Origin of the sequence: Mycetocola tolaasinivorans, from assembly GCF_003667565.1 — a bacterium.
Classification (GTDB): domain Bacteria; phylum Actinomycetota; class Actinomycetes; order Actinomycetales; family Microbacteriaceae; genus Mycetocola; species Mycetocola tolaasinivorans.
Genome location: NZ_RCUX01000002.1, coordinates 285,099 through 342,769, shown reverse-complemented (window position 1 = coordinate 342,769; position 57,671 = coordinate 285,099). Strand labels below are relative to the sequence as shown.

The 57,671-nt window shown below is 65.1% G+C and carries 51 protein-coding genes and 2 tRNA genes (2 of these 53 cut by a window edge); 27 read left to right on the top strand and 26 right to left on the bottom strand.

Annotated features, from left to right (window positions below; all coding sequences use genetic code 11):
• The 6 genes from D9V32_RS03430 to D9V32_RS03405 all read left to right on the top strand — a co-directional run.
• Positions 1 to 406 carry the 3' end of a LacI family DNA-binding transcriptional regulator gene (locus tag D9V32_RS03430; protein ID WP_121647491.1) on the top strand. Its footprint begins 617 nt before the window's first position, so 406 of the gene's 1,023 nt are visible here — the last part of the coding sequence; the start codon falls outside the window, past its left edge; its stop codon occupies positions 404 to 406.
• 105 nt (positions 407 to 511) lie between these two features.
• The gene (locus D9V32_RS03425) at positions 512 to 1,846 is read left to right on the top strand and encodes an ABC transporter substrate-binding protein (RefSeq protein ID WP_121647490.1); all 1,335 of its coding nucleotides are present in this window, start codon (positions 512 to 514) and stop codon (positions 1,844 to 1,846) included.
• Between the two features lie 102 nt (positions 1,847 to 1,948).
• Positions 1,949 to 2,860, top strand: coding sequence for a carbohydrate ABC transporter permease (locus tag D9V32_RS03420; protein WP_121647489.1), 912 nt, complete (start codon positions 1,949 to 1,951; stop codon positions 2,858 to 2,860).
• Positions 2,857 to 3,726: a carbohydrate ABC transporter permease gene (locus tag D9V32_RS03415; RefSeq protein ID WP_121647488.1), complete on the top strand. Its 870-nt coding sequence runs from the start codon at positions 2,857 to 2,859 to the stop codon at positions 3,724 to 3,726. Before D9V32_RS03420 ends, D9V32_RS03415 begins: the two co-directional genes overlap by 4 nt.
• Before the next feature lie 46 nt (positions 3,727 to 3,772).
• Entirely contained in the window at positions 3,773 to 4,861 is a 1,089-nt protein-coding gene (locus D9V32_RS03410; RefSeq protein WP_220700642.1) for a glycoside hydrolase family 130 protein, read from the top strand.
• Positions 4,858 to 5,634: an HAD-IIB family hydrolase gene (locus tag D9V32_RS03405; RefSeq protein WP_245982000.1), complete on the top strand. Its 777-nt coding sequence runs from the start codon at positions 4,858 to 4,860 to the stop codon at positions 5,632 to 5,634. Before D9V32_RS03410 ends, D9V32_RS03405 begins: the two co-directional genes overlap by 4 nt.
• A 104-nt stretch (positions 5,635 to 5,738) precedes the next feature.
• Here the strand turns inward: D9V32_RS03405 and D9V32_RS03400 are convergent, their stop codons facing one another.
• From D9V32_RS03400 to D9V32_RS03390, 3 genes are all read right to left on the bottom strand, one after another.
• Complete coding sequence (locus D9V32_RS03400) at positions 5,739 to 6,284, bottom strand: TetR family transcriptional regulator (protein ID WP_183086160.1); 546 nt, start codon at positions 6,282 to 6,284, stop codon at positions 5,739 to 5,741.
• Positions 6,285 to 6,509: 225 nt separating this feature from the next.
• Complete coding sequence (locus tag D9V32_RS03395) at positions 6,510 to 7,733, bottom strand: saccharopine dehydrogenase family protein (RefSeq protein ID WP_121647486.1); 1,224 nt, start codon at positions 7,731 to 7,733, stop codon at positions 6,510 to 6,512.
• A 95-nt stretch (positions 7,734 to 7,828) separates the two neighbouring features.
• Complete coding sequence (locus tag D9V32_RS03390; protein WP_245981989.1) at positions 7,829 to 9,328, bottom strand: APC family permease; 1,500 nt, start codon at positions 9,326 to 9,328, stop codon at positions 7,829 to 7,831.
• Between the two features lie 488 nt (positions 9,329 to 9,816).
• Here D9V32_RS03390 and D9V32_RS03385 point away from each other — a divergent pair, with 488 nt between their 5' ends.
• The 7 genes from D9V32_RS03385 to D9V32_RS03355 are packed head-to-tail and all read left to right on the top strand — an operon-like array spanning position 9,817 to position 18,165.
• Positions 9,817 to 10,857, top strand: coding sequence for a BMP family lipoprotein (locus D9V32_RS03385; protein WP_121647485.1), 1,041 nt, complete (start codon positions 9,817 to 9,819; stop codon positions 10,855 to 10,857).
• Positions 10,858 to 10,871: 14 nt separating this feature from the next.
• A complete protein-coding gene (locus D9V32_RS03380; protein WP_121647484.1) occupies positions 10,872 to 12,386 on the top strand; it encodes an ABC transporter ATP-binding protein in 1,515 nt (504 codons plus the stop codon).
• Entirely contained in the window at positions 12,383 to 13,627 is a 1,245-nt protein-coding gene (locus D9V32_RS03375) for an ABC transporter permease (protein WP_183086159.1), read from the top strand. Before D9V32_RS03380 ends, D9V32_RS03375 begins: the two co-directional genes overlap by 4 nt.
• Positions 13,624 to 14,892 carry an ABC transporter permease gene (locus D9V32_RS03370; RefSeq protein WP_121647482.1) on the top strand — a complete coding sequence of 423 codons (1,269 nt, stop codon included), beginning with the start codon at positions 13,624 to 13,626 and terminating at the stop codon, positions 14,890 to 14,892. Before D9V32_RS03375 ends, D9V32_RS03370 begins: the two co-directional genes overlap by 4 nt.
• A gap of 33 nt (positions 14,893 to 14,925) precedes the next feature.
• Positions 14,926 to 15,936 (top strand): nucleoside hydrolase, encoded by a 1,011-nt coding sequence (locus D9V32_RS03365; RefSeq protein WP_121647560.1) that lies wholly within the window; start codon positions 14,926 to 14,928, stop codon positions 15,934 to 15,936.
• Between the two features lie 40 nt (positions 15,937 to 15,976).
• Positions 15,977 to 16,945, top strand: coding sequence for a LacI family DNA-binding transcriptional regulator (locus D9V32_RS03360; RefSeq protein WP_121647481.1), 969 nt, complete (start codon positions 15,977 to 15,979; stop codon positions 16,943 to 16,945).
• Positions 16,946 to 16,953: 8 nt separating this feature from the next.
• Positions 16,954 to 18,165, top strand: a complete 1,212-nt coding sequence (locus tag D9V32_RS03355) for an MFS transporter (protein ID WP_183086158.1) — start codon at positions 16,954 to 16,956, stop codon at positions 18,163 to 18,165.
• Positions 18,166 to 18,199: 34 nt separating this feature from the next.
• Here the strand turns inward: D9V32_RS03355 and D9V32_RS03350 are convergent, their stop codons facing one another.
• Positions 18,200 to 18,526, bottom strand: coding sequence for a hypothetical protein (locus D9V32_RS03350; protein ID WP_147440381.1), 327 nt, complete (start codon positions 18,524 to 18,526; stop codon positions 18,200 to 18,202).
• A gap of 87 nt (positions 18,527 to 18,613) precedes the next feature.
• Between D9V32_RS03350 and D9V32_RS03345 the strand changes: the two genes are divergently transcribed.
• The 3 genes from D9V32_RS03345 to D9V32_RS03335 all read left to right on the top strand — a co-directional run bounded on the left by D9V32_RS03345 (position 18,614) and on the right by D9V32_RS03335 (position 21,310).
• Positions 18,614 to 19,195 carry a hypothetical protein gene (locus tag D9V32_RS03345; protein WP_121647478.1) on the top strand — a complete coding sequence of 194 codons (582 nt, stop codon included), beginning with the start codon at positions 18,614 to 18,616 and terminating at the stop codon, positions 19,193 to 19,195.
• A 68-nt stretch (positions 19,196 to 19,263) separates the two neighbouring features.
• A complete protein-coding gene (locus D9V32_RS03340) occupies positions 19,264 to 19,581 on the top strand; it encodes a nucleotide pyrophosphohydrolase (RefSeq protein ID WP_121647477.1) in 318 nt (105 codons plus the stop codon).
• Between the two features lie 10 nt (positions 19,582 to 19,591).
• Positions 19,592 to 21,310 (top strand): DNA/RNA helicase domain-containing protein, encoded by a 1,719-nt coding sequence (locus D9V32_RS03335; protein ID WP_342772564.1) that lies wholly within the window; start codon positions 19,592 to 19,594, stop codon positions 21,308 to 21,310.
• Positions 21,311 to 21,416: 106 nt separating this feature from the next.
• Here the strand turns inward: D9V32_RS03335 and D9V32_RS03330 are convergent.
• A tRNA-Ala gene (locus D9V32_RS03330) sits at positions 21,417 to 21,489 on the bottom strand.
• 149 nt (positions 21,490 to 21,638) lie between these two features.
• Positions 21,639 to 21,992: a hypothetical protein gene (locus D9V32_RS03325; RefSeq protein ID WP_121647475.1), complete on the bottom strand. Its 354-nt coding sequence runs from the start codon at positions 21,990 to 21,992 to the stop codon at positions 21,639 to 21,641.
• Positions 21,993 to 22,049: 57 nt separating this feature from the next.
• Here D9V32_RS03325 and D9V32_RS03320 point away from each other — a divergent pair, with 57 nt between their 5' ends.
• Positions 22,050 to 22,502: a MarR family winged helix-turn-helix transcriptional regulator gene (locus D9V32_RS03320; RefSeq protein WP_121647474.1), complete on the top strand. Its 453-nt coding sequence runs from the start codon at positions 22,050 to 22,052 to the stop codon at positions 22,500 to 22,502.
• 157 nt (positions 22,503 to 22,659) lie between these two features.
• On the opposite strand, the gene D9V32_RS03315 is transcribed toward D9V32_RS03320, so the two are convergent.
• From D9V32_RS03315 to galU, 3 genes are all read right to left on the bottom strand, one after another.
• Positions 22,660 to 23,619 carry a hypothetical protein gene (locus tag D9V32_RS03315; RefSeq protein ID WP_147440380.1) on the bottom strand — a complete coding sequence of 320 codons (960 nt, stop codon included), beginning with the start codon at positions 23,617 to 23,619 and terminating at the stop codon, positions 22,660 to 22,662.
• Between the two features lie 167 nt (positions 23,620 to 23,786).
• Positions 23,787 to 24,440: a GNAT family N-acetyltransferase gene (locus D9V32_RS03310; protein WP_121647472.1), complete on the bottom strand. Its 654-nt coding sequence runs from the start codon at positions 24,438 to 24,440 to the stop codon at positions 23,787 to 23,789.
• A gap of 11 nt (positions 24,441 to 24,451) precedes the next feature.
• Positions 24,452 to 25,348: a UTP--glucose-1-phosphate uridylyltransferase GalU gene (gene galU, locus D9V32_RS03305; protein ID WP_121647471.1), complete on the bottom strand. Its 897-nt coding sequence runs from the start codon at positions 25,346 to 25,348 to the stop codon at positions 24,452 to 24,454.
• 82 nt (positions 25,349 to 25,430) lie between these two features.
• Between galU and D9V32_RS03300 the strand changes: the two genes are divergently transcribed.
• Genes D9V32_RS03300 through mscL form a run of 3 tightly spaced genes read left to right on the top strand, consistent with a single transcriptional unit; the run spans position 25,431 to position 26,776 of the window.
• Positions 25,431 to 26,015: a 5-formyltetrahydrofolate cyclo-ligase gene (locus D9V32_RS03300; protein ID WP_121647470.1), complete on the top strand. Its 585-nt coding sequence runs from the start codon at positions 25,431 to 25,433 to the stop codon at positions 26,013 to 26,015.
• Positions 26,016 to 26,056: 41 nt separating this feature from the next.
• A complete protein-coding gene (locus D9V32_RS03295; protein WP_121647469.1) occupies positions 26,057 to 26,269 on the top strand; it encodes an FmdB family zinc ribbon protein in 213 nt (70 codons plus the stop codon).
• Positions 26,270 to 26,296: 27 nt separating this feature from the next.
• On the top strand, positions 26,297 to 26,776 hold the full coding sequence (gene mscL, locus D9V32_RS03290; protein ID WP_121647468.1) for a large conductance mechanosensitive channel protein MscL: 480 nt from the start codon (positions 26,297 to 26,299) through the stop codon (positions 26,774 to 26,776).
• 78 nt (positions 26,777 to 26,854) lie between these two features.
• Here the strand turns inward: mscL and D9V32_RS03285 are convergent, their stop codons facing one another.
• The 3 genes from D9V32_RS03285 to D9V32_RS03275 all read right to left on the bottom strand — a co-directional run bounded on the left by D9V32_RS03285 (position 26,855) and on the right by D9V32_RS03275 (position 31,734).
• Positions 26,855 to 27,085: a hypothetical protein gene (locus D9V32_RS03285; protein ID WP_121647467.1), complete on the bottom strand. Its 231-nt coding sequence runs from the start codon at positions 27,083 to 27,085 to the stop codon at positions 26,855 to 26,857.
• A gap of 38 nt (positions 27,086 to 27,123) precedes the next feature.
• Complete coding sequence (locus D9V32_RS03280) at positions 27,124 to 30,912, bottom strand: AAA family ATPase (protein ID WP_121647559.1); 3,789 nt, start codon at positions 30,910 to 30,912, stop codon at positions 27,124 to 27,126.
• Positions 30,913 to 30,999: 87 nt separating this feature from the next.
• Entirely contained in the window at positions 31,000 to 31,734 is a 735-nt protein-coding gene (locus D9V32_RS03275) for an META domain-containing protein (protein ID WP_121647466.1), read from the bottom strand.
• A 166-nt stretch (positions 31,735 to 31,900) separates the two neighbouring features.
• Between D9V32_RS03275 and D9V32_RS03270 the strand changes: the two genes are divergently transcribed.
• Positions 31,901 to 32,296, top strand: coding sequence for a phage holin family protein (locus tag D9V32_RS03270; RefSeq protein WP_121647465.1), 396 nt, complete (start codon positions 31,901 to 31,903; stop codon positions 32,294 to 32,296).
• A gap of 71 nt (positions 32,297 to 32,367) precedes the next feature.
• Here D9V32_RS03270 and D9V32_RS03265 read toward each other — a convergent pair whose 3' ends face one another.
• Together D9V32_RS03265 and D9V32_RS03260 are read right to left on the bottom strand one after the other, a co-directional pair.
• Positions 32,368 to 33,174 (bottom strand): YidC/Oxa1 family membrane protein insertase, encoded by an 807-nt coding sequence (locus D9V32_RS03265; RefSeq protein ID WP_121647464.1) that lies wholly within the window; start codon positions 33,172 to 33,174, stop codon positions 32,368 to 32,370.
• Positions 33,175 to 33,258: 84 nt separating this feature from the next.
• On the bottom strand, positions 33,259 to 33,585 hold the full coding sequence (locus D9V32_RS03260; protein ID WP_121647463.1) for a DUF6412 domain-containing protein: 327 nt from the start codon (positions 33,583 to 33,585) through the stop codon (positions 33,259 to 33,261).
• A 164-nt stretch (positions 33,586 to 33,749) separates the two neighbouring features.
• On the opposite strand from D9V32_RS03260, the gene D9V32_RS03255 reads away from it, so the two are divergent.
• The gene (locus tag D9V32_RS03255; protein WP_121647462.1) at positions 33,750 to 35,336 is read left to right on the top strand and encodes an MFS transporter; all 1,587 of its coding nucleotides are present in this window, start codon (positions 33,750 to 33,752) and stop codon (positions 35,334 to 35,336) included.
• Positions 35,337 to 35,388: 52 nt separating this feature from the next.
• A complete protein-coding gene (locus tag D9V32_RS03250) occupies positions 35,389 to 36,660 on the top strand; it encodes a hypothetical protein (protein WP_147440379.1) in 1,272 nt (423 codons plus the stop codon).
• Positions 36,661 to 36,729: 69 nt separating this feature from the next.
• On the opposite strand, the gene D9V32_RS03245 is transcribed toward D9V32_RS03250, so the two are convergent.
• From D9V32_RS03245 to D9V32_RS03220, 6 genes are all read right to left on the bottom strand, one after another.
• Entirely contained in the window at positions 36,730 to 39,009 is a 2,280-nt protein-coding gene (locus D9V32_RS03245; RefSeq protein WP_121647460.1) for an exo-beta-d-1,3/1,6-glucosidase, read from the bottom strand.
• Positions 39,010 to 39,127: 118 nt separating this feature from the next.
• Positions 39,128 to 40,252: an ABC transporter permease gene (locus tag D9V32_RS03240; RefSeq protein ID WP_183086157.1), complete on the bottom strand. Its 1,125-nt coding sequence runs from the start codon at positions 40,250 to 40,252 to the stop codon at positions 39,128 to 39,130.
• A 3-nt stretch (positions 40,253 to 40,255) separates the two neighbouring features.
• On the bottom strand, positions 40,256 to 41,239 hold the full coding sequence (locus D9V32_RS03235) for an ABC transporter permease (protein WP_121647458.1): 984 nt from the start codon (positions 41,237 to 41,239) through the stop codon (positions 40,256 to 40,258).
• Between the two features lie 5 nt (positions 41,240 to 41,244).
• Positions 41,245 to 42,051, bottom strand: a complete 807-nt coding sequence (locus D9V32_RS03230) for an ABC transporter ATP-binding protein (protein ID WP_121647457.1) — start codon at positions 42,049 to 42,051, stop codon at positions 41,245 to 41,247.
• A 5-nt stretch (positions 42,052 to 42,056) separates the two neighbouring features.
• Positions 42,057 to 42,869 carry an ABC transporter ATP-binding protein gene (locus D9V32_RS03225; RefSeq protein ID WP_245982023.1) on the bottom strand — a complete coding sequence of 271 codons (813 nt, stop codon included), beginning with the start codon at positions 42,867 to 42,869 and terminating at the stop codon, positions 42,057 to 42,059.
• Positions 42,870 to 43,093: 224 nt separating this feature from the next.
• Entirely contained in the window at positions 43,094 to 44,758 is a 1,665-nt protein-coding gene (locus D9V32_RS03220; RefSeq protein ID WP_121647455.1) for an ABC transporter substrate-binding protein, read from the bottom strand.
• A gap of 601 nt (positions 44,759 to 45,359) precedes the next feature.
• Between D9V32_RS03220 and D9V32_RS03215 the strand changes: the two genes are divergently transcribed.
• The 4 genes from D9V32_RS03215 to D9V32_RS03200 all read left to right on the top strand — a co-directional run bounded on the left by D9V32_RS03215 (position 45,360) and on the right by D9V32_RS03200 (position 48,252).
• Positions 45,360 to 46,019 carry a TetR/AcrR family transcriptional regulator gene (locus tag D9V32_RS03215; RefSeq protein ID WP_121647454.1) on the top strand — a complete coding sequence of 220 codons (660 nt, stop codon included), beginning with the start codon at positions 45,360 to 45,362 and terminating at the stop codon, positions 46,017 to 46,019.
• A 65-nt stretch (positions 46,020 to 46,084) separates the two neighbouring features.
• A complete protein-coding gene (locus tag D9V32_RS03210) occupies positions 46,085 to 46,528 on the top strand; it encodes a hypothetical protein (protein ID WP_121647453.1) in 444 nt (147 codons plus the stop codon).
• 150 nt (positions 46,529 to 46,678) lie between these two features.
• The gene (locus tag D9V32_RS03205) at positions 46,679 to 47,404 is read left to right on the top strand and encodes a DsbA family protein (protein WP_121647452.1); all 726 of its coding nucleotides are present in this window, start codon (positions 46,679 to 46,681) and stop codon (positions 47,402 to 47,404) included.
• Between the two features lie 2 nt (positions 47,405 to 47,406).
• The gene (locus D9V32_RS03200; RefSeq protein WP_121647451.1) at positions 47,407 to 48,252 is read left to right on the top strand and encodes a cytochrome c biogenesis CcdA family protein; all 846 of its coding nucleotides are present in this window, start codon (positions 47,407 to 47,409) and stop codon (positions 48,250 to 48,252) included.
• A gap of 69 nt (positions 48,253 to 48,321) precedes the next feature.
• On the opposite strand, the gene trmB is transcribed toward D9V32_RS03200, so the two are convergent.
• The 6 genes from trmB to D9V32_RS03170 form a co-directional block, all read right to left on the bottom strand.
• On the bottom strand, positions 48,322 to 49,122 hold the full coding sequence (trmB, locus tag D9V32_RS03195) for a tRNA (guanosine(46)-N7)-methyltransferase TrmB (protein WP_121647450.1): 801 nt from the start codon (positions 49,120 to 49,122) through the stop codon (positions 48,322 to 48,324).
• 173 nt (positions 49,123 to 49,295) lie between these two features.
• The gene (locus D9V32_RS03190) at positions 49,296 to 55,148 is read right to left on the bottom strand and encodes an SdrD B-like domain-containing protein (protein WP_183086156.1); all 5,853 of its coding nucleotides are present in this window, start codon (positions 55,146 to 55,148) and stop codon (positions 49,296 to 49,298) included.
• A gap of 336 nt (positions 55,149 to 55,484) precedes the next feature.
• Positions 55,485 to 55,556: transfer RNA gene (locus D9V32_RS03185), tRNA-Arg, on the bottom strand.
• Between the two features lie 88 nt (positions 55,557 to 55,644).
• Complete coding sequence (locus tag D9V32_RS03180) at positions 55,645 to 56,247, bottom strand: hypothetical protein (RefSeq protein WP_121647448.1); 603 nt, start codon at positions 56,245 to 56,247, stop codon at positions 55,645 to 55,647.
• Between the two features lie 16 nt (positions 56,248 to 56,263).
• Positions 56,264 to 57,205, bottom strand: coding sequence for a DUF4190 domain-containing protein (locus tag D9V32_RS03175; RefSeq protein WP_121647447.1), 942 nt, complete (start codon positions 57,203 to 57,205; stop codon positions 56,264 to 56,266).
• 236 nt (positions 57,206 to 57,441) lie between these two features.
• Positions 57,442 to 57,671, bottom strand: partial view of a beta-glucosidase family protein gene (locus tag D9V32_RS03170; protein WP_121647446.1) — the end only. The gene runs 2,308 nt beyond the window's last position; 230 of the gene's 2,538 nt are visible here — the last part of the coding sequence; the start codon falls outside the window, past its right edge; the stop codon is at positions 57,442 to 57,444.

The window sequence follows — 57,671 nt, the reverse complement described above, 5'->3', positions numbered from 1 at the left end:
CGAGAGCCTGACGGCGCGCGGAATCACCCCGGGTCCGGTCGTCGACGGCGGCTTCACCTACGAGGGCGGGATCGCCGCCGCCAACGCGCTGTTGGCCAATCGCACCCGCCCCACCGCGGTCATCTGCGCCAACGACCTCAGCGCGATGGGCTTTATCGCCCAGGCCCAGCATCACGGTTTCGACGTGCCCGGTGACCTCTCCGTCGCCGGCTATGACGGCATCCAGTTGGGCTCGTATCTGCGCCCCACCCTGACCACGATTCAGACATCCCCGAATCAGATTGGGTTCGAGGCCGCACGCCTCCTGCTGCAGGCAATTGATGGCGAACCCACCGTCGATGTGAACGTTCCCGCCGCCGAGCTGGTGATCCGCCACTCGACCGGGCCGGTTCCGTCATCCAACTAAGTTTCTCCTTGCGCCGCCCGCCCCGGGCATGCTAAACCTTGTTTACCGAAACGTTTCGGTTAGGTTCCTTGCCCCGCGGGGCGCAATCACAAGGAGTATCACATCATGGCAACAAGGAAGTTGCGGGCCTCGACGCCCATCCGCCGCACCCTCGTGGGTGTGTCCGCCCTGGCAACCGTCGCGCTCCTCGCGGCGTGCTCGAGCGGAACTGCACCCACCTCATCCGATGGCAAGCCCACCGGCGACCTGCAGATCCTGGTCTCCAGCGCGGACGCTTCGGATGCCGCGTTCAAGGCCATCAACGAGGGCTTTGAAAAGAAGTATCCGGACGTCAAGCTGACCTTCTCCTCGGTATCCAACGACAACTACCCGGCCGCCAAGTCCTCCCGGCTGACCGCGGGAAACGTCGACATCGTGGTGGTCAAGAGCTTCACCGAGGTGCCCGATTTCGCCAAGGAGTCCACCTCGGACGATGTGCTGCTGGCCCGCGCCGGTGGCCTGCTGGAAATCGGCAACGAAAAGTTCCTCTCGAACTACACCCCGAGCGTTCTGGATGCGCAGGAGGTGGACGGTAAGCAGTTCGCGATCCCGACCGGCCTCAGCTACTCGACCGGCGTGTACTACAACAAGGCCGAGTTTGCGAAGCTGGGTCTCTCGGTACCGACCACGTGGAGTGAGTTCGAAAACGTCATCTCCACGATCAAGGGTGCCGGGGATGTTCCGTTTGGCATCGGCGGCAAGGACACCTGGCCCGCCGGCCTCGCGATGCTCGGTGCCGTAGCCGGTGAGTACCCCACGGCCGAGGCCAAGCAGAAGCTGGTCGAGGGGCTGTGGAAGAACACCACCGCGCTGACCGATGCGGGCCCCCAGAGCGTTCTCGACAAGACCGAGACCGTCTTCCAGAACGCCCAGCCCAACTTCGCGGGCACCGGTTATGACGAGATTCCCGCCGCCTTTGCCGCGGGCAAGTTCGCGATGACCGTGGACGGCACCTGGAATGAGCCGACCATCTCGAAGGCCGTCAACGGTGCCTTCGATCTCGGCTACTTCCCGTTCCCCGCCTCGGACAACGCCGCCGATAACTCCGCTCTGAACGGCAAGATCGAGCTACAGCTCGCGGTGGCCGCGAACACCAAGAACAAGACCGCGGCCCTCGCCTGGCTCGAGTACTTCTCCGAGAAGGGCAACTACACCACCTTCGTGGAGAAGTCGGGCTTCTCCCCGACCCAGCCGGACATCACCGCGACGCCATTCCTCGACTCGATCGCGCAGTACACCACCACGTTCCAGCCCGCCTGGGACACCCTGTGGGTGGCCAACAACAAGGCCGGTCAGGACGCCGTGTATCCGTTCAACTACCCGGCTCTCAGCCCGCTGGGTTCGAGCGACGCGGCCAAGGCCGCGCAGTCCGCTCAGGCAGCCTGGAAGGCCGCCTTCTAACCCGTCGGTTCGCCGGCCAACATCGCTCGATCCTCGAGCCCGATCGCTCGTGGGAGGCCCCGCAGCACGCGGGGTCTCCCACCCAGATCCAAGGACGTATCCGTGTCTCAATCCTTCCCATTTCCCCGCCGTGGCCCGGTTCGGCTCACCTTCGGCATCGGGCTCGTGGTGCTCGCCCTGTTCGGGCTGGTCCCGGCCGTGGGTGTGCTCGTGGTGTCCTTCACCGACCTCCGCGGGCTCCCCTATCTACCCGTGAACTGGGTGGGTATTCAGAACTACCTCGACTTCTTCTCCCCCGCCAAATGGAGCGACAGCGCCAACGCGCTGAGCAACACCATCGTGTTCGCCTTCTTCAGTACGATCTTCCAGATCGCGCTGGCCCTCGGTATCGCGATCCTGCTGAACAAGCCGCTGCGCGGTCGCAACTTCTACCGGGCCGTGGTGTTTATGCCCACGGTGCTGGGGGTGACGGTGACCGGCCTGGTCTTCTCCCTGCTGTTCAACGTGAGCGGTGGCCCGGCCACCTCGGTGCTGTCCTGGTTTGGCGGCGAATCGGCATTCTTCGGTGATCCCAAGATTGCCCTCGCGCTGGTCATCGTGGCGCAGATCTGGATGGTCCTCGGTGTCTCCGTGGTGATCTTCCTCTCGGGACTGCAGGCCATTCCCGAGGAACTCCACGAGGCCGCAAACATCGACGGTGCATCCGGATGGCAGCGTTTCCGCTTCCTGACCATCCCGATGCTGGCCCCATCGATCACGGCAAACGTGCTCCTGGGCATCGTCAATGCGCTGCAGAGCTACCAGCTCACCTACGTCCTCACCGGACCCAATAACCACTCCACCCAGGTCCTCTCTCTGCTCGTCTATGTGCAGGGCTTCGGTGGGAAATCGGGAACCACCCTCTCGCAGTCACAGGGCTACGCGGCATCGATCTCGATGGTGCAGTTTGTCCTGGTGGGTGCCGTGAGCCTGATCGCGCTGTGGTTCCTGCGCCGACGAGAGGCCAAACTGTGAGCGCCCCCACCCTGACCCGCCGCGACGCCGCGGCCTCCACCACCCCGGCCCCTCGGCGCCGGAAGAAGCTGCGCATCGGCGCCTACCTGCTGATCGCCCTGATCCTGCTGGTCTTCCTGTTTCCGCTGGCCTACCTGCTCAACACCGCGCTGAAGTCGAATGCGGAGTTCATCGCGGATCCGGTCGGGATCGTCCGCGATCCGCAGTGGGCCAACTTCCTCGACGCCTGGAACCAGGGAAACTTTGGCTCCTACATCCTCAACAGCGTGCTCTACACGGGCGTGGGCGCGGCCATCGGAACGTTCATCGCCCTGGTGATGGCATTCCCCGTCTCTCGCGGATACATCCGTGGCGGCAAGTGGTGGTCGATCCTGTTTGTGGTGGTGCTATTCCTCCCCAACGCCCTGATCACCCAGTTCCAGTTGCTCTACCGGCTGAGCCTCTACGACAACCGGCTCGGCTACATCCTGATGGTGGGTGTGGGCGTCGGGATCGGCCCGCTGCTGTTCAGCGGATTCGTGAAGTCCATCCCGGTTGAACTCGACGAGGCCGCGGCGCTGGATGGCGTCGGCTACTGGCGCTACCTGTTTAGCTTCGTGTTCCCGCTGGCCAAGCCCGCCCTGGCGACGATCTTCATCCTGCAGGCGGTGTGGATCTGGAACGAGATCATACTCGCGACCGTGCTCCTGGCGGACCCGAGTAAGTTCCCGGTCACGGTCGGTCTCTACGCGTTCAAGGGCACGTATTCGAATCAGTGGCCACTCCTCGCGGCCGCCACCTTCATCGTCGCCGCGCCCCTCATCATCGGCTACATCTTCATTCAGCGCTACCTGGTTAGCGGCGTCATCGGCGCCGTCAAGGGTTAGCCTCCACACCTCGCGCCTCCGGCGCACACTCTCAGAAAGTTTCACCATGACAATTCCTCAGCCCAACGCGCCGAAAATCCCCTACGTGCTGGATCGTCTCGGCGTGCTGATGCGCCCCGAACCCGGCAACCCGCTCGAGACCGAGGGCGTGCTGAACCCCGCGACCGCCTGGGGCAGCGACGGCGAGCTGTACCTCTACCCGCGCCTGGTTTCGGCGGGCAACGTGTCTCGGGTTGGCCGGGCGCGCATCGTCCTGGATGACTCCGGTGTCCCGGTTGATGTGGAGCGTCTCTCCCCCGTGCTGGAGGCCGATCGCGGCTGGGAGCACGGCACCAATCACGGCGGCGTGGAGGATCCCCGGATCACCCACATCCCGCAGATCGGCACCCACGTGATGACCTACGTCGCGTTCGGACCGACCGGGCCGCGCCCCGCCCTGGCCGTATCGAGTGATGGCGAGCGCTGGACCCGACTGGGCCCGATTCTGTTCGCCTACGAGGACACACTGGACACCGATCTCAATCTGTTCCCGAACAAGGACGTGCTGTTCTTCCCCGAGGTCGTTCCGGGGCCGGATGGCGTGCCGAGCATCGCGATGCTGCACCGCCCGATGTGGGACTTCAGCTTCGTGCGCCCCGAGGAGGCACCCCCGCTGCCCGCCGGCACGACCGATGATCGCGCGAGCGTCTGGATCTCCTATGTGCCGCTCGCCGAGGTGGAGCGCGACATCCGCGCGCTGACCCGGCCCGCCGGCCACCGCTTCGTCGCGGGTTCGGAGTTTGAGTGGGAGGCCCTCAAGATCGGTGCGGGCCCGGCACCGCTGCGCGTGCCCGAGGGCTGGCTGGTGCTGTACCACGGCGTCACCGGAACGGTGGTGGGCGGGGCCTTTGTGCCGCAGGACAACGTGCACTATGTCGCGGGGGCGCTGCTGCTGGATGCCGAGGACCCCTCCCGGGTGCTCAATCGTACGGCCGAGCCGCTGCTGGTTCCGGAGACCGCCGAGGAAACCTCGGGAACCGTCGCCAACGTGGTCTTCCCCACCGCGATCGAGAAGATCGGCGAGCGACACTTCGTGTTTTACGGCATGGCCGATTCGATGATCGGCGTCGCTGAGCTGCGCCGCACGGCTCCGTGAGCACGCCGATAAGCGGTCCCGAGACGCTGCCGGAACTCCTGGTGTTTGACCTGGATGACACCCTGGCACCGTCGAAGACCCGGCTGCCCGATGAGATGGCGCGGGAGTTTACGCGGCTACTGCCGCACACCCGGCTCGCGGTGATTTCGGGCGGGCAGATCGGCCAGTTCCGCAGCCAGATCATCGAGGCGTTGGAGGACGCAGGTGCCACGCACCTTGAAAACCTGCACCTGATGCCCACCTGCGGCACCCAGTACTACCGCTACGCGCAGGGGGCCTGGGAGCGTCGCTATGTCGAAGCGCTGAGTGAGGATGAAAAGACACGTGCGCTGAGCGCGGTCGAGGAGTCCGCGCGGCAGCTCGGCCTGTGGGCCGAGAGCGCCTGGGGCGAGGTTCTGGAAGATCGCGAGTCGCAGATCACGTTCTCGGCCCTCGGCCAGGAGGCCCCGGTCGAGGCCAAGTACGGCTGGGATCCCAGCGGTGAGAAGAAGGCAGCCCTGCGTGCCCGCGTGGCCGAACGGCTGCCGGATCTCGAGGTGCGTGCCGGCGGCTCCACCTCGATCGACATCACCCGCCGCGGCCGCGACAAGGCCTACGGGATGACCCGTCTGCTCGAGGCGACCGGTGTTGAACTCTCCGACGTGCTGTTTTTCGGCGATCAGTTGCAGCCCGGCGGTAACGACCATGCGGTCGCGGCCATGGGGGCACGGGTCGTCGAGGTGACCGGCTGGCCGGACACCCTCGACCGCCTCCGGGCGCTGCCCGCGGGCTAGCTCACATCAATGCAATGCCCCTCACGACCCGGGTCGTGAGGGGCATTGCATTGAAGGGGGCTTCCGTGACGCACGGCTTCTGCGCTAGTGAAAGCGCGGCTCAGCTAAGAGACGGCGGGCTTGCCGAGCGTGCCGATCAGGTCGGCCACCGCGGCGATCGAATCCTCGGCGAGGAAGGGATCACTCTCCTCCCCGATGATGTCCGTATGGTAGGCGATACCGTCTCCGGCCAGCAGGACGAGGCGCGCCAGGGTGTCGTCGCCGAGGGCTTCGACCAGCACCTCGAACCAGCGGTCCCGGGCCCAGCGCAGGGTTACCCAGGCGTCGTTGTTGCCCGCCTGGCCGAGGCGAGTGGCGGCCACCACGAGGCGTTCCAGCGGCGATGAGTACTCCAGTGAGGTGCCCACGTAGTAGCGCGCGGCACCCTCGGGAGCGACCCGCATGGCCGCGGCATCCTCGGTGACGAGCACGTGCAGGCGGCTCAGGATCTCGCTGTCCATGGCCTCACGTGAACGGAAGTGGTGCAGCAGGCCGGCCTTCGAAAGTCCGCTACGCTTGGCGATCGCGTCGATGCTGGCCGAGCGCACGCCCTGCACCACGAGGAGGTCAACGTAGGCCTCAATGATCTGATCCGGTTTGCTCTGCTCCATGAGGTTTCCAGTCTGGCACATCCAACCGGTCGGTCGTGCATGAGTCCGTGCATGACACGATGCGGTGTGCGTGATCGGACAGAATCACGCACACCGCATCCGCTCGACGGGAACCCTCACCGTAACGAGCGCCAAACGCCGGCCATACCCTAACCGGACGTTCCCGGGGATGCGCGGCGGGCGTGCACGCGCATCCCCGGTGTTTATGGGGTGGAGTCGGAGCGGTTAGCGCTCGACGATTCCCCAGGCCGATCCGTAGCCCTGCGGCTCGGCGGCGGCCAGGAGCTCGAGGAACGGCTTGGCGTCGAAGGCCTCGGGGCCGAGCACGCCGGCACCGTTCCAGGTACCGTTGGCCAGGAGTTCGAGGGCCACAACCGGGTTGATCGCGGTCTGCCAAACCACCGCCTGCGAGTTATCGCGGGCCATGGTCTCCTCGTTGTCTGCCACGTGGTACAGGTACAGCGACTTCTTGGTGCCGTCCTTGTGGGTTCCGGTCACGAGCACGCCGGCGCAGGTCTTACCCTTCATCAGCGGGCCCAGGGTTGCGGGGTCGGGCAGCACGGCGGCCACCACGTCGCGCGGGGACACCTGCTGGCCGCGCACGGTCACCGGTTCGGTCCTGTCGAGGCCGAGCTTGTTCAGGGTCTTCAGCACCTCGATGAACTCGTTGCCGAGGCCGTACTTGAACTCGACCTTCTTGGCGTCGATCCAGCGCGGCATGAGGTGTACCTCTTCGTGCTCCACGTTCACGCACTCGACCTCGCCGATGCCCTCGGGGAACTCGAAGGTGATGGGGTCGGAGAAGGGCTCCACCGCGTGCCAGCCACCCTTGTCTACGTCCCACAGGATCGGCGGGTTCAGGCACTCCTCGATGGTGGTCCAGATGGAGAACGACGGAGCGAACTCGTAGCCCTCGACGGTCAGGTTTGCACCGTCACGCACCGAGAGCTCGTCGATCTCATCGAAGAGTTCGTCGGCGGCGTAGCGGGCGAAGACGTCGGAGAGGCCGGGCTCGACACCGATGCCCACGAGCGCGAGCTGGCCGTCTTCCTTCCACTCGTCGGCCACGGCGAACTGGTCGTCACCGAGCTTGACGTTGGTCTTGCTGAAGGGCTCCTCGGGGTGACGGATCGACAGGCTCATGGCCATGTCGAGGTAGGTCACACCGGCCGCCCGCACGCCGTTGAAGATCGGCATCACGAAGCGGGGATCCACGGCGTTCAGGACGTGGGTGGCACCGGTCTCGCGGATCAGGGCCTCGACGGCGTCGGCGCTCGAGGCGTCCACCTGGGCGGCGGCGTAGCGTGGGTCACCGATCTCGGCGACGAGGGCTTCCGGGCGCGCGGGGTCGTAGTCGGCCAGGGTCAGCTTCTCGAAGAAGGGACGACGGGTTGCGATCCGAGCGGCTGCACTGCCGACGCCGCCGGCGCCGATGATCAGGATGTGCATGATTCTTCTTTCTGTTGGGAAATCTTGCTACTGGGAAATCTGGGTATTGAGAAAACGAGTTGTTCGGAAAACCGGGGCGGAATAGCGTGGGCGGTTCAGGATTCGGGAACCATAACCGGGGTTTCGCGGTTGAGCGACCTTCCGGTGAAGAACTCCTTCGCCCCAGGGAAGCGCGACCAGACGGCCATCACGACGAGGCCCAGGAGCAGCGATCCGACACCCATCACGAACGTGCCGCTGGTGCCAAGGAGCTGGGTTTCGCCGTAGTTCGGGTCGAACATGTTGACCGCCGAGATGATGAACACCGCGGCCATCATCAGCCCGCCGATGAGCGGAAGCACGAGCCGGAAGACGAGGTTGCGACCGCTGTCGAAGAGGTTGCGACGGAAGAACCAGATGCAGGCAAACGAGGTGATCGTGTAGTACATGGCCACCGCGAGGGAGGTGCTTTCGATGGTGTCGGCGAGGATGTTGCCGCTGAGGAGGGACATTCCGACGTAGAACACGATGGAGACGACGCCCATGAAGATGGTGGAGAAGCCGGGGGTGGAGTACTTCGGGGTGATCTTCGCAAACGCGCGGGGAAGGCCACGGTAGACGCCCATCGCGAGGGTGCCGCGGGCGGTGGGCAGAATGGTGGTCTGGCAGGTCGAGAGTGCCGAGACGAACACCGCGAACACGAGCACCCAGCCCCAGTCGCCGAGCGCGTCGGTGCGCAGGGCGTAGAAGACATCCTCGGCACCGTCGGGGTTGGCGAGGCCGATGCCGGTGGTACCAACGCCGGCGTGCATCATGGCCAGCAGGGTCATGCCGATGTAGGTGATGAGCAGCACCACGGTAGAGAGCAGGGCCGCGAGGCCCGGGGTGGTGCGCGGGTTCTTGGTCTCCTCGGCGAGGGAGAGGCAGGTGTCCCAACCCCAGTAGATGAAGATGGCGAGCAGTACGGCCTGGATGAACCCAGCCGGGTTGTCCGCGGCGAACGGGTTGAACCACTCCCACGAGAAGTTGGTGTGGGCGAAGGCCCCGTTGCCGATGGCCAGCGCCAGGCCGATGCAGAACGCGATGATCGCGATGTATTGCAGCGCCATCAGCACGTTTTGGGTGAGGGCTCCGGCCTCAACCGCGCGGTAGGACACCCAGGTCATCACCACGATGATGAGCGCGCCGAGGCCCACCACGAGGGCGTGGTTCTTGGCGAGGGAGCCGTCACCGATCATGAGCAGCAGGTACTTCGAAGCCACCTCGGTTTGGCTGGACATCACGATGACGCCGGCCACGAAGACGCCCCATCCGGCCATCCATCCGGCGCGCGGCCCGAAGGCCTTGGTGGCCCAGGTGAAGGCGGTTCCGGCGTCGGGCACCGCGGTGTTGAGCTCGCGGTAGGCGAAGGCCGTAAGGCACATCGGGACGAATGCGACGATCAGCGCGATGGGCGCCTGTGCCCCCGCGGCCATCACGATGAATCCGAGGGTCGCGGCGAGCGAGTACAGCGGGGCGGTTGAACCGAGGCCGATGACGGTCGAGGCGATCAGACCCAGCTTGCCGTGGGCAAGCCCTTTCCCGGCGGCGGTGGCCGAGTCGATGTTAACGCTCACGCTAACTCCTTCAGAACGAGTGTGGGGGATGTTCCGTGGTTGAGGTCTGCAGTGACCTCCCAACCATTCGGTCGGTTGGTAGGTTTATGGTGCCATGCGCCCGGCGGCTCGTCAACCAATCGAACCCACAAAACCCCTCGCAAGGAACGCTCTTCGGAGGTTTCGTCAGCCGCAACCTTCGTCCCCTGCCGCGAAACGACGGGGATTTTTGACGGCAAACCCCACACTAAAATCCTCGTGTAAATTTCGTGTTTCGCGCGGCTGGGAGGCGGCCGGATTGCCCCCGCTTCACCACCCCGCGCCACGGTAAGCGCGACGATTAAGCGGAACTCGAAGGATTCGACACTCCACATGCGCCGCGACGCCATCCTCTCGAAGCGCGAGCTTGCTATCTCGAATCTAATCGATTAGATTAACGTCCAATCTAATCGATTAGATTATGACGACGATGCTCCCCCCTGCTCGTCAAAACACAAAGGACGGTTGAAATGAACAGTGTTGTTCGAAAATCGAGTTTCGGTATTGCGCTCCTCATGAGCGCCACGCTCGCGGGCTGCGGAGCGGCGCCCACGGAGGCGCCGGCCGCGGGGTCGGGTGCCAAGAACTGCATGGTGACCGACATCAACGGGCCCGATGATCGCGCGTTTAACCAGGCGGCGTTTACCGGCCTCAAGGAGGTGGCCGGCACCGCCGGAACACCGCCCACCGTGGTCGTGTCAAAGACCGAGGCAGACTACGACGGAAACGTCAGCGCCCTCGTGAGCCAGGGCTGCAACATCATCGTTGGTGTGGGTTTCCCCCTCGCCGACGCGGTGAACGCTGCGGCGGCAAAATCCCCCGCTCAGAACTTTGCCCTCGTGGACGAGACCTCGTCTGAGCCCAACGTGAAGTCCCTCGTATTCGACACCCGACAGGCCGCGTTCCTCGCCGGATACGCCGCCGCGAGCTACAGCAAGGCGGGCATCGTGGGCACCTACGGCGGTATTCAGATTCCACCCATCGTCCAGTTCATGGAGGGCTTCACCCGGGGTGTGAGCTATTTCAACGAGGCCCATCAAAAGTCCGTGCGCGTCATCGGTTGGGAGAGCGACACCCAGAACGGAACCTTCGTGGGCGGTTTTGAGGCCAACGAGAAGGCAAAGACCACTGCGGTCGGCATCATCGATCAGGGTGCCGACGTCATCATGCCGGTGGGCGGACCGATCTTCCTGGCGGCGGCCGAGGCCATCCACGACTCGGGCAAGTCCGTCGCGCTGATCGGTGTCGACAGCGATGCCTACGAGTCGGCCCCGGAGATCAGGGACCTCTTCCTCACCTCGGTCATCAAGCGCGTCAACGTGGCGGTTGCGAAGGTGGCCGCCGAGTCGAACAGCGGCAAGTTCAACGCCGAACCGTATACCGGGACACTCGAAAACGATGGTGTGGGTATTGCGCCGTTCCACAGCTTTGGCTCGAAGGTTTCACCCGATCTCATGGCGGAGCTTGGCGAGGTGACCTCGAAGATTATCGACGGCACCATCGCCTTCTGAAACGAGAACACCGTATGAAACTCGAACTCCGCGGCATCACCAAGCGCTTCGGCGCGGTGACCGCAAATGACGGTATCGACCTCACCATTTCCCCGGGCAAGATTCACTGCCTGCTCGGTGAAAACGGTGCCGGGAAGTCCACACTGATGAATGTGCTCTACGGCCTCTATCGGCCCGATGAGGGCGAGATTCTTCTGGATGACGACCCGCAATACTTCTCCGGTCCCGGCGATGCGATGCGTGCCGGAATCGGTATGGTGCACCAGCACTTCATGCTGATCCCCGTCTTCACCGTCGCCGAGAACCTGATCCTGGGTAATGAGTCCACCCGCTTCGGCGGCCGCCTCGACCTCGAGGGTGCACGTCGGCGGGTGCGTGAAATCTCTGATCGCTTCGGATTTGACCTTGATCCGGACGCGCGGGTGCAGGACCTGCCCGTGGGCGCGCAACAGCGCGTGGAGATCGTCAAGGCGCTCAGCAGGGACGCCTCGGTCCTCGTATTCGACGAGCCCTCCGCGGTCCTGACCCCCACCGAAACCGACGAGCTCATGCAGATTATGCGTGATTTGCGCGATGCGGGGCGGGCGATCGTGTTCATCACCCACAAGCTGCGTGAGGTGCGCGAGGTCGCCGATGAAATCACCATCATCCGCCACGGCCGTGTGGTGGGGCAGGCCGAGGCTGGTTCGACAAACACCGAGCTTGCCGCGCTGATGGTGGGGCGCAGCGTTCAGCTCACGGTGTCAAAGACACCGGCACTGCCGGGCCCGGATGCGCTCATCCTCTCCGAGGTCACGGTGCGTGGCGAGAATGGGAGGGTCGCGGTGGATGGTGTGAGCCTCACCGTGCGCCGCGGGGAGGTCCTCGCGATCGCCGGGGTGGAGGGCAACGGGCAGACCGAACTGGCCCAGTCCCTCCTCGGGCTGCACCCCGAAGCCGAGGGATCCATCACCCTGGGCGGTTCGGAAATCCTGGGTCGCAGCGTTCGCGAGGTACTGGATGCCGGGGTGGGCTTCGTGCCCGAGGATCGGGGAAAGCACGGCCTGATCGGCACGTTCCCGGTGGCCGACAACCTGATCCTTGACCGCCTCAACTCCGATGCCTTTGTGCGTCGGGGCACGATCAGGCCCCGCGCGCGCGATGACTTTGCGCACGCCAGTATCGCCGAGTACGACATTCGTACCGAGAGCGCATCCACCCCCGTGGGGACCCTCTCCGGCGGTAACCAGCAGAAGGTCGTGATCGCACGTGAGCTGAGCCGTGACCTGCAGCTCTTCGTGGCGGCGCAGCCCACGCGCGGAGTGGACGTGGGCTCGATTGAGTTCATTCACCGGCGAATCATCGAGACCCGAGACGCGGGGGTTCCGGTGGTTCTGGTATCGGCTGAACTCGACGAGGTTATCGCTCTCGCCGACCGCATTGCCGTGATGTATCGCGGCAAGATTGTCGGCGTTGTTCCGCCCGATACCTCCCGTGAGGATCTGGGAATGATGATGGCCGGTATCTACCCGGCAGGAATGGCAGCATGAGTACTCACAAAACTCCGGTGACGTCTTCGGCGACGCGAATGCGGCGCGCGGTCACGGAAATCCTTTCGGGTAGCGGAACCATCTCGTTCCTCTCGGTCCTGCTGGCGTTCGTCGCCGGAGGGATCCTGATCGCCGCCACCAATGCACGGGTCACCGCCTCTCTCGGCTACTTTTTCAGCCGTCCGGGTGACACGATCGCGGCGATCGGCGACGCGGTTTTTGGTGCCTATTCCGCGCTGTTTCAGGGCGCGGTGTTCAACTTCTCGGCCCCGGATCTCCTCACCGGTCTGCGCCCCCTGGCCGATTCGCTGACCTATGCAACCCCGCTCATCGCGGCCGGGCTCGGAGTCGCAATCGCGTTTCGTGCGGGCCTGTTCAATATCGGCGGGCGTGGTCAGATGCTCGTGGCCGCCGCCTGCTCGGGCGCCATCGGCATCGCCGTCGATCTGCCCTACGGGCTCCACCTCGTGGTGGCGGTGCTCGGTGGCGTGATCGGCGGCGCGCTCTGGGGCGGCATTGCCGGCTACCTCAAGGCCCGAAACGGGGCGCACGAGGTGATCGTCACGATCATGCTCAACTACATCGCGTTCTACCTGGTTTCGTACCTGCTGCGCACTCCGGGTCTGCTTCAGGCCCCCGGTTCGGTCAACCCGAAAACCGCACCGATGCAGCCCACCGCGGTGTTCCCCGAGCTTCTCGGCCCCGGCACGAGGCTGCACGCCGGGTTCCTGCTGGTGATCGCGGTCACGTTCCTCGCGGCCTGGTTCCTCAACCGTTCCCGCCTGGGGTTCACGTTCCGCGCGATCGGCGAAAACCCGGATGCCGCACGGATTGCCGGGATGAAGGTGCCCCGCAGCTACCTGCAGATCATGCTCATTTCCGGTGGTCTCGTCGGTCTGGCGGGGTCGATCCAGGTGCTTGGCACGGTCACCACGGGTTTCGGTTCGGGCATCGATGCGGCGGTGGGTTTTGACGCCATCACCGTGGCGCTGCTCGGCCGCTCGCGCCCGTGGGGTGTGTTCTGTGCCGGGATCCTCTTTGGCGGGTTCAAGGCCGGCGGTTTTGTGATGCAGGCGTCGCAGGGTGTGTCGATCGACATTGTGGTGGTTGTGCAGGCGCTGATCGTCCTGTTCATCGCCGCGCCCCCGCTCATTCGGGCGGTCTTCCGCCTTCCCGAGGCGCCCCGTACTGTGCCTCGTCGCCCCCGCGCTCTCTCGCCGAAGGAATCGATTACCGTATGACCTCCTCAACGCTTTCTCCGCTGCGCGGTACCGGCCGGCAGATTCGTCTGTCGAAGATCCCGACCATTCTTGTGATCTGCACGGTGCTGTTGACCGTCCTGGTGCTTGCACATCCCGGATCCGCCCTCACGACGTTCCGGCTCTCCACGGAGCAGGACTTCATGCAGCTCCCCGCCATCGCGTTCCCCAGCCGTGGGGGCGCACTGGCCCTGGTCGTCGCGCTCGCGGCCCTGAGCGCAGTCTCCATCCGAGATGATCATCGGCGGGGACGTACCGGGCGCTGGGTGATCATTCTCTTCTCCGTGCTGGCGCTGATCTGCGCGCTCACGGTGCTGGGTGCCGGCCAAACGATTCCCGTTCCCGGGCTCCTGGTGGGCGCGCTCGCGCTGAGCGTACCGCTCACGTTTGGGGCGCTCGGCGGCGTGATTTCCGAACGAGCCGGCATCATCAACGTTGCGATCGAGGGGCAGATGCTCGCCGGAGCATTTGTCTCCGCGGTGGTGGCCTCCGTGACCCGTAGCGCGGTGGCCGGGCTGTTGGCCGCGCTGATTGCCGGTGCGGTGGTCTCCTCCGTCCTGGCGCTGTTCGCGATTCGCTACCTGGTCAACCAGGTCATCGTGGGCGTTGTCCTCAACGTGCTCGTGACCGGGCTCACCAGCTTCCTGTTTTCGCAGATTCTGTCGATCAACCCGTCGTTGAATGCGCCGGAGCGTTTCGCCCGCATCCCGATTCCCCTGCTGAGCGAGGTTCCGATTCTCGGGCCGGTGTTCTTCCGTCAGACGGTCATCGTCTACCTCATGTACGTGAGTATCGCGCTGGTGGCCTACGTGCTCTTCTTTACCCGCTGGGGTTTGCGGGTGCGCGCGGTGGGTGAGCATCCCCTCGCCGCGGACACCGTGGGTATCCGGGTGAATACGACCCGTTTTCTCGCGGTGCTGATCGCGGGTGGCATTGCCGGAATCGGCGGGGCGTATTTCACCCTCGGTTCCGTGGGCGCATTCAACAAGGAGATGACCGCGGGGGCCGGGTTTATTGCCCTGGCCGCGGTGATCTTCGGGCGTTGGGATCCGATCCGTGCGACCCTCGCCGCCCTCCTGTTCGGTTTTGCGAGCAGCATTCAGAACGTCCTGGGCATCATCGGATCCGCGCTCCCGAGCGAGTTCCTTCTTGCGCTCCCCTACGCGGTCACCATCCTCGCGGTCGCCGGCTTTGTCGGCACCGTGCATCCACCGGCGGCATCCGGAAAACCGTACGTCGCCTCCTAAGACCATCCATCCCCGATAGAAATGGACATCACCATGACCACTGCACACACCGAACGACGGGCCACGAGCTTTGTCATCGATAGCGACACCGGAAGCGATGATGCCGTCGCGATTCTGATCGCCGCGCTGACCGAGGGCTCCTCGATCAGGCTCATCACGACGGTGGCCGGCAATGTCGGCCTGGAGCGGGCGACCCGCAACGCGCTCTACACCCTGGATGTTGCCGGGCAGGCGCACGTGCCCGTATACCGCGGCGCAGCGAGCCCGCTCCTGCGTTCCCTTGAGACCGCGCAGAACATTCACGGTGAGGATGGGCTCGGCGATCTCGGGCTGAACGAGCCCACGGCGAGCGCCGCGGAGACCCCCGCGGTGCTGGCGCTGCTGGAGGTGGCGCGCACGGAACCCGGTCAGCATGCGCTCGTGACGATTGGGCCGATGACAAACATCGCCCTGGCGATCTCGATCGATCCGGACTTCCTGTCTCGTTTCACCCACGTCTACTGCATGGCCGGGGTGTCCGACTTTGTCGGAAACGTCACGGCTCTGGCCGAGTTCAACGTGTGGGTGGACCCGGAGGCGACCCGGATCGTGTTGAACGCGGCCCGTGCGGAGCAGGTCACCCTGGTGGGCTGGGATCTCTCGCGTAAGTGGGGTGTCATGCGGGATGAGGATCAGGCGGCGCTGCGGGCGGTGGGCACTCCGGTAGCCGATTTTGCCCAGCGCATCTGCGCGCGACTCGATGAGTATTCGCGCACGGAGGGCGGGCTGGAGGGCTATGACCTTCCCGATCCGATTGCCGTGGCACTCGCGATTGATCCCGGTATGGTGCTGGCGGACGAGCGTGCCCACGTCTCGGTCTCTACCGATGAGGCGACGCGCGGTGCACTCATCATCGACCGTCGGGTTCAGGCCGAACCGGCGAATGTGCGTCTGATCACCGAGATCGATGAGCGACGGTTTAAGGAGATTATGCTCGCCGCCTACGTCAGCGGGCCGGTCTCCTCAGCCTGGACCGAGTGGAACACGGCCGCGTCTCGTTCCTAATTCCGCGGAGGGGATGCCAGACTAGGGAGCAGGAGGCAGCGTGGCGAAGGCAGTAGACGTAGCACGGTTGGCGGGAACATCCACGGCCGTGGTCAGCTATGTCTTTAACGACGGCCCACGCCCCGTAGCCGCGGAGACGCGCCAGCGGGTGCTGGATGCGGCCGCTTCGCTGGGCTACGCGCCCAACCGGGTTGCCCGGAGTTTGCGTACCTCGCGCACGGATCTGGTGGGCGTGCTGGTGCCCGATATCACGGCCCCCTACTTCGCCGTTTTGGGCAAGGACCTGGAGCGTGAAATCGCGGGGCTCGGCAAGCTCACCCTGATCGGTAATACCGAGACTACCCAGTATCGGGAGGGTGATGCGCTCGAGGCGTTCCGTTCCACCCAGGTGGACGGCATCATCCTCGTGTGGTCGGATAACGACTACAGTGCTCCCGATCTCGGGACGACCCCGGTCGTGTATCTGTTTCACGCTCCCGAGGGATTCTCCGGCACGATGATTGCCGCCGATAACGAGGATGCGGTGGTGACCGCGGTCGAGCATCTGCGCGGCCACGGTCACACCGACATCCGGATGATCGCCGGTATCGAGGATCGTGGGCCCGTCGGCGAGCGCGTCAGCGCCTGGCGGCGGGCCATCGGCGACCCTTCGGCCGAGCCCCTGCGCAGCACCTACAGTAATGCGGGGGCTGCGGAGCTCGCCCGCGAACTGATGGATGCGGGCACCCTTCCCGCCGCGATCATCGCGGCCACCGATGAGCAGGCCATCGGCCTTCTCGCCGCGGCCTATGAGCGAGGCGTGCGGATTCCCGAGGACCTCGCGGTCATCAGCCTCGATGGCTCCCCCGCAACCGAGTTCACCGCCCCGCCGCTCACGGTCCTGCACCAGCCCACGGCGCTCATGGCGCAGATGGCCGTGCGGGCGATGACCGGGGCACCCCATAAAACTCTCATCCCCGCTGAACTCATTGTGAGAAGCAGCTGCGGATGCACTAAACACACAGAATAAGAGCGATCGTGACTTCACCTGGTTCCGAATCTTCCCGCGGGCAGATTCGGGAGATACTTGCCGTGCCCGGATCCCCGCGCACGATTCTTTTTTCCGCGCTCGGCCGGCTGCCGGTGGCGATGACCAGCATCGCGCTGCTCTTCTACATTCAGCGGTCCACGGGCAGCTTTGGCGACGCGGGACTGGTGAGCGGAAGCGCGCTCGTTGGGACCGCGATCGGTTCGGTTGTGCAGGGCCGCCTGGTGGATCGTCTCGGGCCGACGCGCACCCTCGCCACGGCCACGGGCATCTACGTGAGCGCCGCCGCCCTCGCGTTCCTCCTGGTGGAGTCCGGGGGCGTCCTTCCGGTGCTCATGGTGTGTGCCGCGGTGCTGGGGCTTGCCCAGCCCGCTCTGGGCACCGCCTCCCGGGCCATCTGGGCGCACCGGTTGCCGGCCGGCCCCGCTCGGGAGTTCGCGTTTACCTATGAGGCGATTAGCCTCGAGACCTTCTTTATCCTGGGGCCGGCGCTCGCCGCGATTCTGGCGTCCCTGGAGTGGGCGGGCACCGGTCTCGTGGTGGCGGTGGCGATGATGTCGGTCGGAACCGTGGGCTTCCTCACGTCGCCGCTCGTGCGCACCATCCCCCGTTCCTCGCAGCGTGGCCGCCCGCTGCTGCACATCATCGCGATCCCCGGGATGCAGACCCTGATTCTGGCGGTGCTGGGTTTTGGTATCATCATCGGTTTCGTGGAGGTTGCGGTGCCCGCGGTGGCGAATCTCGCCGGGGTGAGTGCTTACGGCGGCATCCTGCTGGGCCTCTGGTCGCTGACCTCGGTGGTGTTTGGTATCGCCTATGCCCGTCGGCCGTGGCCGCGCAGCTACGCGCACCGAGCTCCGGTTCTCCTGATCGGTTTTGGTGTGCTGGTGGCCCTCGTCGCGTTTGTGCAGGGCGGCCTCGTCGTGTTCACGATTGCGCTCATGGTCTCGGGCCTGCTGATCACGCCGCAGGCCACCCTGCACTCGCTAATTGTGGAGGCGGTCACCACCGAGGATCAGGCGGCGGAGGCGTTCGGCTGGGTACTCGCCGCGGTTACCGCGGGCGTGGCTATCGGCCACCTGAGCGCGGGGCAGATCGTTGAGGACTTCGGCCCCTCCGTGGCGCTCGCGTCCACGGTCATTCCCGCGGTGGTTCTGGGCGGGATCGTGGCTCTTCGCCGGCGAACGCTGCGGGGCGGGTAGCCCCCACCACCGTGGATGCTGTGCCTGCGCGGAATTACCGTTTCCGTCGACGCACCACCCAGCGCACCAGAAAGATCACGACGATCGACGCGAGCACGCACATCGCGATGAGGCCGTCTGAGTAGCCGAGGAAGGTCGTGAGCACGGGGTGCTGTCGCTCGATCTCGGGCGTGAACGTCCACCACACATCCCGAGAGCGCACGGCGCCGCCCACGACGTGCTGCTCCCCGCCCAGCGACCGCGCCAGCCCGGGCCGCACCAAGGCGTTCAGGATGACGCCGACCACCAGCGGCCCCACCAGGCACAGCAAAAAACCGAGGGTGGCGCGGCGGGATCGGGAGTCGGTTGTTGGCGTACTCATTGTGTCGATACCGTAGCATCTGTGGGGGCCCTACCATGTGCGTTGCGCTACGTGACGCGGGCCACGTTACCCGCTAGCATCTGAGCCATGACCGACACCAAACAAACGAAGACCATCGGTGAGCACCACGTCGCTGCGGAGCTTGCACGGCACGGCTGGGCACCGGCGATGACCCGTGATGGGCTTGAACGTACTGACATTCTCGCGGTTTTCACGGAGGGAGCATCGCGACGTCTCGTGGAGGTTCAGGTGAAGGCCGCCCGCGGTGCCAAAATGGAGAGGATCAGCTGGCCGCTTGGAGCAAAAGCACAGGGCCCCTCTCGTCACGAGACCGAGTATTTTGTCATGGTGGCGATTCCGGGCGACGTGCTTCTCCGGCCCCGAAGTTTTGTGGTGCCTCGGTCGCATGTGGCCGCAGCCGCCTGGGTTGAACACATGAACTGGCTTACCGATCAAACAGCTGCACCGGGGAAGCGAAACGCACCCGTGGAACGCTCCCGTGTTTCTCTTCGAACTTTTGAAGCGTATGAGGACCGCTGGGATCTCCTGCACGTTGACGAGTCAGAGGCACCTGTGTTACTTCCCGCGTATATACGGGATCTGGCAATGGATCCGCGCGTTGGCCTGCCTGCAGACCATTCATGGCACTCCTCGGTGCCGGTCTGGTAGCAACCGCCTATCCGTCGGTACGGTCCAGGTTCTGCGTCAGCGCCGCTTCGCGCTGATACATTATTCAAATGCGAGAACCTGAGACCATCGAGCTTCTCAAGGCGTTCATGAAGGAGCGCAACTGGGAACAGTTTCACTCACCAGAAAACCTGGCGAAGAGCATCAGTATCGAAGCGGGCGAACTGCTGGAGTGTTTTCAATGGGGCGATGGTGATGAGGATCGCGTTCAGGACGAGCTCGCTGACGTTCTCACCTACTGCCTTCTCCTGGCAGACAGGCTCGGAGTCGATATCGACGAGATCGTCCGTCGAAAGCTAGAAATCACACGACTGAAATATCCCGTGGAGAAAGCGTTCGGCCGGAGCGACAAATATGACCAGCTCTAGAATCGAACATGTGCGCCTCACCCCGGATGAGGTGCGCGCATGGGGATCCCGTAATCCGCTGCATCGAAACTGGCCCGTCGTCTACGTGCTGAACGATAGCAAGAGGGTTTATGTCGGCGAAACGCTCAATGCTGCGAGCCGCATGCGCCAGCACATGGATTCAGATGAAAAACGTGAACTTGATCGTGTGCGCATCGTCCTCAACGACAGGTTTAACAAGTCGGCAAGCCTGGACCTTGAGTCTTTTCTCATCAGAATGTTCTCGGGTGATGGCAAATATCAGGTGACGAACCGAAACGACGGGATTGTCGATGCCGAGTACTTTGATCGCGCTTCGTATCAGTCGTCGTTCGCCGAGTTGTTTGACGAGCTTCGAACCCAGGAACACCTGTTTACGCGCACGGTTCCGGAGATTATCAACAGCGATCTTTTCAAACTTTCACCGTTCAAGGCGCTCACTCAGGATCAGGCGGTCGCCGTCGAGGACATCCTCGAGGGTCTATTCACCGACCTGGAAAACGACCACGACAATTTGGTTGTTATCAATGGCAATCCGGGTACCGGGAAAACGGTCGTGGCGATCTACCTGCTCAAGCTTTTGAGGGATATTCAGCTGCATGATCCGCTGGAACAGTTCGATCAAGACTCCCTCTTCAGCGATTTTTTCACCGAGGGGCATGCGGAACTCCTGTCAGGTCTGCGAGTGGGAATCGTTGTCCCACAACAATCTCTTCGTGATTCCATCGCACGAGTTTTTGCGCTCACTCCCGGGCTTGACAAGGGCATGGTACTGTCGCCGTTTGCCGTTGGGCAGAGCTCTGAACGGTTCGACCTCCTGATCGTTGATGAAGCTCATCGTCTCAACCAGCGGGCAAATCAACCCTCGGGAGTCCAGAACAAAAAGTTTGCCGATATTAACACCACGCTCTTTGGGTACGACGATCCGACGCTCACCCAACTGGATTGGATCCGCAGGCAAAGCACCCATGTGATCCTCATGCTCGATGTGGGACAGAGCGTGCGGCCGGCAGATCTTCCAACGCACACCACAGAGGCACTTCTTAAAAATGCCTCGTCTCTCGGACGGCTCTATCGTCTACAGACTCAAATGCGTATTGCAGCCGATGAAGACTATGTGGGGTACGTTCGTTCGGTACTCAGTAACGATTCGACCGTGCCACCGAGTTCATTTTCAGATTATGATCTGAGATTCTTCGACGATTTGAACGAGCTACGTGCAGAGCTCGTTAAACGCGATGCGGAACACGGCCTCGCACGCCTGGTCGCGGGATACGCGTGGGAGTGGCGGAGTCGAGTAGCCCCGACGGAGTTCGATATCGACATCGATGGAGCACAGCTGAGATGGAACTCCACCGCGGTGGACTGGATCAACAGCGCCAATTCTCTCAATGAGGTCGGGTCAATCCATACCGTGCAGGGCTACGACCTGAACTACGCGGGTGTCATCATCGGCAAGGACCTTCGATTTGATCCCGTAGCAAACCGCCTGTTCTTCGATCGGGCAGAGTACTACGACAAAAAGGGCCGGGAAAACAACAAGCGGCTGGGGATCACATACACCGACGAGGATTTGCTCCGCTACGTACAAAACATTTACGCGGTGCTTCTGACCCGGGGAATCGCGGGCACCTACGTATATGTGTGCGACCCCCACCTGCGCGCTCACCTGCGCCGCTATTTCTCCAACGACGGCTGCCGGCAAGCTTGAAAGTCGACCCGCCACAGGCGTAGCGAGGTGTTCGCGACAGGATTTCAGGCGGTGACGTTCGCGCATGCGAAAGCCCCGAGTCGATAGACTCGGGGCTTTCTCTGGGTGGACCTAGGGGGATTCGAACCCCCGACCTCTTCATTGCGAACGAAGCGCGCTACCAACTGCGCCATAGGCCCTTGCGGTAGAAAAAAGCGTATCACGAGGAAAACGCCACACCGAATCAGCGACCGCATATGGCACGCACTGCGCACACGTACGCGAGTCGAGGGCCAAACCTACCGCAAGCACTGCGCACTAGGTGCGTGCGCACGTGGTCGCGCTAGTGCTACCCCGCCAGAACAACCCCGATCCCGGACAGGTGGCAGAGCGTCGCGAAGGCGGCGCCGCCGACCATCGTCCAAAGGCGGGTGCGCACGCCCGTGATGATGTCAACGATCTGGGCAATCGCGGCCACGGCCAGAAGCAGCGCGAGCGCCGGGGATGCCGGCATGATCCAGACGCCGATGGCTACCGCAATGCCGAGCGGCACCGAGCGCGCGCCATACATCACCGCGTAGAAGCGGTCGGCAGGCTTGTGCTCCGTGGGGGCGAGGGCTCGCGGGCGGAGCATCGCGGCGATGCCGAATCCCGAGGAGACGAGGGCCGCGGCCGTATTGAGAAGCGCCAACCACCAGAACATAATCATTCCAATCTAAATCATTCAGTACTGAACAATTCAGAATGATAGCATTAACGCATGGATTCCGAACAGGGTGCACTCTTCCTCGCCACGCAGGGCTTTCGCCTGGGGGTGATCGGCGCGCAGATCACGCAGTCATTCGCCGATCGGCTCACCGAACTGGACCTCACCTATAAGCAGGTGGGCCTACTGGCGCTCGTGGATGCCGGCCTGGCGTCCTCTCAGCGCGACATCGCGACCCAGCTGCACGTGGCCCCCAGCCTCGTCGTCACCCTCGTCGATCAGCTCGGCACCCGCGGTGCCGTGACCCGCGAGCGCAGTGCCACCGATCGCCGCATCCAGGTCATCGCCCTGACCGATATCGGTCGCGACCTCCTCGCGCAGAGCACCGCCATCGCCACCGAACTCGACGACGCACTCCTCGCCTCCCTCTCCCCCGACGGCCGCGCCGCGCTGCACGTGATCCTCGCCGAGCTCGGCCCACGCTTCCACGAGACGCACGACATCTAGCGCCCATCAATCCGCGCTAGCGACAATCAACCCGCGCAGAGCCACTCAGCGCTAGCGACAATCAACCCGCGCAGAGCCACTCAGCGCCGCAGAAGCCCCGTAAAACGCAGAACGCCCCCACCCATCGGGTGGAGGCGTTCCCGCGAAAGCGATGCGGTTAACCGGCGTTCCGGCGGCGTGCCAGGAGGTCAACCGAGAGGTCCTCACCCTGGGCGTACTCATCCACGACGCCCATCCGCGCGAACCGGCTAACCGGGCGCTCGGCGGGAGCGCCGGCAGGAGAATCAGAAGCTGCACCAGCAACAGGAGCAGCAGCAGCGCCAGCACGAGCAGCGCCAGACCCCGCCGCCCGCTCGGCCACGGCGGCCGGGGCGATCGACACGGGGGCCTCCGGGGCCAGCTCGGCGGCCCGCTCGGCCAGCACCTGGGCGAGGGCCGCGCGGCGCAGGGCATCCTGGGCGTCCTGACGGGCCATCGAGGCGGCCGCAACCGAACCCTCGGCGGAGTACAGGGGGGCGGGAAGTACCGGCGGGATCCAGGCGCCCGGGCGCAGCGGCTCGGCCTGCGGCACCGCGGTGGGCAGCGGATCGGCAAGATCACGCAGCGGCTGGGCGGCCACGGTGGAGGGTGCCGTCTCCTGCTCGAACACGGCCTCGGGAACCGCGACCATCGCGACCGGACGAGCGAGCGCCACCAGCAGCGAGACCCCGGCGAGCGCCATCACGGCACCCACGATCAGCAGCACGATCTGGCCGCCGCCGGCGAGCACAACACCGCCGGAGACCACGCCGATCAGGCCAATGGCGAGCGTTACCGTCGCCATGAGGCGTGAACGCTTACGTGCCTTCGCGCGCAGCGCCGTTAGCGGCGGGCGGGCGGTGAGCTCGGCGCGCAGCTGCTCGGCCTCCTCGAGGGCCTCCTGCTTGGCACGCTCACGAATCTCGGCCTGCACCTTGCGCAGGACCTTCTGCTTCTCGGCTACCTCGCGCGACGAAATCTCCAGGTGAACCTGACCGGGCATATCGGTGGTCTCCGCCAGCACACGCATGGTCTGCTGCAGGCGCACCGCGTTGCGCTCGGTCGCCAAATACTCGTTGCGGCGACGCCACGTTGGCACCAAATAAATGAGCCAAAGCACGGCGGCTACCGCGAAGACAACCCCACCACTCAAGATTCCACCCGGCATACACCCACGGTACGGGCGAATTACAAGAAATCGGTGCCGCACCGCGGGTGTGTCTACAAACACGCAGGAGATATTCCCCGTGCTCGGCGTGTTGCGGGTTAGAACTCGAGTGGATGCGCCGCCGCGAGTCGATCAATCTCGGGAATGTTCGCGACCGACTCATCCGCCAGGCCGCGCCGCCAGCGCGCGTACACGCCCTCGGGCACCTCCTCCGACACCACCGCAAAACAGAAGTGATCGCGCCAGTCCCCGTTGATGTGAATGTAACGCCGGCGCAGCCCCTCATAACGGAACCCGAGCTTGCGCACCACGGCCAGGCTCGGCCCGTTCTCCGGGCGGATACAGATCTCCATGCGGTGCAGCCCGAGCGCGCGGAACGTGTAGTCGGTGGCGAGCGCCACCGCGGTGGGCGTGATGCCCTTCCCCGCGAAACGCTCGGCAATCCAGTACCCCAGGTTCGCCGAGGCCAGGGACCCATAGGTCAGCCCCGACACCGTGAGCTGCCCCGCGATCTCCCCGCGATACTCCATCACCAGGGGCAGGCTCTCCCCCGCACGCGCCGCCGCGAGACGATCCTTGATCGACGCCCGCATATCCAGCGCATAGACACCGCGGGGGCTCGTGGCCTCCCACGGTGCCAGCCAGGAGCGGTTCCCCAGAAGCTCACGCTCCAGGGTGCGAGCATCACGCAGCTTTACCCCGCGCAGCAGCACATCCCCAGCCAACTGCGGCTGGAAATTCCACGTCCCCACCGTGGTGAGCCCTAGTCGTCGAGGCCGGCGACGAACGAACGCAGCCAGGGCTTCAGCTCGGCACCCAGATCCGCGCGATCGGTGGCGAGCTGCACGATGGCCTTAATGTAGTCGGCGCGATCACCGGTGTCATAGCGACGGCCGGTAAAGATGACGCCATAGACGCCACCCGCGATGCTCTCATCCGCAGCCAACTCCTGCAGGGCATCGGTCAGCTGAATCTCGCCGCCCTTACCCGGAGGGGTGTTCTCCAGAATGTCGAAGACCTCGGGGCGCAGCACATAGCGTCCGATAATGGCGAGGTTAGAGGGTGCGTCCTCGGGAGCGGGCTTCTCGACCAGACCGGTCACGCGGACGACCTCGGGGTCATCGGTGGCCTCAACCGCAGCCGCACCGTACAGCGAGATCGACTCGGCCGGCACCTCCATCAGCGCGATGATCGTGGCCTGACGCTTTTCCTGCTCGTCGATCATGCGCACCAGCAGCGAATCACGCTCGTCAATAAGGTCGTCACCCAGCATGACGGCGAAGGGCTCGTTGCCCACGTGACGCTTGCCACGCAGCACCGCGTGGCCGAGGCCCAGCGGGTCGCCCTGACGCAGGAAATGGATGTCGGCGAGGTCGTTGGGGTGCTCAACCGAGTTCAGGCGACCAGTGTCGCCCTTCTTCTTCAGGTTGATCTCCAACTCGGTCACCCGGTCGAAGTGGTTCTCCAGGGCGTTCTTATTGCGCCCAAGAATCATCAGGACATCGGTGAGGCCCGCATCGACCGCCTCCTCGACCACGTATTGAATCGCTGGCTTGTCCACGACGGGCAGCATTTCCTTGGGCATGGCTTTGGTGGCCGGTAGGAACCGAGTTCCGAGTCCCGCGGCGGGAATCACGACCTTATGAGTGCGCTTTGACATTCTTCCACCCTACCCATCCCGGCGAACGGGGAAAACCCATGCCACACCCCCAGCGCATCCGCGACGCACCTAGAATGGGGCTATGTCGTCTTCGGTAGATCACCAAAAGCGCGCGCTGCGAGCAGAACTTCGTGAGCGTCGCCGCAACCTGACCAGCACCGAGCTGGAAAACACCACCGTCGGGCTCACCGAGCACCTCCAGGAGCTTGTCACCCGATCTGGGGCAACCAGCATCGCCTGCTATCTTTCCCGCCCGAGCGAGCCAAACACCCGGCCGTTTCTGAACTGGGCACTCGAGCGCGGAATTCGCATCCTCTTCCCGATCAGTCGTGAAGACGGGCTTCTCGACTGGACAGTGGGCGAAACCGGCGAGGAAAGCGCCGGCCTCTTCGGCATCAACGAACCCATCGGTGAGCTGCTCGGCCCGATCGCGATCAACGATGTCGACCTCATCATCGTGCCCGCCGCCGCAATCGACCAGACCGGCATGCGCCTGGGCTGGGGCCGCGGCTACTTCGACAAGACCCTCGGGTCGATGGAGCGCTGCCCACCCGTCTACGCGGTCATCTACGATAGTGAACTGCGCGACTCGGTGCCCCAGGAAATTCACGACCGTCCGGTGAACGGCGTCGTCACGCCCACCCGGATCGCCGAACTCGGCAAATAACCCCGTTCTTCACCCCTCCCAACGAAACACAGGAATTACACGTGCCTCTCTACTCGTATAAGTGCACGGAGTGCGGTAACGCCTTCGACATCACCCAGAGCCTTTCTGACGCAACGCTGAACGAATGCCCAGCATGTGGTGGGAAGTTGCGTAAGCTTTTCGGCACGGTCGGTGTGAGCTTTAATGGCTCGGGTTTCTACAGCACCGACTCCAAGTCGGGCGCCTCCGGGAGCTCCGGCGGAGCCAAAAGCTAGCGAAACCACCATCTGAAGGGGGACCCTGTGATCAAGGGCTTCAAGGAATTTATTCTTCGCGGAAACGTCATTGACCTCGCCGTCGCGGTGGTCATTGGTGCCGCATTCACCTCGGTCGTCAACGCGATCGTCGAAAACATCTTCAATCCGATCATCGGCGCACTGTTCAAGGCCGACAGCCTCAACGCGACCTGGATCCTCTCGATCCCGACCCTCGACCCAGACAAGCCGGCCGAGGTGAAGATCGGTGCGGTAGTAGGAGCGATCATCTCGTTCCTGATCGTTGCCGTCGTAGTGTACTTCGTGTTTGTTCTGCCGATCAACCACTTCAAGAAGCGCGCCGACGCCCTGCTGACCAAGAACAAGGAGGCCGCCGCCGAGGAGGTCCCCGAGGTCTCGGCCGATGTCGCACTGCTCGCCGAAATTCGCGACCTGCTCGCGGCTAACGCGGACAACGCGGCGCTCGGTAACCGGCCGGCCGGCGGAAAGCACTCCGGCGGCGAATAGCCACAAAACAGGGAACGCGGCGACCGATTCGGTCGCCGCGTTTTTTATGTGTGCGGGAGAGCACCCGATGCCTCGGGGTTAGCGGGTGTGCGTGCCCCAGTGCGGCGGTACGTCCGCGCGCATGCGGGCATCGTTCCCCGAGTCTCCCGAGGTCTGTGCGGGCTTACCACCCCAGCCGGCATCGGAGTCCTCCGCGGCGCGGACCGCGGCCATCCCGGCCTGGGGCGAGGGATCGCTCCCGGGGGCCGGAGCGGTGCGGACGCGGCGCGAACCCGGCACCCGACGGATGGATTCAGGCGTTTCACTCATGAGTCCAGGGTACCGCGTGCGCGCCGGCTCGCACGTGGCTATACCTCGGCGGCTGGCTCCTGCTGAACGTCGGGCACACCGAGCAGCGCGGTGACCTTGGCGGTCACGCCCTCGGGGTCGGCAAACAGGTCGAAGGAGTGCACCCGCAGGTAGTGCCACCCCAGCCGGCGCAGAACATCCGGACGCAGTCGCAGGGACTCCCGCAGCGACTCGGTCGTCACCTCCGGATCGGACTCCACCGCCACGGCCTTGCCCTGATAGGAGGCCACCAGGGCGAGGGAACCGCGGTACCCCACCTCGACGTCCAGCCCACGGCGGTACAGCCGCTCCGCGAGATCCACCATCATCGGCTCGGCACCCTCGGTGTTCGGCGGTGCCGGTACGTGCTGCACGGGCTTACGCAGGATCTCGGCGAGCGCCGCGATGCCGTGGCTGGTGCGGGCCGGATCAATATCCTCCGGCTTGATGCAGGACACGATCACCATCGAGCGGCGCGCGCGGGTCATGCCCACGGCGAGCAGACGGTCGCCCCCGGGCTCGCCCAGCGCGCCGAAGTTCGAGAGCACGCGGCCGTGTGGGGTGAGACCGTATCCGAGCGAGAAGATCACGCGGTCGCGGCTCTCGGCCACGGACTGCTCGAGCGTCAGCACCGCAAACGGTTCGGCGCGATCGCGCAGAATAAAGTCGGCCAGATCGGAGTGCTGGGCAAACGCCGAGAGCACGGCCTGGTTCAGCCGGGTCGCGTGCTTCACGCTCGCGGTCACGACCATCAGGGATTCCCGGGGACGGTTGGCCGCGTGCTCCAGCACGAGGTTCACAACGCGCGACACCTCGGCATCCACGGATTCCACACCGCCGGTGTCCGGGTCGGGCATGCCCTTTCCGCCGCTCACGTAGTCGACCGTGAGGCTGCCGTGGCCGAGGAACGAACCCGCCCAGGGCAGGGATTCGATCTCGCCGTCGTAGAAGCGCTGGTTGACGAGCTGGCTGAGGTCTTCGCCGCCCGCACGGTAGCTGCGGGTCAGGGTGAGCGTCGGCAGCAGCTCACCCAGGCGGGCGAGGGCCGAGTCACCGTGCAGCGCCTCGATGTCGTACACGGGGGCCTCGTGCCGGGAGGGATCGGCGGCGGCCAGGGTGAAGGGCAGCGGGCTCTGGGTGACCGGGTCGCCAAATGCCACGACCTGCTTGGCCCGGCCGATCGCCGCGGCGTTTTCGGCGAGGGTCGTCGCACCGGCATCCACCAGGAACACGGTGTCGAATCGCAGCGAGTCCGGAATCAGGTGCACCTCGTAGGGCGAGGCCACCCACACCGGGGAGAGGATGCGGGCGAGGTGCGGTGCCTGCTCCTCGAGGGCGATCGGTTCCACCGTGGAGCCACGCAGCAGGTTTCGCAGCGCGGTCGCCTCGTCCGAGTGATCGACCAGGCCGATCTTCCAGGTGTCGCCGAGCAGGGTCGCGAGCTGGGCACCCTGGGCGGAAGCGTGGGCTTCGTCCACGAGGCGGAAGTCCGATTCGAGGCGGTCGATCACGCTCGTGTTCGCACCGAGCAGCGCCTTATCGGTGGCCAGCATGTACTCGAGGACGGACTGCCACCAGGCGAGTTCGAGCTCATCGGCCACGCGCTCCTCGGGTACGTGACGCACCGAGAGGTCGGTGATCAGCGGGGCGAGCCCCAGCTCCTTGAGCTCGGCGATCAGCGTGGTGCGCTCCTGCAGGTTCTCCATGACCTGGGAGTCGGCCGCGAGGCCGGCCATCAGGCGCACGAGTTCCTTGACCGGAAGCGCGACGAGGCGCTCATCCCGGGTGGTGCGGTGCAGCGGGCCGTCGAGGCGCGCCAGATCGTCCATCACGCGCTGGTAGGTGACCTGAACGTCCGCGATGCCGAGCGGCACCTCGGGCATCGCGCCGGTGGACACGTAGCGCTGCCAGAGCACGCGCTGTGCCTGGATCCGGCGCAGGGAGTCCTCCATGTCGGTGATGTGCACGCCCGGGCGCACATACTCGCGAGCCAGCTTCTTCAGCCGGCGACGGTTCGCGGCGTTCATCGAGGGTGAGTCGCGGCGCGCGCTGTGCGCACTGATGAGCTCCTCCAGGGAGCGATCAAACACGCTCGGGGAGAACTTGTCGAGGGTGTCGCGCAGATCGAGCAGCAGACGCAGGTACACGCCGAGTTCCTCAACCGACTCGAACGGTCGCATCCGGGTGTGCCCGATGAGGTCGTATCCGCGCTCCAGCAGGCGCGGCAGCTCGGTGCGGTTGAGCTTCTTTGCGAGCGCGTGGGTGGCCTTGGCCTCCGCTGTGGTGGCAAAGGTGGCCCCGTACCAGGGCGAGTCTCCGGGACCGTACTGGAACTCGCCGAGCGCCGCGGCGGCGGCGAGCTTCTGCGAGATGCTGCGACGGTCACCGGCAAGGTTTCCCATCGAGGTGGGAGTGAGCCGGGCGGCGGTGCTCGGCGGGAACGGCAGGTTACCGAGCCGCGTCAGCGATTCGAGGGCGTCGATGACCGACACCCGGAGGGTCGGTTCCACCCGGGAGAGCGCGCCGCGGTAGTCGAGGAGCACGCGGCGCAGACGCACCAGGGCGTCATCAACGTCGGCGATCTTCGGGGCGACGGCCTTTTCGTTGCGGGAGATCGCCTCGATGAGGTCGCGGCGCACCGTGGTGGGGCCCACCGAGAGCCCGGGCAGACCGACCTTCGCGAGGCGGTGACGAATACCGTCGAGGCCCGAACGGCGCGCACCCACGACGAGCACCCGCTTGTGCTGGCTCACCAGTGAACCGATCGCGTTGACGGCGGTCTGGGTGCCGCCGGTACCGGGCAGCGTGCGCACGATGATGGAGTTGCCGGCGGTGATCTGGGCGATCACGTTTTCCTGCTCGGCATCGGCGTCCAGCAGCAGGGTGTCGGTGGTGGGCGGGCGTTCGTCCTGCCCCACGGCGTCCACCGGGAGGAACAGGCTGTCCACGAGCTTCTTGGCCCCGCTGTCACCGGCGAGTGCCTCGAGGATCGGGTGCTCGCGCGACTCCACGTCGCGGGCCAGCGCCGGTCCGATGTCGGCAAAGGTCGACACCAGCAGGCGCGGCTGCACGGTGAACCAGTCGAGTCGACGGGTGATCCCGCGCAGCTCATCGATCACCGGCTGCGGCTGGAACACGCCCTTCGCGACCGAGAGAGCCTCGAACGCGGCGGCATCCAGGCCGATACCAAACTGCTCGCGCATGGCACGCACAAGCTCGGGGTTCATGATCGAGCGACCCTTGAGCTTCAGCTCATAGTCTTTGCCGTAGCGGCGAATCGCGACCGGACGCAGCAGCACCGGCGCGCAGTAGTCGACGCCCTCGTGCCGCCACTGGGCCAGGCCGATCGCGAGGTGCACGGCCTCGATGCCGCGGACGGTGCGCAGCTCGACACCCTTGGTGGTGATGACGTCGGCGGCGGACTTTGCCCGGCGCAGCGCAAGCTCGTCGCGGATCAGGTTCGACAGCAGCGTCGAGTGCCCGGTGATGAACTGCGGCAGGCCCCCCGGGTGGGTGGACGAGAGCTCGATGCGGGTGCGCGGCTCATCGGTGAAGAACAGCAGCGGCGAGGTACCGCCGACGTCGCGAATCTGGGCGATCCACCGCGCGCGTTCGGCCGCGGGGTCTACCGGCGGCACCGGGGCGACCGGAGACGCGGTGACGCTCTCCGCGGGTTCGTTTTCGCCCGGAGTATCCGGGCTCACCGGGGAGCCATCCGGGCTTGAGGTCTGCGCGCCCGGCGCGCTCTGGTCAGCCACGAGCCCGGCAGTGGGATCGTGTTCTTCTGAGTTCTTGTCGAGCGGCCACACAATCCACACTTTAGGCGTTTTTTTGCGTCTTCGGGGGCACCCTGTCCGGGTGTTGGCTGGAAAACACCGTTTTCCAGGGTATTTTCGCTATCCGCGAGCCAAACGACCGAGGATTTTGCCGGCGGAGTCCTGCACGACCAGTTCGGCGGGGGTGACCGTCGCGGTCTTTGCGAGGGACAGCCAGGTGTCGACGTTCTCGCAGGCCATCCGGGTGGAGGCGAGCGGGTCAAAGCTCAGGGTGTCTCCCTCGATGGTCCAGGTGCCGATCAGGGCGTTGCAGCCATCGTTGCCGCTGAGCTTGCCGCCGGCCTCGAGGTTCAGGGCCGGGACCTGGCCGGTACCCGGGGTCTCGGCGACCCAGCTGCCGGTCACGTCGGCGGCACTCGAGCCGCCGGCGGCACCCGCATCGGGGCTCGGGCTCGTGACCTCCCCGCGGACCACCGTTGCGAGGGTCTTCTTCTTGTCATCCTGCAGGAGAACGTTTGAGCCCTCGACGCGGATGCGGGTGGACTGCGCAAACAGGCTGGGCAGCGCCTCCCCCTCGCAGGCGATCAGGGTGCTCGGCCCCGCGGTGACCGAGAGCGTGCCGCTCGGGGTGACCTTCCAGGTGCCGGAGGTGCCGTTGCAGCCGTCCGAGCCCGTCCAGGTGCCATCATCGGCGAGGGTCAGGTGGGGCTGCGTGGAATAGATGGTGGTGGGAACCCAGGTTCCGACGAGGTCCTTTTCGCTGGGTACCGAGCTCGAGCCGGGCCCGGAGGCGCAGGCGGTGAGGGCGAGCGCAGCCAGGGCGATCACGGGCAAGAAAGCGTGGCGAGCGGACATCGTGGTGCCTTTCGTCGGTGGCCGCGCGAATCCCCGGTGCGCGGTGGTGCCCACAGTTTATCGAGCCGCTGATCGATCTGGAAAGGCCCGCGTTTGGGCGCTGGACGCGGAGCGGCGACCTGCCCTAGATTGAGGGCATCATCACTCACCCTCAGGGAGCCCGGAAATGGTCCGTTTTCTTATCCGCACCGCCATCAACCTCGCAACGGCGGCGCTCGGCCTGTTGCTCGCCGCCTGGATCATTCCCGGGGTGACCATCACGGCTTCGGGCTTCATCGTCGCGGTGATCATCTTCACCCTCGCACAGGCGATTCTCACGCCCTTTATCTTCAACATCGCGCGTAAGTATGCCTCCCCCATCATCGGCGGCATCGGGCTGGTCTCGACCTTCGTCGCGCTGTTTGTGGCCTCACTCTTCCCGGGCGGCCTGCACTTCGAAAACCTCGCCGCCTGGATCCTGGCACCGGTTCTGGTCTGGGTGGTTACCGCGCTCGGCGGCTGGATCCTCGTCGCGATCTTCCTGAAGAAGCGCACCGAGGGCTCGGGCAACGCCAAGCGCTAGCCACGCGCAGCACCGCACACGGCGGGCCGGGATCCTGAGGATCCCGGCCCGCCGTTCGTATATCGCCCGCGCTAGGCGGGTACTACCTCCGCGTTTCCCGATCCGGCCTGCGCCTCGCGGGCACCGAGGATGCGGCGCAGCAGGAGGCGCTCACACAGCGTCCAGGCGGTGGTGATGGTGAGATAGATCGCGGCGGCGAGCGGCACGATCAGGGCCATCACCACGGTCATGTAGGGCATCCATCGCATGATCCGGGTGAGGCCGCTGAGGTCGGGCAGCGTCGGCTGGCCGGGTACCGGTGCCGGCGGGGTAGGCGGCGGGTCCTGGGGCAGCAGCAGGTATCGGCGCTGCAGCTCGGCGACTCCGGCCATCACGAGGACAAGCAGGACGTACACGGTGATGCGTGGCCAGGCCTCGCCCGAGCCGAGCAGGGTGCCGAGGTTACCGCTGAGCGGCAGCCCCGCCATGGTCTCGCTGAGCAGCGTGTTTGGTGCGCCGTGAATCTCGGGTTTGATGAACAGGCCGTAGATGGCCGAGAGCACCGGGATCTGGAGCAGCAGCGGGAGGCAGCCGGCCAGCGGCGAGGCCTTCTCGGTCTGGTAGAGCTCCATCAGCTTGCGCTGACGCACCTCGGGGTTTTTGTACTTCGCGTTGAGGGCGGCGATTTTCGGGGCGAGGCGTTTGCGGGTGATCTCGGCCTTCACCTGGGATCGGCCGACCGGGATCAGGGCGATCCGGACGAGGATGGTGAGGAGGGCCACGGCGAGTGCCGCTCCCGCCTCGGGGGCGAGCGGGGTCACGAATTCGTGGAGTCGGGAAACGAGCCAGTAGGCGCCATCCAGCAGGAGGGCGATCGGCCCAAAGGAATAGAGGTCCATGAGGGGTCCAAAAGGGTAGGAGTACGGGTGGAATCGCTGTTGGATTCCCCGTTCTCCTGCAGGAGTGAACCGCGGAGGAGCGCGCTAAGCGGGCACGCTAAAGCGCGCGTTCGAAGCGACGGCGGGGAATCCGAGGATCCCACCCGGCGCTCGAGGACGCGGTTTTCCCGAGGTGTTCGGGTTGCTCTGGCTGGGCAACCGACGCACGTTTCGCGGGTCGCGCACGCGCGTACGCGTGGCGGTATCCACCATGAAGCCGATACTCGGCAGCGCACGAGCGGCGACCACCGCGAAGGTGAACAGCAGCAGGCTGGCCACACCGGTGGTGGCGAGCATCGTGAAGCTCTGCGCGTGGACCACGTGTTCGGCAATCGCGGTAAAGAACTGCGCGAGGAAGCTCAGCAGTGTCATGCCGTCTCCCTTCGCCGTGTGTCTCTGGTCAAGTGTAACCGGTCGGCGCGCCACCGTGGCCGTCAACCGAACGGTTGACGGCCGGTCACCCGGATGGACGCTGGTGGGCGGGGGCCGCGGGGAAAAGACTGGGAGGGTCAGAATTTCCGGCTCTAAGGATCCCGATGTCACCCTCAGTTTCCACCGTCAACGCGACCGCGACCGCGGCCGGCCCCGGCTCTCGCCTGCTGCGCATCGGCCTGATCATCGCGGTCTCGATGACCACGATCGATCAGACCATCGTGGCCCTCTCCGCGCCCACCATTCAGTCCGAGCTGGGCCTCAGCCAGGACGGCCTGCAGTGGGCCGTCAACTCCTACCTCCTCGCGACCGCCGCGTTCTTCCTCCTGGGCGGGCGCCTCGCCGACCTCTTCGGGCACCGCCGCATGGTGCTGCTCGGCATCATCGGGTTCGCCGTCAGTTCATTCCTCTGCGGTGTCGCCCCCACCGGCGACCTGGCCGAGCCCTGGCTGATCGGTGCCCGCGTGCTCCAGGGGCTCTCCGGTGCCCTGATGTTCCCCGCCGCGGTGGGCCTCGTGGTGCAGTCGGTGCCGCGCGAGGGGCGCGGGCGGGCCATGGCCACGTTCTTCACCATCACCGGGGCCATGACCGCGATCGGCCCGATCGCCGGCGGCTACCTCACCCAGTGGACCTGGCGTTCGATCTTCTGGGTCAACATCCCGCTCGCGATCATCGCGCTCGTGCTGCTCATGCTTGGCCGCCGGGCCGCGGCGCTCACCCCCTCGGCCCCGGTGCGCGACCGCCGCATCGATGTGCCCGGGGCGATCCTCGTGGCCGCCGGAATGTCCCTCGTGATCTACGCCCTGCAGCGCTTCGGCGAGCTGGGCTGGGGCACCACCTGGATCTGGGTCGTCCTGGCCGCGGGTATCGCGGTCCTCGGTGCGTTCTTCTGGTGGCAAACCCGCGCGGCCGCGCCGCTGCTGACCCTGAGCGTGTTCCGCAGCCGCGGTTTCAGCGTCTCGGCCCTCGCGGTGATGATCGCAAACATCTCGTTTGTGCCGATCTTCTTCTTCCTCAGCGTGTACGGCCAGCTTTCGCTCGGCCTTACCGCCTCGGTCACCGGTCTGCTGTTCCTGAAGCTCTTCCTCGGTTTTGCGCTGGGTGCCCGGATCGGCTCGCGCCGCTACGACCGCCGCGGCATCCGCACCGTGCTCCTCATCGGTGGGCTGGCCGGTGCCGCCGGCTTCGCCTGGCTCGCTCTGGTGGCCGGCAATCTGAATATCGACGGCTTCTCCTTCTTCAACCCGCAGACCGCCCCCATCGCCCTCGCCGGCTTCGGAATCGGTTTCATGCTCACCGCCGCGAGCACCGACGCCATCAACCAGGCCCCGAACACCGGCTACGGCGAGGTCACCGGCATCACCCAGACACTCAAGAACTTCGGTGGCGCACTCGGCATGGCCGTGATCGCGAGCATCGTCAGCGGGCGACTCACCACCCTGCTCACCGACTCCCTCGGTAGGTTTGGGGCGAGCCCGAGTGATGTCCAGCACGTGGTCAACCAGGTCACCGGTGCGGGCTCGGGCCAGGCGTCCTCGCTTCCGTCCGGAATCCCCGCTCAGGCCGCGAAGCAGATCCTCGAGTGCGTGAAGCTCGACTACGCCCACGCCGCCCAGTGGGGGTTCACCGCGATGGCGATCGCGATGGGGCTCCTGGTCGTCCTGGCCCTGGTATCCCCGAGAAAACGCTGAGCGGAACGCCCCGCGTACCGCGCTCGGCCGTGTTCCGGGTAGCGTAGGGAAAATGAGTGCTATTCAGCGGCGGGTGCCGCGTCGTTTCCACCCCGGTGGTGCCACGCGCGGTGGCCCGCTGCTGATCGCCACGATCGCGGGAGCGCTCGCCCTCGGCGGGTGCTCCCCGCTGGGCGCATCGGGAGACCTGGGTGCCTACACCGATGAGATCCGTGACATCCCCGGGGTGACCCTGGCCACCGGGACCGAACGGACCGGCAATCATCTCTCCCGGGAGACCACTCTGCACGTCGAAATGGATGCCCGCGCCGACGTGTTGAACGCGGTGCGGTCTCGGGTCTGTCAGGCCGGTGCGTTCTCGGCCCAGACCACCGAATACGTGGTCGCGACCGCACACACCCGGGTGAACTGGTCCGTCTCGGGGTGCCCCGACCTGGACGTTGACCCAATCGCGATCGCCACGGCCGCCGAGTCCACCGGCATCACCGCGGCCATCACGCTCAGCCGAAGCGATCGAGTCGCGGCGCGAATCACCGAGACCGCCGGGCTGGCCCAGACGCTGCCCATCGCGCGGGCCATCGCCCCCGCGCTCGAGGATGCGCCCACACTCCTGAGCGGAGACGGCGTCGAGGTGCACGCGGAGAACCGCGCCGAGCTCACCCGGGTTCTCGAGGATTCCACCGCGGTTTCCGCCGAACGGCCGATCACCGCGCTGCAGTACACCGACGTCCTGATGCTCGCACTCCCCGCGGGCGGCGACCCGACGGCGGTCAGTGCCGCGTTTGAGGCCCGCGATCCCGAGGCCGCCGCGGCACACCCCGTGGTGATCGTGCCCGGCACGAGCATCGCCCCCGCGGAGTCCGAACGGCCAGATACCACCGCGCTCGTGGCCTGGCTGGGCGAGCGCGGTTACGCGACCGAGGCGGCCACGAACAACCGGGTGAGCGTAGCGCTGCCAAACATCGACACCGTCGAGACACTGAGTGCGGAGATCGCCGAGCGCAACACCGGGCGCGCGGCCGTCTCGCTCACGGTGGCCGCGCAGGGCCCCGGGCAGCCGGCGTTTACCACCGTCCCGCACCCTGCCTTCCGCGCACTCACCACCCGAAACAACCCGTATCCGGGCTATGCCGATCTCTACCGGGCGGCCACGGCGAACGGCCTGGCCACCGCCATCGAGCTCTCCCCCACCAGCCTGCGCGTCACCACGGCTTCCGAAGCCCCCGCCGGGGAAGAGGAATCAACCCTGCTGTTCCGGCTCGCCCAGGAGCGTCAGATCCCCGAGGTGTACCTCAACGGCCAGCCCCTCGTGGTCTCGCCCTAGGGCCCGCCCACACGCCAAAACGGCGGGCCCCGAGGAAAACCTCGGGGCCCGCCGTTTTACGTTGACCGGTTACGCGATGGTGAAGGTCGCGCGCAGTACGTCCTCGGAGCGCGAGGACTTACCCACGCGCAGCTCGAAGGCACCGGCCTCGACGATGCGGTTGCCCTTGGCATCCACGATCGTGCACTCGGCCGCCGGCAGCTCGATCTCCACGGTCTTCGACTCGCCCGCGGCGACGTCGACCTGGGTGAAGGTCTTCAGCTCCTGGTCGGCCCAGCTGACCGAGGTCACGGTGTCGCTGACGTACACCTGCACGGTCTCGCGCGAGGGGCGTGCACCGGTGTTGGTGAGGGTCAGCGAGGCGCGCACGGTGTCCGCAGCGGTCAGGTTGGTGTCCGCAATAACCAGGTCGGAGTACTCAACCGTGGTGTACGACAGGCCCTGCCCGAACTGGAATGCCGGGGTCTGGGTCAGGTCGGCGTATCGGTTACCGTGCTGGCCACGGATCTGGTTGTAGTAGGTCGGCTGCTGACCGGAGTGACGGGCAAACGAGATCGGCAGGCGCCCCGAGGGCTCGATCAGGCCCAGCGCGAGCTCGGCAATGGCGCGGCCACCCTGCATACCCGGGTTTGCGACCCAGAGCAGTGCGGCGGCGTTCAGGGCCGACTCCGGCAGGACCAGCGGCTTCGAGGCCAGCAGCACCACGATCATCGGGGTGCCGGTCTCGGCCAGGGCATCCAGCAGCGCGATCTGGCCACCGATGAGCTCCAGGGTTGCGGTCGAACGACCCTCACCCACGAGCTCGATGCGGTCACCCACGACGGCCACAACGTAGTCGGCGTCCTTCGCGGCGGCCACGGCCTCGGCGATCTGTGCGGCATCCGGTGCCGTCGGAACCACGACCTGCGGGCGCGGCTGACCATCCGGGAAGAACTCACCCTCGGGGTCGGCGGCGAGGGTCAGGATGTCGGCACCCTGGGCGTAGGACACGCTCCAGTCGGCGGGGGTGTGCGCACGCAGACCATCCAGCACGGTGGTGATCATCTCGCGCGGGTGACCCTCGGGGAACCAACCGGCCTGGCCGGAGTTACCCGCCCAGTCACCCAGCTGGGTCTGTGCGTCATCGGCCAGCGGACCAACCACGGCGATCTTCTTCGCGGCACCGGTTCCGGCGGCACGGCCGGACTCATCGGCGACAAAGCCACCCTCGAGCGGCAGTACGCCATCGTTGTTCAGCAGTACCAGCGAGTGGCGAGCCACCTCGAGGTTCAGCGCGGTGTGGTCCTCGTGACCAACCAGGGCCTCCTGAGCGGCCACATCGGGGTGACGCGGGTCCTCGAACAGGCCCAGCTCAAACTTCAGGGTTAGGATGCGGGCCACCGCGGGGTGCAGCTCGGCCTCGGTCAGCATGCCCTTCTCGATGGCCTCGAGGGCGCCCTCGTAGAACTTCGGGGTGGTCATGACCATGTCGTTACCGGCCTTAACGGCGGCAGCGGCGGCGTGAGCGTAGTCCGGCTGAACCTGCTGCTCCCAGACCATGCGGCCCACGTTGTCCCAGTCGGTGATGAGGGTTCCGGTGTAGCCCCACTCGCCGCGCAGAACGTCGTTCAGCAGCCAGTCGTTGACGGTGATCGGCACACCATCGGTGCTCTGGTAGCCGAGCATGAAGGTGCGGCAACCCTCGCGGGCAACCCGCTCGAACGGCGGCAGGAACCAGGAGCGCAGCTTGCGCGGGGAGATGTCGGCCTCGGAGGCGTCGCGGCCACCCTGGGTCTCGGAGTAACCGGCGAAGTGCTTCGCGGTCGCGAGAATGGCCGAGGGGTCGTTCAGGCCCTTGCCCTGGTATCCACGAACCATCGCGGAGGCCAGCTCACCGATCAGGTGCGGGTCCTCACCGAAGGTCTCGTCCACGCGACCCCAGCGGAGGTCGCGGGCGATGCAGAGCACCGGGGAGAAGGTCCAGTGCACACCGGTGGTGGCGGTCTCGATCGCGGTCACGCGGGCGACCTGCTCGGTCAGCTCGGCGTCCCAGGTGCCGGCCATACCGAGCTGGGTCGGGAAGATCGTGGCACCCTTCCAGAACGAGTTACCGTGGATGCAGTCCTCGCCCACCAGCAGCGGAATGCGCAGCTCGGTCTCGGCGGTCAGCTCGTGTGCACGCACCACGCGCTCGGGCGAGGTGTGCAGGATCGACCCAACGTGCTTGCCCAGCACGTGGTCATCGAGGTCGTCACGGGCATCCAGCTGGAGCATCTGCCCAACCTTCTGCTCACGGGTCATCCGACCCAGCAGGTCTTCTACCCGCTCGGCGATCGACAGGTCGGGGTTCAGGTACGGAAGCGTAGTCATGAAACGTAAGTCCTTAGATGGTCGGGGGCCGACCGGGTTGATGCGGGTGTAAGGGGCGAACGAGCCGCCCCGCAAAGGGCCCCCTCCTCCACCGGGAGAAGGGGGCCGATTGGTCTGATTACCGAGCGGTGGTGTCGTCCGGATTTGCGGGTGCGGGCGGCGCCACCGGAGTGACGGCGTCCAGGTCAACCGCGGGGCTCGCGTGGCGAGGTGCCGAGGCCGCTCCGTCATCGGGCTGGGTGCCCGAGGTCGGAGTGGTCCGCACGGCGGTCACGCTCGAGGTCACCTTGATGCCCTTCTTGCGCATTTCGCGGGCACGCTCACCGGCGCTACGCAGGCGCGGGTTCACGTACTCGTCGATACCGAAGTTGATCAGCGAGAGGGCCATACCCAGCAGCGCGATGCAGAGACCGGCGGGAACGTACCACCACCAGAAGTCCGGGAAGGCACCGTTCTGCTGTGCCCAGAACAGGATCGTTCCCCAGTTCAGGTTGGTGATCGGGATCACACCGATGAAGGCCAGGGTGGTCAGACCCAGGACGGCAGCGGTCACGGTACCCACGAAGCTCGAGGCGATGATCGCGATCAGGTTGGGGAGCATCTCCACCGCGATGATGCGGTACAGCGGCTCACCGTTGGCGCGGGCGGCCTGGACGAAGTCCCGGTTACGCAGCGACATGGTCTGGGCGCGCAGCACGCGGCTACCCCAGGCCCAACCGGTCAGCGCCAGCACACCGGCGATGAGCAGGAGGCTCGGGTTCTCGTACTGCGAAGCCACGATGATCATCAGCGGCAGGGCCGGGATCACGAGGAACACGTTGGTGATGGCCGAGAGCGACTCGCTCTTCCAGCCACCCATGTAACCCGCGGTCACACCGATGATCACGGCGATCAGGGTGGCGATGATACCGGCCGCGAAGCCCACCACCAGCACACCACGGGTTCCGTAGATCAGCTGGCTGAGGACGTCCTCACCCATGTGGGTGGTGCCGAGCCAGTGGGTGGACGACGGGCCCTGGCGCAGGGCGCTGAAGTCCTTGTCCAGCGGGCCGTAGGGGGCCAGCAGGTCACCAAAGATCGCAACGAGAACGAAGAATCCGAGAATGCACAGACCGGTGATCGACTTTCCGTTACGGAACATCGAGAAGGCCTGAGCAAACTTGGTGAACGGGGTCTGCTTACGCGCGGTGCGGGGAGCGGGATCGGCTACTGCGGCCATTACCGCGGTTTCGGGCTGAGTCATGGTCTAGGCCTCCGACTGACGGGTGCGCGGGTCGAGGATCGCGTAGGCGACATCGGCGAGGATGTTGGCCACCAGGATGGTCAACGTGATGATCAGGAACAGACCCTGCATGAGCGGGTAGTCCTTCGCGTTGGTGGCGTCAAGCAGCAGCTTTCCCACACCGGGGTAGGAGAACACGAGCTCCATGACCAGGGTTCCACCCACGATGAATCCGAGCGACAGCGCGAAGCTCGAGAGCTGCGGCAGCACGGCGTTGCGGGCGGCGTAGTTGATGAGGACCTTGCGCGGCGGCAGACCCTTGGCCTGAGCCACGGTGACGTAGTCCTCGTCCATGACGGTGACCATCATGTTGCGCATACCGAGGACCCAACCACCGAGCGAGGACACCACGATGGTGAGCGCGGGAAGCGTTCCGTGGTTGATGACCTGCCCGATGAAGTCCCAGGTGAGTTCGGGGCTCGCCCCCTTGTCATACGCGTGTGAGGCGGGGAACCAGCCAAGGGTGGTGGCGAAGAACGCAATCGCGATCAGACCGAGCCAGAAGTAGGGGACGGTGGAGAAGAAGGTGGTGATCGGGATCAGGGCGTCTGCCTTGGATCCACGACGCCAACCGGCGTAGGCACCGAGGGTGGTACCGATCACGAACGAGATGATCGTGGCAATACCGACCAGACCGATGGTCCAGGGCAGGGCCGAGGCGATCACGTCGGTGACCGGGGCGAGACCCTTGGAGAAGGAGCGGCCCAGGTCGCCGCTGAGGAGCAGCTTCCAGTAGCTGATGTACTGCTCGAGGAGGGACTGGTTCTTGTCCAGACCAAACAGGGTGCGCAGCGCCGCTGCGGCATCCGGGCTGATCAGACCCTGGTTCTTGGCGATGTACGCCGAAACCGGGTCACCCTTCAGGAATCGGGGCAGGAAGAAGTTGATCGTGATCGCCGCCCAGGCGGTGAACAGATAGAACGCTGTGCGTCGCAGGAAGAATCTCACGGGGTTCAGCTCCGGGGGGAAGTCGTGCCGGGCGCCGCGAAGTGCTTGTCCGGGTTGGGCGAGGCATCCCGCAGTTCACGCGTGTAGGCGTGCTGCGGGTTCAGGATGACGTCATCGGCGTTACCGCGCTCAACCACGACACCGCGGTTCAGCACCATAATCTCGTCCGAGAAGTGACGGGCGGTCGCGAGGTCGTGGGTGATGTACAGCACACCCAGGTTGTTCTCGCGCTGCAGGTCGGCAAGCAGGTTCAGCACGCCGAGGCGGATCGACACGTCAAGCATCGAGACGGGCTCGTCGGCGATCAGCAGCGACGGACGCGAGGCGAGGGCGCGGGCGATGGCCACGCGCTGACGCTGTCCACCGGAGAGCTCGTGCGGGCGACGATCAATCACGTCGTTCGGCTCGAGGCGCACGCGCTCCAGGAGGCGATACACCTCGTTCTCGACCTCTTCGTTCGGCACAACCTTGTCGAGGCGCAGCGGGCGCTCGATGTGGTGGCGGATGGTGTGGTACGGGTTCAGCGAGGCGAAGGGGTCCTGGAAGACCATGCGGACCTGCTGACGGTAGCTGCGCAGGGCGCGGCCGCGACGCGGGATCGGCTTGCCATCGAGCAGAACCTCACCGGAGGTGGCGCGCTCGAGCTGGGTCAGGATCTTCGCGATGGTGGACTTACCACTACCGCTCTGGCCCACCAGGGCGATGGTCTTGCCGGAGGTCAGGGTGAAGTTCACCTTGTCCAGGGCGAGGAAGTCACCGGTACCGCGGATGCGGTAGCGCTTGGTGACGTCTTTGAATTCGAGGGTCGTCATGGCGATTACGCTCCAGTCTCTACGGAGGAGGTGCCACGAACGAAGTCGCCGCGCTCACCGGTCAGGCTCGGGAACGAGGCGAGAAGCTTGCGGGTGTACTCGTGCTCCGCGTGGTGGTAGATCTGCTCCGCGGTGTTGATCTCAACAACCTTGCCCGCACGCATGACGGCGATTCGGTCGGAGATTTCCAGCAGCAGCGGAAGGTCGTGGGTGATGAAGATCACCGAGAATCCGAATTCCTTGCGCAGGTCGGAGATCTGCTGAAGGATTTCGCGCTGCACGAGCACGTCGAGCGCGGTGGTGGGCTCGTCCATGATCATGAGCTGCGGCTTGAGGGCCAGGGCCATGGCGATCATGACGCGCTGACGCATACCACCGGAGAGCTCGTGCGGGAAGGCACGCAGGCGATCGCGGCCCACGCCGACGATCTCCAGCAGTCGAGCGGATTCCTCGTGGCGCTCGGCACGGGAGAGCTCGGGGCGGTGGGTCGTGAAGACGTCGCCGAGCTGCTTGCCGATGTTGACCACGGGGTTCAGGGCGTTCATCGCGCCCTGGAAGACCATGGAGGCCTTGTTCCAGCGGAACGCACGCATCTGCTTTTCGTCGAGGGAGTTGAGGTCGATGTCCTCGCCGGCCTTGTCGTGGAAGATGGCCGAGCCCTGAGTAATCACGGCCGGCGGCTTCAGCAGACGCTGGATGCCATAGGCGAGGGTGGTCTTGCCACAGCCGGATTCACCGGCGAGGCCGAGGATTTCGCCGCGCTTCAGCGTGAGCGACACGTCGCGCACGGCTTCAACGGGCGGATCCACGTCGTACATCACACTGAAGTTCGAGACCGTCAGCAGATTGTCGGAGGTCACAATGCGTTCCTGATTCTTGTCAAGCGTCATGTCTTAAGCGGGGATGGGGGAAGACATGAGAAACCCGTGGGCGGGGGTGGGGTGCGTGTGCACCCCACCCCCGTCACGATGGTGACGTGGATGGTGCCGCAGCAGCGATGCGCGGTCCCTCTCGCGTCACGAGAGGTGTTGCAGTGCGAACGTTAGTTCGCGGCCTTCAGCTTGGTGAGGATGAGGACCGAGTTGACCTGAGTGGGGTCAGAGGGTGCGTACGGGTCCTTCGCGTCCGGCCAACCCACGTAGTTACGCGTGTTGTAGGTACCGATGTACGGACGGGTTCCGATTGCCATTGCGGGGACGTCCTCAACGAAGATCTGCTGGACCTTGTCGAGAGCGGCGGTGCGGGCTGCGTCGTCGGTTGCGTTAGCGTAGGCGGCGAGCTCGGCGGTGGCCTCAGGGTTGTCGTAGCGACCGAAGTTGTAGTCGGCCTGCTCACCGATGGGCTTCAGGTACATGCCGCCCATGGTGTTGTTGTAGATGTTGTACGGGGTTGCGCCGGTGTCGGTCCAGTGCAGGATGGCGTCGAAGTCACCCTTGCTCTTGTTGTCCCACCAGGTGTCCGAGTCGGGGGTGTTGACCTTGGCGTCAACGCCGAGGGCCTTGACCGAGCTCTGGATCAGGCTGATGCCGGTCACGTAGTCGTTCCAACCCTGCGGAACCGAGAGGGTGAACTCAACCGGGTTGCCCTTGGGGTCAACCAGCTTGTCGCCCACACCGGTGTAACCGGCGTCGGTCAGGATCTTCTTGGCTGCGTCAACGTCAACCTTGTAGTCCTTGCCCTTGTACTCGGCCTGGATGAAGGAGTCACCGGCCGGGGTCGGCAGACCGGTGATCGACTTGATCGCCGGAACCGCGCCCTCACGAGCGACTTCCTGGTGCTTGTGACGGTCGATCACGTCGTTGATCGCCTGGCGGAAAGCCTTGTTGTCGAACGGAGCCTTGGTGGTGTTGACGTACAGTGCGTCGATGCCCAGACCTGCGGCAGCCCACTGACGGTTGTGCTCCTTGTCCTTGTCCAGGAACGCGGACTGCACGTTCGGAATGAAGGCCTGAGCCCAGTCGGCGTCGCCGGAGGCGAGGGCGGTGGTCAGAGCGGTGTTGTCGTTGTAGGACACGTAGTACAGCTTCGGGACGGCGAGCTTGCCACCCCAGTAGTCGTCGCGAGCGGTGAGCTCAACGGACTGGGTGTCGAACTTGGTCAGCTTGTACGGACCGGTTCCGACGGCTTCCTTGAACTCGTAGGTAGCCGGGTCCTTGACGCCCTCGTAGATGTGCTTGGGGACGATGCGCTTGTGCAGCACCTTCTCCTGCTTCACGAACATCGAGTTCTCGAAGTCCAGGGTCACCTTGCCGTCGGCGTTGGTGATCTTGGTGAGGCCGATGGCGTCGATGTCGAGTGCCGGGTGGTCCAGGAAGAGCTGGAAGGTGAAGGCGATGTCGTCGGCGGTGAACTTCTTGCCGTCGTTCCAGGTGGCCTTGTCTTCGGGGGTCAGGGTGACCGACTTGAAGTCGGGGGACCACTCGATGGTCTTTGCGAGCCACGGACGAACCGGCTCGCTCGGGTCTGCGAGGTTTACGAGACCGAGGGGCTCAAGGATCGAGTTGATGTAACCGAGCTTGAGTGCCGAGGAGTCGCCGACCCACGGGTTGTTGGACTGGGTTGCGATCGCACCGTCCGGCTTGGCGATGGTCAGCGCGGCGCCGGCCTTGCCTTCAGCAGGCTTTTCACCGTTGTTGCCTGCGGCACAACCGGTGAGCGCCAGAGCTGCTGCCAGCCCCAGGGCGACCAAAGAGGACTTCTTCGTCATTTCTCTCTCCTACATAGGATGGGCGTTTTGGAGCGTCCTGCTCCAAAACGGTTATTCACTGTGAATGCGGACACCCGGATGGGCGTGTCCAGCCGCGGGCTGTGTCTCCAGCCCGTTCCCCGATGGTGATGCGCCATCGGTTTTGCGGCTACCGGTCTTGCCTGATCGCCACCTGCTCGCAACCCTGTGAGACCCTGACTGCCGGGAGGACAAAAAAATATCCGGCTCGCGCAAAGGAGCCGGGAAGCGCCTCATTGCGGGTAGACATAGTGTCGTTATCCCTCAATCCCAGCGACGGAGTGAACCCGTTTTCACGCACCCGACCGTGTGCCATTTCCCGTGGGGCGGGAATGCACGCGGATGCGTTCATCGAGTACTCCTCGTCATTGAGACCGGTAATCTTCTGAAAGGTTACCGGCTTGTCAGTAAGTTTTCAAGTGCGCCGCGATCAAGACTGCGCTATCCTCCTAAATACAGACGCGACACGTGCCGTGCACGTCAGAATATATTCAGGTGATTCCGCGTCAGAGCAGACTTCATTACGGTTGAGCAACATTGCCGCCGCAACGACGCGCATGCAGATTAGAGGGGGTGCCCGTCCGTGGCCACCGCAAAGAAACAGACACGTTCGCGTCCGGAGACGATTGCCCGGCGACGCGAGATCCTGCGTGCCGCAACGGATATCTTCGGCTCCAAGGGCTCGGTGAACGGCACCCTGACCGATATCGCCGATCAGGTGGGAATGACCCACGCCGGCATCCTGCACCACTTTGGGTCGAAGGATCTCCTGCTCATGGAGGTGCTCACCTACCGTGACGAGTCCGACGTGGACCACCTCGAGGAAAAGCACATCCCCACGGGAATCGAGTTCTTCCGCCACCTGGTGCGCACCGCCTTCTCCAACGCGCAGCGCGCCGGACTGGTGCAGCTGTACGCCGTGCTGTCCGCCGAGTCCGTGACTGACGATCACGCGGCACGCGACTACTTCGTCGATCGCTACCGTAACCTTCGCCAGGAGGCAATCGAATCGTTTGAATTGCTGTGTGCCCAGCGCGAGGTGGAGGCCCCGGACACCGTGGCCCACGCGGCGGCGGCGATCCTCGCCGTGATGGACGGCCTGCAGATTCAGTGGCTGCTCGATCCCGAAAACCTGCTGCTCGGCGAGGCGAGCGAATTCGCTATCGAGGCCATCGTCTCGGCCGTGGTCAACCCGCAGCCCTCCCCGCTGCGCGAGCCCGCCCTGGAGACCTCCGCCGAATAGCTCCGCGCCCGATTCAGGCTCCCCCGCTATAGTGGAGGGGTTTGATCACGGACGAAAGGGGGAGCATGAACGGCCGAATCACCGCGCGCGCCGCGCTCTCCCCGCGCACCCTGCTCGTTTTTGGCATGCTGCTGGCGCTCATCACCGTGGCCCTGATGGCACCGCGCTGCACGAGTGCCGCGCAGGTTTTGCGCGCCCCGGTAGCGGCCGTGGCGCTGCCCACCGCCCAGGAACCGGCGACCGTCGCGGTAGTGGCCACGGACGCCCAGCCCGCGGGAGCCCACACCGAGGCCCCCTCCGCTGAGAGTACCCCGTTCTGCGCGCCCACCGGCCCGAACACCGAATCCGTGCACGGCGCCCGCACCATCGATCAGCACACCGCCTTCTCCGGGGAGTACGTCACCACCATCGCGCTCGGTCTCGAACCGATCGTGTTTGCCGTCTCCCCCACCTGCTCGCACTCCCCCGCGGCACCGCTGCCGCAGGATCTCGGGATATCGCGCACCTAGGAGCTCACGGGAATCCGACCCCGTACCCTCACCCGCGTTCGCGCACCCCGGCACCGCCCTCCACCTCCGTGGCCCGAGGCGGCAGCCCCCGCATACTCTTGAGCGCCCCGACCCCGCTGGGGAAGCGGTCTCCTCATCAAGGACAATTTAATGACTCAACGTCGCACCACCCTTATCGTTTCCGGCTCCGTGCTCGCGGCCGCCGCGATCGGCGTCATGATCTGGGCCGGGTCCACCGGTTCCGGTGACACCGCCCCCACCTCACCCATCGCCGAGAGTTCCGCCCCCGGCGCGAACACCGCCGGCGAGGAGCAGCCCGTGCTGGATCTCGCCCGCCGCATCGAGGGCGACCCGCTGGCCCTCGGCCCCGTGGATGCCCCGGTAACCCTCGTCGAGTTTGCCGACTACCGCTGCCCGTTCTGCGGGGTGTTCTCGCGTGACAGCATGCCGCAGATCATCTCCGAGTTTGTCGATTCCGGCCAGCTGCGCGTCGAGTGGCGCGACCTTCCGGTCTTCGGGGAGGACTCGGTGGCCGCCGCCGTCGCCGCCCGAGCCGCCGGAGAGCAGGGCATGTTCTGGGAGTACCACGACGCGATCTTCGAGGCCGCCCCCGAGCGCGGCCACCCCGACTACCCGCGCGAGCGCCTGCTCGAGTTCGCCGCCCAGGTGAAGATTCCCGACATCGCGAAGTTCACCGCCGACCTCGATAGGCCCGAACTCACCCAGGCAGTCATCCGCGACCTCGGTGAGGGCACCTCGCTCGGCGTGAACTCGACCCCGGTGTTTGCGGTCAACGCTACCCCGATCGTGGGCGCTCAGCCGCTGTCGGTCTTCCAGGAGGTCATCCGTCAGGAGCTCGCGAAGGCCGGCCGCTAGGCATGGATATCGGTTACGCCGGGGCACTCCTCGGCGGCGTTCTGACGCTCTTTAGTCCCTGCTCGGTCATGCTGCTGCCGGCGTTTTTCGCCTACGCGTTCGCGAGCCCCACGAAGCTTCTGCAGCGCACGGGAATCTTCTATCTCGGCCTGCTGATGACCCTCGTGCCGCTCGGCCTGCTGGCCGGCGCGCTGGGTTCCCTGCTCACGCAGAACCGCGGCGTCCTGGTGAGCGTGGCCGCGGGAATCGTGATCCTGATCGGTCTCCTCCAGCTCATCGGCGTCAACATTCCAGGTCTCAATCGCGGGGCAGTGGGCGAGGGCACCTCGGCCATTTCGGTGTTCATACTCGGAGCGGTATATGGCGTCGCGGGGGTGTGTGCCGGGCCGATCCTCGGCTCGGTACTCACCGTTGCCGCCACGGGTGCGAACCCCGTGTACGGCGGCATCATGCTCGCGATCTTCGCGCTGGGGATGGCCCTGCCGCTCGGCCTGCTCGCCCTGGTCTGGACCCGCTTCCGGGTGGGTGAGCGCGGCTGGCTGCGCCCACGCCGGGTACGGATTGGTCGCTGGGAGAACTCGATCTGGATGATCGTTTCGGGCGTGCTCTCGATCGGCATCGGTGTGCTGCTCCTCGTGACCGAGGGCACCGCGTCCCTCGGCGGAATCTTCACCGTGGGCACACAGTACCGGGCCGAGTCCTGGGCGGCCGAAACCGCGGGCCAGGTGCCCAACGTGACGTTTGTACTGGTGGCCGTGGCCATGCTCGTGATCGTGGGGGCGCTCGTGTTCTGGCGTTCGCGGCGCAACCGCGCGGCGGCCGCCGAGGCTGCCGAAGTCGCTGCCTAGCCACACACGAGTGCGCCGCCCGGGAAACGGATCGTTTTCCGGGCGGCGCATTTTTGTTGTGAGTGCGGACTACACGCGCACGTAGGCGAGGTCGGTAGCCCCGCGGCCGGCGCGACGCCCCTTCTCCTCGAAGGTCGTGAGCACGCGCCCCTCGAAGCGCTCGGTCACGCCGTCGCTCCCCGGGATCAGCGGCACCAGGTCGGCGCGATCGCGCAGTACCTCACGCATGTGATCCGCATAGGGTTCCCAGTCGGTGGCAAGACGCCAGATGCCACCGGGGCGCAGCACGCGCGCCAGCTGGGTCGCGAAGTCCGGCTGCACCAGGCGGCGCTTGTGATGGCGAGCCTTGTGCCAGGGATCCGGGAAGAACACCCAGATCTCGTCAAGGCTCGCGGCCGGCAGCGCATCCAGCACCTCGGGCGCATTCGCCTCGATCAGGCGCAGGTTCGGGGCACCCCCGGCGCGATCGGCGAGCGAGATGGCCTGGGCAATCCCCGCGAGATACACCTCGACCGCCAGAAAGTTGGTTTCCGGGTTCGCCAGCGCGGCCGCCGAAACACACTCGCCCATGCCCGAACCAATCTCCACGACGGTGCGCGCGGTGCGGCCGAACTCGGTGGGCAGGTCAAGGGTGACCTCCGGTGAAATCGACGTGGACGCGTGTGCCCGCGGCACATCGATCAGGTAGTCGGACCCGACGCGGTTCAGCGCGGAGTCCTGCCCCGCCGTGAGACGTGCAGACCGGCGCACAAACGAGACCGGGTAGGGGCGATACTCCGCCGGCACACCCTCGGGGTTCGGCACCACCGGCGCGCGGCCACCGGGCACGGGTGCCGCGGGGTGGGGGTCGGGTGCGGGGGTCGACGTCATCAAAAAACCTCTGGATTGGGTAGGGGCACGCGAGTGCGTGAGTATCGATTTTACGGGACCGCCGCGGGCCAGGCCAATCGAGAACGGCCCGGGGATAAACGAGAACGGGCCCCGGAGCAACAACGCGAGGTTGAAGATCCGGGGCCCGCCCAGCAGGTGGTTATCCCTGAGGACTAGCCCTGCTGTTCGCGACGCGAACGTCCGAGGAGCAGCGCTCCCCCGGCGAGCAGCAGCAGGGCTGCGGCGCCACCGCCCCAGAGCAGCGCGGCATCCGCACCGGTCGAGGACAGTCCGTCCGGCTTACCCGGAACCGTCGGGGGCACGGAGGTGCCCGGGTCGGTGGGGTTTCCCGGCTCGGTCGACGGGTCGGTCGGCGGGTTGCTCGGGTCGGTCGACGGATCCGGCGACGGGGTGGTCACCCCGCCGGTCGGCTTCAGCACCACACCGGCATCCCAGGTCGGGTCAATACCCTCGGTGGCGTCGATGCGGAACGCGGTGTAGTCGTGAGTCAGGCTGGCGTTGTCATCACCCAGCACGATCTCGCGGGTCCAACCGGTCACGTGGTCGGCGTCCGAGTCACGGCCGCTCTGCTCGCCATCGGCGTTCAGGGTGGTGAACTCGTACAGCTTTGCCTGCTCCTCGGTCAGTTCGAAACGAACCTTGTAGGTGCCTGCGGCCAGGTTATCGAAGACGTAGCGTCCGGCCTTGTCGGTGGTCGTCCGGGCAATTTCCTTACCCGCGGCATCGGTCAGGATGACGCCCACACCCGGCAGCGGCTTCTCGTTCGCGTCCTGGACACCGTTCTTGTTGGTGTCGATCCACACGTAGTCACCGATGGCGTACGACTTGGTCACAAAACCGAAGTCGAGCGAGGAGTCGCGGTCACCGTTGTTGACGAGCGGGCCGGATACGGCCTCCCAGCTGGAGGAGTCCTTCTCGCGGTCCTTGCCCTGACCGGGCTTGGTCGGGGTGTAGGGCTTCAGCGCTTCGATCGTTCCGGCATCATCCCGAACAATCTTGACGGTGTAGTGCTCACCCTTGCCGAGTGCCGGCAGGTTATCAAACGAGTACTCGCCGTTGGCACCGGTGACGGTGGGCTCGACGGGCTTGCCGAAGATGTCGGTCACGGGGCCGTTCGGGCCCACCAGCTCGAGCTTCACACCGGGGATACCGGGCTCGCCAGGCTGCTGGATTCCATCACGGTTGGTGTCAACCCAGACGAAGTCACCCACGGACACTGCCTTGCGGATGAATCCGAAGTCCAGGGTGTCATCGCGGTCGCCATCCTTCACCAGGTCGCCGGAATCGGCGGTCCAGGTGGAGGAGTCCTTTGCGGTGTCGGTGCCCTTTCCGGCATCGGTCGGGGTGTAGATCTCGAGCGCCTTCTTGGTTCCCTCGTCGTCGCGCACGATCTTCACCGTGTACTTCTCGCCGGGCTGCAGTGCGGGCAGGTCGATGAACTCGTAGAATCCATCCTCGTTGGTCACGGTCGGCTCGACGGGCTTACCGAAGACATCGGTTACCGGGCCGTTCGGGCCCACCAGCTCCAGCTTCACGCCGGGGATACCGGGCTCACCCGGGGTCTGCAGACCGTCGCGGTTGAAGTCAACCCAGACGAAGTCACCCACGGAAACGCTCTTGCGCACGAAACCGAAGTCGAGGGTTTCGTCGTGCTCACCGTCGTTCACCAGGTCGCCGGACTCGGCTTCCCAGGTGGAGGAGTCGGTCTTGGAATCGCCGATGTTCTCCTTGGTGGGGATGTAGGGCTCGAGGGCCTTCTTGGTACCCTCGTCGTCCTGCATGATCTTCACCGTGTAGTGCTGACCGGCCGGCAGGGCGGGCAGACCATCGAAGGTGTACCAGCCGTTTTCGTCGGTCACGGTCGGCTCTACGGGCTCACCGTTGACGTTGGTCACCGAGCCGTTCGGGCCCACCAGCTCAAGCTTTACGCCGGGGATGCCGGGCTCGCCAGGCTGCTGGATGCCGTCGCGGTTGGTGTCGACCCAGACGAAGTCACCCACGGAAACGCTCTTGCGAACGAAACCGAAGTCCAGGGTGTCATCGCGGTCACCATCGTTCACCAGGTCACCCGAGGTGGCGGTGTCGGTGGAGGAGTCCTTGGCACCGTTCTTTCCGTCACCCGGGGTGGTCGGAGTGTAGTGCTCAAGCGCCGTCTTCGTGGACGGGTCGGTGTACACGATCGAGACGGTGTAGTGCTGACCGGCCGGCAGGGCGGGCAGGTCATCGAACGAGTAGTTGCCGTTCTCGTCGGTGGTTGCGTTACCCACCGGCTCGCCGAAGACGTTGGTCACGGCACCGTCGGGGCCGGTGATCGAGAGCACAACACCGGGGATGCCGGGCTCGTTGTCATCCTGCAGTCCGTCACGGTTGGTGTCGGCCCAGACGAGGTCACCCACGGATACGCTCTTGCGTACCACGCCGGCGTCCCAGGTCGGGTCAATACCCTCGGTGGCGCCAATTTCGACGCCCGGGTAGGTCTTCGTCAGCGACGCGTTCTCGTCGTTCAGGGTGATGACCGAGGTCCAACCCTGCTCGCCCGCGTTGGAATCGTTGGCACCCGTGGAGTTCTCGGCTCCGGTCTTGGTGAAGACGTAGAGCTTCGCCTGCTCCTCGGTCAGCACGAACTGAACCCTGTAGGTACCGGCGGCCAGGTTGTCGAAGAGGTACTTACCGGCGGCATCGGTCGTGGTGCTGCCCAGTTCCTTGCCGTCGGCATCGGTCAGCGTCACCGTGACACCGGCAAGCGGGGACTCGGTGGCGTCCTGGATGCCGTTACGGTTGAGGTCGATCCAGACGTAGTCACCGATGGCGTAGGTCTTGGAGACAAAACCGAAGTCGAGGCTGAGGTCCTCGTCGCCACCGTTCGGCAGAACGTTGGAGGTTGCATGTTCGGTGGACGAGTCGTTGTCGCGGTTGCCCTGACCGGTGAGGGTCGGGACGTAGGGCTTCAGCGCCTCCTTGGTACCCTCGTCATTCTGAACGATCGTCACCGTGTAGGCCTTGCCCGCGGGCAGGTTTTCAAACAGGTACTTGCCATCGGCGTCCGTGGTCTGGGTACCCACCGGGTTACCAAACACGTCGGTCACGGCGTTGCCGTTGGCATCGGTGATCGAGAGCTTCACACCGGGGATACCGGGCTCGCCCTCATCCTGAATACCGTCGCGGTTGGTGTCAACCCAGACGAAGTTACCCACGGAAACGCTCGGCGCGGTGGGGTCGTTGACGAAGTTGACCTCGGCCGGGGTCTGCACACCGTCCTTGTCCAGCTCGAAAGCGTAGGACGCGGTGGAGGGCAGGTATCCCTTGGGGGCGCGCGTCTCCACCACGGTGTACTTACCGAAGGTGGGAACGGTCAGCGCGACGGTGGCGTCGTTCTTTTTGACAACCAGGCGGCCGTCGGCAACAAACACGTTGTCCACGACGACGTCACCGGCCTCGTTCCGAACCTCGAACTTGGCGTTCGCATCGGAGATCTCGATCTCCGGGTCGGCGCTGCTGATCTTGTTGATGTTTACCGGGAAGGCGTTGGTCGGCACGATGCTCGCGGCAACGCGACCGATCTTGTTGGTGATCGCGACACCCTCGTTGTAATCCGTGATCTTCACCATGAAGTACATGGTCACGGCCTTCTTATCCGGAAGCTTTCCCTGTGCGAGAACAACCGTGTTCTTGGCCGAGTCAAAGCTCGCCTCGATCTGGCTGCCCGGGATGATGAACTTGTCGGTCGAGTAGGTGGGCTTATCGGCCTTGACCTGGTTCTCGGCGACGAAGCCCTGGAACTCCACGCCCTTCGGGAGGACGTCGGTCACGGCGTCGTTGAGTTCCTTGAAGGTACCGTGCGGGACCAGGCTGACGCGGTAAATGTAGGTGTCGTTTACCAGCTTGCCGTTCGCGTCCACCTCGGCACGCAGCGCCTTGCCGAACTCCTTGCTGGTCGGGTTGAGGACGCTCTTCTGTACCTCAAGCTCGTTTCCGAAGGAGGTGGCCGAGGAGGTGAACTCCGAGGTGTAGACGAAGTTGTTGCTCGCGCCCTCGTAGGATGCGGCGTTCTTCAGGACGACATCTTCCTTGGTGAACAGCGTCTTGATCGGCAGGTCAACCTCCACCGAGAAGGCGGCGTTCACGAAGTCATTGCCGGCCTTGAACGCCGGGGAGGCAACGAACTCGAGGTTCCCGTTGTCGGCGAGTACGGCAACGATGGTGCTGTCGCCATTACCACCGCGGCCGCCGACCTTGATGCTGGCCTGAATCTTGGCCAGGGTTTCCTCGGTCACGTTGAAGACGTCGTGGTCAATTTCGTCCACGATCTTCGAGAGACGGGCATCGCCCACGTTGGCCTTGACCTCGAAGCGATACTTCGCGCTCATCGGGGTGCCGGGCTTTGCCTGCAGCTCCGGGGTGAGGTTTCTCTTCGTGAAGGTTCGGTCATCGTCCAGCGGGATCGCGCGGTCACGCTCGGTAACCAGGGTGACGCCAGCGGCCTTCGTGATCGACTCCACGTCCGAACGCGTGGAGTAGGTGAAGGACGCCACGTTCTCCGGGCCCCAGTAGCGGTCTTCAACGGTGCGCTGGTCGTCGGGGTGGTGATCCGTCCGGATGCCCTCGAGGGAGTTCACCTGGGCCTTGACGGTGATCTTCGCGTCGGTGGTGTATTTATTACCCAGGTTGATGAAGAGGGTACCCTTCACGACAGCGTACTGGCCGACGAACTCATTTCGAGCGAAGTCTGTAGCGTCTCCATCGAAGCCTTCAGCGCGATCCAGCTTGTATCCCGTGAGGAAGTCGGTGTCCCCGTCGCGCCAGCTCATCTGCTTGGGCAGCTTGTCGCTGATCACGACGTTGCGGTCCAGCGCGTACTTGCCGCCCTCGTAGTTCGAGAACTCGGCGAGGTTCACGGTGAGGTCGTAGGTGAGGGGCACGGGCTGTGCCAGGATCTTCTTCTCTTCGTCGGAGAAGGTGATGATGGTGTCCGGGGCAAGGTTTGCCCGCTTGCCGAAGGCACCGATGCCGGCCACATTCGTCCCAAGCGTGACGGACGCGGTCTTCGTGCCCAGGTTGCTGCTTTCCAGCTTCACCGAGTTGGTAAACGTGGTGGACAGGTCCGTCGCGTTTGCGGCGTTGCGCTCGTCGTAGGTCTTCTGGAAGCCCAAACGAATGCTCTCCAGAGCGGCCGCGTTGGCAATCTGCAGGTTGTATGTGATGGTGACCTTGGTGTTTACCGTGGAGGTAGAACCGGTCAGCGTGACGGTGTTACCAGAAACGTTGGCACCCACCGAAATGGGTGCGGCGTCGGTCTTGTTCAGCCCGTTCGCATCCCAGCTCACAACGGACGCGCTCTGGACGCCGGCAAACTTCAGGCCATTGGGAATGCTGTCGGTGAGAACAAACGGGTTGCGAATGTCCTTGCTGTCGAGCACCACGGTGAACGGAATGTTCACGTCGAGGAACTCCGGGCCCATGACGACGCGGCCCTGCTTTTTGTCGATCCCAATCTCCGGCCACGTCATATTCTGGCTGGCGGTCTTTGCCAGACCGTCCTTGACGGTAGCGAGGGAGTCACCGGGCTTCTTGATGATGAAGCTGACCGGGGTGCTCACGTCCCCAACCACCCACTTGTCCTGAACCACGGTCGACTTATCAACCTGGTCGACCTGGAAACCCACACCGAAGTTACCCTGGATCAGCTCCTCGGGGATAATGTCCTTGAAGGTTACGATCAGGTCGTCTCCGTCGAGGGTAAAGCTCTCGACGGCCTCGTTATCCGAGCCGGCCTTCAGCACACCCTCGGGGATCGTGACGCCCGTGGGCAGCTTTACCCGAACCACCGCGGAGGGGGTGATGTTCGCGTAGCCGAACTCGATCGAGTAGGGCTTTCCCGGCTCATAGACGGGCTTCCCGTCGTGGTTGGCCTCACTGCCCGCGGGCATGGGCTTGATCGTGACCGTGGTGTTGCCGGCCGCGAAGGCGGGCATACTCATTCCGGTCAGAACGAGAAGAACAGACACGACTGCGGCGACGATTGCCGCGGTCCGCTTACGCATTTTGGGGGCACGGAAAAGGCCCCTCGACTCCGCGAGGGCATGACTCATATTGGGGTATGTGCTTTCTTGGGGGTGGGGGCCCAGGACAAGCGGTCCAAAACAATTCGGGTGTGTTGGACTCCACGGGCTCCGAGAAAGCTTAGGGGAGGGTTACTAACCCGTCAGTAAAATGCCCGTTGAGTGTGAAAATACGTTCACTCACTCCGGGCGTGTCGCCCATGCGGGGGTAATAAAACTTACAAAATATCGCGAATTACGAACGTTTTGTACAGGGATGATGAGAGACGGACCGAAAAACGGTGCCCCTGGAGGGACTCGAACCCCCAACCTAATCCTTAGGACGGACGTGCTCTTCCATTGAGCTACAGAGGCGGAGCGGCCCACACGCGCATTCGCGTGATGGCCAGCGACTCCATGTTACCGGAAGGCGCGTCCCCTCCTGAGCCGCAGCGCGGTAAAACTACCCGTGGCGGCCGCGTACCCGGCCCGCGAGGAACGCGGCCGGCTCGCGCACGCCATCGTTGAGTACCGCCCGATAGACGTCAAAGCTCGGAATACGCTCCGGGTGCGGGTGCGGGTGCTCGGCCAAATAACGCTTGATCGTCAGGATCGCGGCCTGAGCCTCGACGTCGATTCGGGGTCCGATCGTTGCCAGGTGCGCAAGATCCGGCTGGCGACCGGGCTCATCGACAAACCAGATGTCGAGGGACCAGTCGTGGCCGGTAGCCGCACGGGCCACGAGACGCAGGTAGATACCGTCGGGGTAGCTCGGGTCGGTATTCCAGGTGCCCGTATCGTCACGCATCAGAACCTCGCGCACCCGCTCATGCTGGAGGAGTTCGGCCGCGAGTTCGGCGATGCGTCGCCGCGTGGTGCCATCGAGTCGATCCACCGCAACGGTGAGATCCAGATCGCGAGCGACCACCACGCGCAGGGCAACGCTCCCCACCACGGTGGCCCGCCCGATACGCGCCAGTCGTGGGCCCAGACCCAGCTCGCGCTGAATCTCCCCCGCCTCGTCTCGAAGCGCGGCCTCGTGAGGGTCATACCCCTCGATGGTCATCGGCGACGGCTCACGGTTACGGCTGTGTGCAGGTTTCGGCGGCGAAGGCCTGAACGTTTTCGGCGCTGCTCTGGGCATCCGAGACATCGCTGGCACGGAACTCATCCGAACCCGAGAAGCCGAGCGATGCCGCCCAGGTGGACTCGGCGAGATCAGAGACATCCGGCTCGATTTCGGTCGGAGAGACCGCCCACAGGGTATCCGCGCCGATCGACAGCTGCGCCATGAAATCGGATTCCACCTGATAGCTGCCGCCCCGACCCACGTTTGCCGCGTACCCCGCGGCATCGAGACTCGCCAGCGGTTCAAACATCGGTGTGATGTCCTGATAGGTGTCGCAGAACTCCTCGATGCTGACCGCCGAGCGATCCGGACCCGACTCGAGATCTCCGAGAGAGTAGGGCAGCGTGCTCAGGGCGGGCACGAGCGCGAGGGTCAGGAACAGCAGGATAAACCCGCCGACGGTGAGCAGAACCGTCAGCCCAGCCCCCACCCAGATCGAAGCCACCGCGAGAGCGGATGCACGGCCATACTGCGCGCGCTGCCGGATCGTCTGCACGATACCGAGGATCAGCCCCACCGTGGGGGCGATGAACGAAAGAATGAACGCGGTCACGCCGAGCCCACCGGGCTCGGGACGCTCGGCCGCAGGCTGAGCGGGTGCGTACCCGAACGGCACCTGCCCGGCCGGAGCGCCGGGGTACGGATAGCCGCCCTCCGGGTACTGGCCAGCGGCGTACTGGCCGCCGGTGTACTGCCCCTGTGACGTGCCCGGGTACTGGCCTGGCCAGCCGCCCGGGTTCGGGGCGATCGGCTGCCCATACGCATCGACCGGCGGCACCGGGGGCACCGGATAGACCGGCGCACCGTACTCGTTTGCACCGTGGTGCATCGGATCCTGCGCCCGAGCGTCGCCGTTTTCGGGCTGCGAATCCGAGTGGTGTGAGGGGCCGGTCATGGCGAAACCTTCCGATTGGGGGAACGGGCCGGCCGTGCCGACTCCACTCAGGATAACGAACCTATCCGAAAGAATGCACTCGGAATCGGGAGTCCGCCCACCCACGGATCCCAAAACCCCGCCCGGCGGGTGCCCGACGGGGTTTGGGCGCGCACGCGACGGTCGTTCGCGTGCGCTTCACGGCTGCGGGTGAGGCGCTCCCCTCAACCCACCTCCGGAGCATCGGATCGGTGCGGCTAACGCCGCTCCGACACCTCCAGCGGGGCCGCCAGCGCCACCTCGGTGACGTTGGGACCGACCGCGAGTCGGTACGTCCCACCGGGGCGAATCCAGCCGGCATCGGCCACGCTCCACACCTCGAGGGCGCGGGCAGGAATGCGCACGGTCACCGTGGCGCGATCCCCCGCGGCCACGGTGCCGGCGCCGAACCCGGCGAGCCAGCGTACGGGACGCTCGCCCTCGGGGG

Coding starts and splice junctions, on each gene's coding strand:
- D9V32_RS03205 (WP_121647452.1), top strand. CDS start 46,679: ATGACTCAACGTCGCACCACCCTTATCGTTTCCGGCTCCGTGCTCGCG.
- galU (WP_121647471.1), bottom strand. CDS start 25,348: ATGTCAAAGCGCACTCATAAGGTCGTGATTCCCGCCGCGGGACTCGGA.
- D9V32_RS03260 (WP_121647463.1), bottom strand. CDS start 33,585: ATGACACTGCTGAGCTTCCTCGCGCAGTTCTTTACCGCGATTGCCGAA.
- D9V32_RS03410 (WP_220700642.1), top strand. CDS start 3,773: ATGACAATTCCTCAGCCCAACGCGCCGAAAATCCCCTACGTGCTGGAT.
- D9V32_RS03240 (WP_183086157.1), bottom strand. CDS start 40,252: ATGACTCAGCCCGAAACCGCGGTAATGGCCGCAGTAGCCGATCCCGCT.
- D9V32_RS03200 (WP_121647451.1), top strand. CDS start 47,407: ATGGATATCGGTTACGCCGGGGCACTCCTCGGCGGCGTTCTGACGCTC.
- D9V32_RS03365 (WP_121647560.1), top strand. CDS start 14,926: ATGACCACTGCACACACCGAACGACGGGCCACGAGCTTTGTCATCGAT.
- D9V32_RS03325 (WP_121647475.1), bottom strand. CDS start 21,992: ATGTTCTGGTGGTTGGCGCTTCTCAATACGGCCGCGGCCCTCGTCTCC.
- D9V32_RS03380 (WP_121647484.1), top strand. CDS start 10,872: ATGAAACTCGAACTCCGCGGCATCACCAAGCGCTTCGGCGCGGTGACC.
- D9V32_RS03225 (WP_245982023.1), bottom strand. CDS start 42,869: ATGTACGACGTGGATCCGCCCGTTGAAGCCGTGCGCGACGTGTCGCTC.
- D9V32_RS03255 (WP_121647462.1), top strand. CDS start 33,750: ATGTCACCCTCAGTTTCCACCGTCAACGCGACCGCGACCGCGGCCGGC.
- D9V32_RS03265 (WP_121647464.1), bottom strand. CDS start 33,174: ATGGACCTCTATTCCTTTGGGCCGATCGCCCTCCTGCTGGATGGCGCC.
- D9V32_RS03275 (WP_121647466.1), bottom strand. CDS start 31,734: ATGTCCGCTCGCCACGCTTTCTTGCCCGTGATCGCCCTGGCTGCGCTC.
- D9V32_RS03210 (WP_121647453.1), top strand. CDS start 46,085: ATGAACGGCCGAATCACCGCGCGCGCCGCGCTCTCCCCGCGCACCCTG.
- trmB (WP_121647450.1), bottom strand. CDS start 49,122: ATGACGTCGACCCCCGCACCCGACCCCCACCCCGCGGCACCCGTGCCC.
- D9V32_RS03245 (WP_121647460.1), bottom strand. CDS start 39,009: ATGACTACGCTTCCGTACCTGAACCCCGACCTGTCGATCGCCGAGCGG.
- D9V32_RS03300 (WP_121647470.1), top strand. CDS start 25,431: ATGTCGTCTTCGGTAGATCACCAAAAGCGCGCGCTGCGAGCAGAACTT.
- D9V32_RS03400 (WP_183086160.1), bottom strand. CDS start 6,284: ATGGAGCAGAGCAAACCGGATCAGATCATTGAGGCCTACGTTGACCTC.
- D9V32_RS03385 (WP_121647485.1), top strand. CDS start 9,817: ATGAACAGTGTTGTTCGAAAATCGAGTTTCGGTATTGCGCTCCTCATG.
- D9V32_RS03345 (WP_121647478.1), top strand. CDS start 18,614: ATGACCGACACCAAACAAACGAAGACCATCGGTGAGCACCACGTCGCT.
- D9V32_RS03370 (WP_121647482.1), top strand. CDS start 13,624: ATGACCTCCTCAACGCTTTCTCCGCTGCGCGGTACCGGCCGGCAGATT.
- D9V32_RS03220 (WP_121647455.1), bottom strand. CDS start 44,758: ATGACGAAGAAGTCCTCTTTGGTCGCCCTGGGGCTGGCAGCAGCTCTG.
- D9V32_RS03320 (WP_121647474.1), top strand. CDS start 22,050: ATGGATTCCGAACAGGGTGCACTCTTCCTCGCCACGCAGGGCTTTCGC.
- D9V32_RS03285 (WP_121647467.1), bottom strand. CDS start 27,085: ATGAGTGAAACGCCTGAATCCATCCGTCGGGTGCCGGGTTCGCGCCGC.
- D9V32_RS03350 (WP_147440381.1), bottom strand. CDS start 18,526: ATGAGTACGCCAACAACCGACTCCCGATCCCGCCGCGCCACCCTCGGT.
- D9V32_RS03175 (WP_121647447.1), bottom strand. CDS start 57,205: ATGACCGGCCCCTCACACCACTCGGATTCGCAGCCCGAAAACGGCGAC.
- D9V32_RS03425 (WP_121647490.1), top strand. CDS start 512: ATGGCAACAAGGAAGTTGCGGGCCTCGACGCCCATCCGCCGCACCCTC.
- D9V32_RS03375 (WP_183086159.1), top strand. CDS start 12,383: ATGAGTACTCACAAAACTCCGGTGACGTCTTCGGCGACGCGAATGCGG.
- D9V32_RS03230 (WP_121647457.1), bottom strand. CDS start 42,051: ATGACGACCCTCGAATTCAAAGACGTCACCAAGCGCTACCGCATCCGC.
- D9V32_RS03270 (WP_121647465.1), top strand. CDS start 31,901: ATGGTCCGTTTTCTTATCCGCACCGCCATCAACCTCGCAACGGCGGCG.
- D9V32_RS03180 (WP_121647448.1), bottom strand. CDS start 56,247: ATGACCATCGAGGGGTATGACCCTCACGAGGCCGCGCTTCGAGACGAG.
- D9V32_RS03250 (WP_147440379.1), top strand. CDS start 35,389: ATGAGTGCTATTCAGCGGCGGGTGCCGCGTCGTTTCCACCCCGGTGGT.
- D9V32_RS03395 (WP_121647486.1), bottom strand. CDS start 7,733: ATGCACATCCTGATCATCGGCGCCGGCGGCGTCGGCAGTGCAGCCGCT.
- D9V32_RS03340 (WP_121647477.1), top strand. CDS start 19,264: ATGCGAGAACCTGAGACCATCGAGCTTCTCAAGGCGTTCATGAAGGAG.